This is a genomic window from Pseudoalteromonas amylolytica (genome assembly GCF_001854605.1).
Taxonomy (GTDB): domain Bacteria; phylum Pseudomonadota; class Gammaproteobacteria; order Enterobacterales; family Alteromonadaceae; genus Pseudoalteromonas; species Pseudoalteromonas amylolytica.
Map to the genome: position 1 here is coordinate 173,015 of NZ_MKJU01000028.1, position 57,671 is coordinate 230,685.

The 57,671-nt window shown below is 41.8% G+C and carries 44 protein-coding genes, 1 tRNA gene and 1 pseudogene (2 of these 46 running past the window's edge); 16 read left to right on the forward strand and 30 right to left on the reverse strand.

The genetic code is table 11. From position 1 onward, the window contains the following. Positions 1-659, forward strand: the 3' portion of a protein-coding gene (locus BET10_RS14410) for a methyl-accepting chemotaxis protein (protein ID WP_240503704.1). 559 nt of this gene lie to the left of the window's left edge; 659 of the gene's 1,218 nt are visible here — the last part of the coding sequence; its start codon lies beyond the left edge, outside the window; its stop codon occupies positions 657-659. 20 nt (positions 660-679) lie between these two features. Here the strand turns inward: BET10_RS14410 and epmA are convergent, their stop codons facing one another. Both epmA and efp read right to left on the reverse strand, forming a co-directional pair. Then, entirely contained in the window at positions 680-1,654 is a 975-nt protein-coding gene (gene epmA, locus BET10_RS14415) for an elongation factor P--(R)-beta-lysine ligase (RefSeq protein ID WP_070986300.1), read from the reverse strand. An 83-nt stretch (positions 1,655-1,737) separates the two neighbouring features. Beyond that, positions 1,738-2,304 carry an elongation factor P gene (efp, locus tag BET10_RS14420; protein ID WP_070986301.1) on the reverse strand — a complete coding sequence of 189 codons (567 nt, stop codon included), beginning with the start codon at positions 2,302-2,304 and terminating at the stop codon, positions 1,738-1,740. Between the two features lie 41 nt (positions 2,305-2,345). Here efp and epmB point away from each other — a divergent pair, with 41 nt between their 5' ends. Further along, positions 2,346-3,359 (forward strand): EF-P beta-lysylation protein EpmB, encoded by a 1,014-nt coding sequence (gene epmB, locus BET10_RS14425; protein WP_070986302.1) that lies wholly within the window; start codon positions 2,346-2,348, stop codon positions 3,357-3,359. Between the two features lie 21 nt (positions 3,360-3,380). Here the strand turns inward: epmB and BET10_RS14430 are convergent, their stop codons facing one another. After that, on the reverse strand, positions 3,381-3,590 hold the full coding sequence (locus BET10_RS14430; RefSeq protein WP_070986303.1) for a hypothetical protein: 210 nt from the start codon (positions 3,588-3,590) through the stop codon (positions 3,381-3,383). Positions 3,591-3,661: 71 nt separating this feature from the next. Between BET10_RS14430 and BET10_RS14435 the strand changes: the two genes are divergently transcribed. Beyond that, positions 3,662-3,955, forward strand: coding sequence for a prephenate dehydrogenase (locus BET10_RS14435; RefSeq protein ID WP_070986304.1), 294 nt, complete (start codon positions 3,662-3,664; stop codon positions 3,953-3,955). 56 nt (positions 3,956-4,011) lie between these two features. On the opposite strand, the gene BET10_RS14440 is transcribed toward BET10_RS14435, so the two are convergent. The 12 genes from BET10_RS14440 to BET10_RS14495 all read right to left on the reverse strand — a co-directional run bounded on the left by BET10_RS14440 (position 4,012) and on the right by BET10_RS14495 (position 20,110). After that, on the reverse strand, positions 4,012-4,500 hold the full coding sequence (locus BET10_RS14440; RefSeq protein WP_070986305.1) for a DUF3016 domain-containing protein: 489 nt from the start codon (positions 4,498-4,500) through the stop codon (positions 4,012-4,014). 190 nt (positions 4,501-4,690) lie between these two features. Continuing rightward, positions 4,691-7,762 carry an efflux RND transporter permease subunit gene (locus BET10_RS14445; protein WP_070986306.1) on the reverse strand — a complete coding sequence of 1,024 codons (3,072 nt, stop codon included), beginning with the start codon at positions 7,760-7,762 and terminating at the stop codon, positions 4,691-4,693. Continuing rightward, positions 7,759-8,826, reverse strand: a complete 1,068-nt coding sequence (locus BET10_RS14450) for an efflux RND transporter periplasmic adaptor subunit (RefSeq protein ID WP_070986307.1) — start codon at positions 8,824-8,826, stop codon at positions 7,759-7,761. The genes BET10_RS14445 and BET10_RS14450 overlap by 4 nt, the downstream gene beginning before the upstream one ends. A 181-nt stretch (positions 8,827-9,007) precedes the next feature. Next, a complete protein-coding gene (locus BET10_RS14455) occupies positions 9,008-10,945 on the reverse strand; it encodes a flavin monoamine oxidase family protein (protein WP_070986308.1) in 1,938 nt (645 codons plus the stop codon). Positions 10,946-11,102: 157 nt separating this feature from the next. Further along, positions 11,103-12,143: a S66 family peptidase gene (locus BET10_RS14460; RefSeq protein ID WP_205987539.1), complete on the reverse strand. Its 1,041-nt coding sequence runs from the start codon at positions 12,141-12,143 to the stop codon at positions 11,103-11,105. A gap of 29 nt (positions 12,144-12,172) precedes the next feature. Then, entirely contained in the window at positions 12,173-12,613 is a 441-nt protein-coding gene (locus BET10_RS14465; RefSeq protein ID WP_070986309.1) for a nuclear transport factor 2-like protein, read from the reverse strand. A 144-nt stretch (positions 12,614-12,757) separates the two neighbouring features. After that, entirely contained in the window at positions 12,758-13,945 is a 1,188-nt protein-coding gene (locus tag BET10_RS14470; RefSeq protein ID WP_070986310.1) for a LamG domain-containing protein, read from the reverse strand. Between the two features lie 264 nt (positions 13,946-14,209). Next, the gene (locus tag BET10_RS14475) at positions 14,210-16,774 is read right to left on the reverse strand and encodes a hypothetical protein (RefSeq protein WP_070986311.1); all 2,565 of its coding nucleotides are present in this window, start codon (positions 16,772-16,774) and stop codon (positions 14,210-14,212) included. A gap of 13 nt (positions 16,775-16,787) precedes the next feature. After that, positions 16,788-17,291, reverse strand: a complete 504-nt coding sequence (locus BET10_RS14480; RefSeq protein ID WP_070986312.1) for a hypothetical protein — start codon at positions 17,289-17,291, stop codon at positions 16,788-16,790. Between the two features lie 26 nt (positions 17,292-17,317). Next, entirely contained in the window at positions 17,318-17,815 is a 498-nt protein-coding gene (locus BET10_RS14485) for a hypothetical protein (protein ID WP_139158565.1), read from the reverse strand. Positions 17,816-17,844: 29 nt separating this feature from the next. Beyond that, the gene (locus BET10_RS14490) at positions 17,845-18,603 is read right to left on the reverse strand and encodes a fimbrial biogenesis chaperone (RefSeq protein WP_070986314.1); all 759 of its coding nucleotides are present in this window, start codon (positions 18,601-18,603) and stop codon (positions 17,845-17,847) included. Positions 18,604-19,180: 577 nt separating this feature from the next. Next, on the reverse strand, positions 19,181-20,110 hold the full coding sequence (locus tag BET10_RS14495) for a diguanylate cyclase (protein ID WP_070986315.1): 930 nt from the start codon (positions 20,108-20,110) through the stop codon (positions 19,181-19,183). 133 nt (positions 20,111-20,243) lie between these two features. Here BET10_RS14495 and BET10_RS14500 point away from each other — a divergent pair, with 133 nt between their 5' ends. Together BET10_RS14500 and BET10_RS14505 are read left to right on the forward strand one after the other, a co-directional pair. Further along, complete coding sequence (locus tag BET10_RS14500; protein ID WP_070986316.1) at positions 20,244-22,700, forward strand: EAL domain-containing protein; 2,457 nt, start codon at positions 20,244-20,246, stop codon at positions 22,698-22,700. 37 nt (positions 22,701-22,737) lie between these two features. Beyond that, on the forward strand, positions 22,738-26,247 hold the full coding sequence (locus BET10_RS14505; protein WP_070986317.1) for an ATP-binding protein: 3,510 nt from the start codon (positions 22,738-22,740) through the stop codon (positions 26,245-26,247). A gap of 1,036 nt (positions 26,248-27,283) precedes the next feature. Here BET10_RS14505 and BET10_RS14515 read toward each other — a convergent pair. Genes BET10_RS14515 through BET10_RS21300 form a run of 5 tightly spaced genes read right to left on the reverse strand, consistent with a single transcriptional unit; the run spans position 27,284 to position 32,448 of the window. Continuing rightward, positions 27,284-27,757, reverse strand: a complete 474-nt coding sequence (locus BET10_RS14515; protein WP_070986319.1) for a hypothetical protein — start codon at positions 27,755-27,757, stop codon at positions 27,284-27,286. After that, positions 27,744-28,472, reverse strand: a complete 729-nt coding sequence (locus BET10_RS14520; protein ID WP_070986320.1) for an HlyD family secretion protein — start codon at positions 28,470-28,472, stop codon at positions 27,744-27,746. The genes BET10_RS14515 and BET10_RS14520 overlap by 14 nt, the downstream gene beginning before the upstream one ends. A 3-nt stretch (positions 28,473-28,475) precedes the next feature. Further along, a complete protein-coding gene (locus BET10_RS14525; protein WP_070986321.1) occupies positions 28,476-30,086 on the reverse strand; it encodes an ATP-binding cassette domain-containing protein in 1,611 nt (536 codons plus the stop codon). A 37-nt stretch (positions 30,087-30,123) separates the two neighbouring features. Next, complete coding sequence (locus tag BET10_RS14530) at positions 30,124-31,893, reverse strand: calcium-binding protein (RefSeq protein ID WP_070986322.1); 1,770 nt, start codon at positions 31,891-31,893, stop codon at positions 30,124-30,126. Positions 31,894-31,905: 12 nt separating this feature from the next. Further along, positions 31,906-32,448: a DUF6932 family protein gene (locus BET10_RS21300; RefSeq protein WP_070986323.1), complete on the reverse strand. Its 543-nt coding sequence runs from the start codon at positions 32,446-32,448 to the stop codon at positions 31,906-31,908. Between the two features lie 775 nt (positions 32,449-33,223). On the opposite strand from BET10_RS21300, the pseudogene BET10_RS14540 reads away from it, so the two are divergent. After that, positions 33,224-34,038, forward strand: a pseudogene (locus BET10_RS14540) (IS982 family transposase). 343 nt (positions 34,039-34,381) lie between these two features. On the opposite strand, the gene BET10_RS14545 reads toward BET10_RS14540, so the two are convergent. The 3 genes from BET10_RS14545 to BET10_RS21685 form a co-directional block, all read right to left on the reverse strand. Continuing rightward, complete coding sequence (locus BET10_RS14545; protein ID WP_070986324.1) at positions 34,382-36,148, reverse strand: UvrD-helicase domain-containing protein; 1,767 nt, start codon at positions 36,146-36,148, stop codon at positions 34,382-34,384. A 2-nt stretch (positions 36,149-36,150) separates the two neighbouring features. Next, positions 36,151-38,151 (reverse strand): ATP-dependent nuclease, encoded by a 2,001-nt coding sequence (locus BET10_RS14550; protein WP_070986325.1) that lies wholly within the window; start codon positions 38,149-38,151, stop codon positions 36,151-36,153. Between the two features lie 254 nt (positions 38,152-38,405). Beyond that, positions 38,406-38,777, reverse strand: a complete 372-nt coding sequence (locus tag BET10_RS21685; protein WP_205987542.1) for a hypothetical protein — start codon at positions 38,775-38,777, stop codon at positions 38,406-38,408. A 728-nt stretch (positions 38,778-39,505) separates the two neighbouring features. Here BET10_RS21685 and BET10_RS14560 point away from each other — a divergent pair. Continuing rightward, the gene (locus BET10_RS14560; protein ID WP_070986326.1) at positions 39,506-40,216 is read left to right on the forward strand and encodes a hypothetical protein; all 711 of its coding nucleotides are present in this window, start codon (positions 39,506-39,508) and stop codon (positions 40,214-40,216) included. Positions 40,217-40,257: 41 nt separating this feature from the next. Here the strand turns inward: BET10_RS14560 and BET10_RS14565 are convergent, their stop codons facing one another. Next, positions 40,258-41,625, reverse strand: coding sequence for a hypothetical protein (locus tag BET10_RS14565; protein ID WP_070986327.1), 1,368 nt, complete (start codon positions 41,623-41,625; stop codon positions 40,258-40,260). Positions 41,626-42,146: 521 nt separating this feature from the next. Here BET10_RS14565 and BET10_RS14570 point away from each other — a divergent pair. Beyond that, a complete protein-coding gene (locus tag BET10_RS14570; RefSeq protein WP_070986328.1) occupies positions 42,147-43,973 on the forward strand; it encodes a hypothetical protein in 1,827 nt (608 codons plus the stop codon). Positions 43,974-44,446: 473 nt separating this feature from the next. Here BET10_RS14570 and BET10_RS14575 read toward each other — a convergent pair whose 3' ends face one another. From BET10_RS14575 to BET10_RS14605, 5 genes are all read right to left on the reverse strand, one after another. Then, on the reverse strand, positions 44,447-44,776 hold the full coding sequence (locus BET10_RS14575) for a hypothetical protein (RefSeq protein ID WP_070986329.1): 330 nt from the start codon (positions 44,774-44,776) through the stop codon (positions 44,447-44,449). A gap of 67 nt (positions 44,777-44,843) precedes the next feature. Next, positions 44,844-46,499 (reverse strand): group II intron reverse transcriptase/maturase, encoded by a 1,656-nt coding sequence (gene ltrA, locus BET10_RS14580; RefSeq protein ID WP_070986330.1) that lies wholly within the window; start codon positions 46,497-46,499, stop codon positions 44,844-44,846. Between the two features lie 1,057 nt (positions 46,500-47,556). Continuing rightward, a complete protein-coding gene (gene groL / locus BET10_RS14595; protein WP_070986333.1) occupies positions 47,557-49,206 on the reverse strand; it encodes a chaperonin GroEL in 1,650 nt (549 codons plus the stop codon). 50 nt (positions 49,207-49,256) lie between these two features. Then, positions 49,257-49,544 (reverse strand): co-chaperone GroES, encoded by a 288-nt coding sequence (locus BET10_RS14600; RefSeq protein ID WP_070986334.1) that lies wholly within the window; start codon positions 49,542-49,544, stop codon positions 49,257-49,259. 114 nt (positions 49,545-49,658) lie between these two features. Then, entirely contained in the window at positions 49,659-50,159 is a 501-nt protein-coding gene (locus BET10_RS14605) for an FxsA family protein (protein WP_070986335.1), read from the reverse strand. 173 nt (positions 50,160-50,332) lie between these two features. On the opposite strand from BET10_RS14605, the gene cutA reads away from it, so the two are divergent. The 7 genes from cutA to BET10_RS14640 all read left to right on the forward strand — a co-directional run bounded on the left by cutA (position 50,333) and on the right by BET10_RS14640 (position 56,066). Beyond that, entirely contained in the window at positions 50,333-50,653 is a 321-nt protein-coding gene (gene cutA / locus BET10_RS14610; protein WP_070986336.1) for a divalent-cation tolerance protein CutA, read from the forward strand. Then, the gene (locus tag BET10_RS14615) at positions 50,653-52,449 is read left to right on the forward strand and encodes a protein-disulfide reductase DsbD (RefSeq protein WP_070986337.1); all 1,797 of its coding nucleotides are present in this window, start codon (positions 50,653-50,655) and stop codon (positions 52,447-52,449) included. The genes cutA and BET10_RS14615 overlap by 1 nt, the downstream gene beginning before the upstream one ends. A gap of 203 nt (positions 52,450-52,652) precedes the next feature. Then, positions 52,653-53,114 (forward strand): type II 3-dehydroquinate dehydratase, encoded by a 462-nt coding sequence (gene aroQ / locus BET10_RS14620; RefSeq protein WP_070986338.1) that lies wholly within the window; start codon positions 52,653-52,655, stop codon positions 53,112-53,114. 17 nt (positions 53,115-53,131) lie between these two features. Next, complete coding sequence (gene accB / locus BET10_RS14625; protein ID WP_070986339.1) at positions 53,132-53,590, forward strand: acetyl-CoA carboxylase biotin carboxyl carrier protein; 459 nt, start codon at positions 53,132-53,134, stop codon at positions 53,588-53,590. Positions 53,591-53,614: 24 nt separating this feature from the next. Continuing rightward, positions 53,615-54,955, forward strand: coding sequence for an acetyl-CoA carboxylase biotin carboxylase subunit (gene accC, locus BET10_RS14630; protein ID WP_070986340.1), 1,341 nt, complete (start codon positions 53,615-53,617; stop codon positions 54,953-54,955). 214 nt (positions 54,956-55,169) lie between these two features. Beyond that, positions 55,170-55,246 (forward strand) — tRNA-Ile (locus BET10_RS14635). 190 nt (positions 55,247-55,436) lie between these two features. Further along, positions 55,437-56,066 carry a DUF6058 family natural product biosynthesis protein gene (locus BET10_RS14640; protein WP_070986341.1) on the forward strand — a complete coding sequence of 210 codons (630 nt, stop codon included), beginning with the start codon at positions 55,437-55,439 and terminating at the stop codon, positions 56,064-56,066. Between the two features lie 4 nt (positions 56,067-56,070). On the opposite strand, the gene BET10_RS14645 is transcribed toward BET10_RS14640, so the two are convergent. Further along, on the reverse strand, positions 56,071-57,132 hold the full coding sequence (locus tag BET10_RS14645; protein WP_070986342.1) for a DUF6765 family protein: 1,062 nt from the start codon (positions 57,130-57,132) through the stop codon (positions 56,071-56,073). Positions 57,133-57,407: 275 nt separating this feature from the next. On the opposite strand from BET10_RS14645, the gene BET10_RS14650 reads away from it, so the two are divergent. After that, on the forward strand, positions 57,408-57,671 hold the beginning of the coding sequence (locus tag BET10_RS14650; RefSeq protein ID WP_083330564.1) for an EAL domain-containing protein. The gene runs 2,199 nt beyond the window's last position; only the first 264 of its 2,463 coding nucleotides appear in the window; its start codon is at positions 57,408-57,410; its stop codon lies off the right edge, out of view.

Here is a 57,671-nt window from a genome sequence, read left to right on the forward strand (position 1 = left end):
TATATCAGGCCAACACCGAAAGCCTACAGTTTGTGAGAAACTCCTCACAGGCGCTGGCCACGTTGGTCGATGAAGTAAAACAAATAACCGTGTTGCTGGGTAATTTTTCAAACACGGTATCTGGATTGAAAGAAAACAGCGAGAATATTCGCAGCATACTTAAAATGGTTGAAGAGTTTTCTGACCAAACCAACCTGTTAGCTTTAAATGCAGCGATAGAAGCTGCCCGCGCCGGCGAAGCAGGCCGTGGTTTTGCTGTGGTTGCCGATGAAGTACGCAGTCTATCGGTTAAAGTGAATGATGCGACTAGGCAGATCAGTGACTTTATAAATCAAATGAATAATTTAGTGAGTGAGACTAATCGTGAGTCAGAGCAGTTGATCAGCCACTCACAATCAGCAGAACAAGCCATTAGCGAGACCTCCAAAGGCTTCGCTGATATGAGTCATGATTTTGAACGCAATCAGGCACAGCTTGAACAAATAGCCAGTGCTGTTCATCAGCTAGAGTCAACTCAAGCCCATACCCATGAAACTGTTCAACAAATTGTCGCGCTGGCTCAGCAAGCAAAAACACAAATTGACTCTGCGCTTAGCGATTGCCAACGCGCACAGCAACTCACCGAAACCACACAAAAAGAACTACAACGATTTGTTTGATGTGGATTTGCTGTTGGCTGCTAGGCGCGTCCAACAGCAAACGAGATAACCTCATCAATTCGGTTCTTATCCAACGCCAGCATGATTAATCTATCCACGCCTAGTGCCACACCAGAACAGGCTGGTAAACCGTGCTTTAACGCCTCAATAAAGTGCTTATCAATGGCCACCTCGGGCAGTCCCATTTGTGCGCGCAGCTGGTTATCCTGCTCAAAACGATGTGCCTGTTCGTTGGCGTCCGTCAGCTCATTAAAGCCATTTGCCAGCTCCATCCCTCGATAATACAATTCAAACCGCCCAGCTACACGCGGGTCTTGCGCGTTGAGCTGAGCCAATGCCGCTTGTGAGGCTGGAAAATGATATACAAAACACGGTGCATCAATACCAATTTTTGGCTCAATTTGCATACAAAACAACAACTGCAACAAGGTATCTGGGTTTGTTTCTATCGCAGCAATATCTGCATAGCCGTGTTCACTAGCACACTGCTTTAACTCATCCAAAGATGCACTTAGTGGGTCTATTCCCAACACGTCCATAAAGGCTTGCTGGTACGTCATACGTGTACATGGTTGGCATTTTAGTACCAGCTGCATCAGCTGCTCTATTTCATCCATTAAATCAAACTCATCAAAGCCTGGGCGATACCATTCTAGCATGGTAAATTCTGGGTTATGGTGACGGCCTGATTCTTCATTGCGAAATGCCTTGGCAAGCTGGTATATCGGGCCGCTGCCAGAGGCGAGCAATCGTTTCATCGCAAACTCGGGGGAGGTTTGTAGATATAGGTCCTGCCCTTGATGATTACCTGGCCCAACAAAGTGAGTTTTAAAGCTGACTAAATGCACGTCAGTCACACTGGCACCACACATACTGGGCGTTTCTACTTCCATCACCTCGCGCTGTGCAAAAAATCTTCTAATGGAGGCCAATATCTTAGCACGCTGTTTTAAGGTTGATATATCGGCACTAGGTGCCCAAAGTTGCTCTGGCATTACACTCTCTCACTAACCAAAAATCCCAGCAATAGCTGGGATTTTTATGCCTGTTTGTCTGAATTCAGACAAGTAATCTAGTATTACTTCACACGGCTTACGTATTCACCGGTACGTGTATCAACACGGATAACTTCACCGATCTGTACAAACAATGGTACTCGTACCACGGCACCTGTTACTAGTGTTGCAGGTTTGCCACCAGTACCAGCCGTATCACCTTTTAGGCCCGGATCCGTTTCAGTGATCTCAAGCTCAACAAAGTTAGGGGGTGTTACCGCAATAGGGTTGCCGTTCCATAACGTTATGGTACATACATCGTTTTCTACTAGCCATTTTACGTTATCGCCCACTGCTTTCTCATCAGCGGCGATTTGCTCAAATGTCTCATTGTTCATGAAATGCCAGAACTCACCATCTGTGTACAGGTAAGCAAGATCGGTATCCATTACGTCTGCGCCTTCAACCGAATCGCCAGACTTAAAAGTTTTCTCTAACACTTTACCTGAGATCAACTTACGGATCTTAACACGGTTAAACGCCTGACCTTTACCAGGTTTAACCATTTCATTTTCCAAGATGGCACAAGGTTCGCCATCTAACATAATTTTTAAGCCGCCCTTGAACTCGTTGGTGCTATAATTCGCCATCGTATCCTCTAATCATCTTTTATCGAGTAATAAACCTGCTAATGATACAAACAAATGAAGTAAATTTGCATAGTAACTGGCAAAAAGAATTGGCAAATGTAGTAACTTGCCCACAAACCTTACTCAATATGTTGGGTTTAGAGTCGCATTTTGACACAAAAGACCTCGAAGCGAGACGTTTATTTCCTGTTCGTGTTCCCCTGCCGTTTATTAAAAAAATGCGTTATGGCGATGCCAATGACCCTTTGCTGTTACAAGTCTTGCCCTTGCATCAAGAGTTTTTGGCTAAAGCAGGGTTTAATAAAGACCCTCTACAAGAGCAGCAAAGCGCACAGCCTGGGCTGTTACACAAATACCGTTCACGTATCTTACTGATGCTAAAAACAGGTTGTGCGGTAAATTGTCGCTACTGTTTTCGTCGTCACTTTCCTTATCAGGAAAACCAACTGAATAAGCGCTCTTTGCTTGAAGTTGTCGAATATGTAAAACAACATCCACAGATCAATGAAGTCATCTTAAGTGGCGGAGACCCACTGATGGCCAAAGATGATGCCATAACCTGGTTGCTCGACCAGCTTGAACCACTCAAACAGCTCAAGCGTTTACGGATCCACAGCCGTTTACCCGTTGTGTTACCATCACGTATTACCGATACGCTGTGTGAACGTTTGGCAGCCAGTCGCCTTAAGGTTATTTTGGTGAATCATATTAATCATGCGAATGAAATTGACGAAACGTTTAGCCAAGCAATGCAAATGCTCAAGCGCGCCAATGTGACTTTGCTCAATCAAGCCGTGTTATTAAAAGGCATAAACGATACATCAGCGGCGCAAATTGCCCTAAGTGAAGCATTATTTGAGGCGGATATCTTGCCCTATTATTTGCATTTGCTTGATAAAGTGGAAGGTGCCAGTCATTTTGATGTGCAAGAAAGCCATGCCAAAAGTATTATGGCTCAGATGTTAGAAGCATTACCTGGATTTTTGGTACCGAAGTTGGTGAGAGAAATCGGTGGCAAAACAAGTAAGACACCGATTGATTTACAGCTTGATTAACAAGTAAGAATAACGCAAGCGTTAAACGTACACGTTAATATTATTACCTAAAGTTGCTGTGGTTGATTTTGCGGGACTTTGCGCAGCTGCGCTAGACCCAGCGGCTTCAATCAAAGCAAGTGCTGCTCTCCCGTCTGCTTGCTGTTGCTTTTTAGCTAAAGAAGCGCTGTAAACCTCGCCACTTGAGCCTGCACCAGACATCACAGGCAGGTTATTTCCGGAAATATTCATAAGCGTTACCTGACTTTTTAGATGAATCCAAGTAGACTATCGGCCTTTTTAACAATAACTTTAGGAAAAATATGCAAACTATCATTGAAAAATTGAATGAAAACCTAAAAGTTGTTTATCGTCAATCACTTGATGCTGATAAAAAATTAGACGAATTACAGCGCCAAGGTCATGGCAAATTTAAAGCCCTATTTACCGAAGACGCCGGCTTTACCTTTGAAGCAAAGCGCTTTAAACCTTACGTGTTAGACGTAGCTGCTGACGTTGAAGCCCTATCTAAAGCAGAGCATATTGACGAGCAGAAATTGGCTTTTGTGGTTAAAAAGTTACAGCACTTACTACAACTGCTAGCGACCTTTAAATAATCAGCTTTCTGATTTAAGACAAAAGGAGCGCGCTACAATGAGCGCGCAACCACACTTTATTCCGATTCGATAGCCGACATAATGGTTTCTGAAAACCATTCGCTGAGTAGACGTTTCTCATGATAGAAACTTTCCTCATGGCCGATTCTCGCTCGGTCCATGAAGCTCATATCTTTAAGGTTCACATCAGAGTCCGCTAACAGCTTCATCCCCTTGCCATCTACCAAACTGTAACTGATATCAAGGCGGGGAAAATAGATAGGTTTTACAATACGTAAATCATCTGCGTTAAAACGCACGTCCCCTGCTAAATCAATATCATCAAAAGTGACTTCTAACTTGTAGCCTTCGGGTAGTTGCTCCGCTAGCTTAGTTATATGCTTTTCAAGTTGAGAAGCAATCCTTTTATGATAGCTGCCTCTAGCTTCGTTAGAAGGTTTTACATCGCGATAATCTTTAAAGTCTTTGAATGTAACTTGCGCCTCTCCAGCATGAACCGCAAAGGTACTGAAGATGCCCACAGTTATTGCTACTAACTTATTCATAGTTAAATCTCCTCAAGTCCTCATTACTATTTTTAAGTAATTTAGCTGAATTCATGCTGACCTGTCTTTTAGGTTTACGCTCTTTTACACTAATTTGCAGCAAACCTCAGTGTATTTACAATGCGCTTATTTATAAATAGCGTCCACATCTATTTCCAGATAACAAACAGTTATTAGTGCATCCTTTTATTTATGCTGACGCTTTTTGTTCCGACACAGAAAACAATAACGCATATAACACGGGCACAACCCCCAACGTTAACATTGTTGAAAACAGCAACCCGCCCATGATACTCAGCGCCATGGGTTCCCACATTTCACCGCCGCCTAGATAAAGCGGTAATAACCCCAACACCGTCGTTGCTGTCGTTAATAAAATTGGTCGCATCCTAGCCTGAGAAGCCATAATAATCGCCCCCACCGGATCGTCAGGGCTACTGTCGAGTTCTGTTTTTATTTTCTCCAATAAGACAATGGCGTTGTTAATCACAATACCAGCCAGCGAAATGACACCTAACAGTGTCATGAAGCCAAAGAATGATTGACCAATGAATAATCCAGCAACCACACCAATAAACCCTAGCGGAATGGTGACTAACACCAACAAAGACTTACGGATTGAGTTAAATTGTGCCACCAGCAAAAGAACAATGATCAACACCGCTATCGGTAGCTTCTCTGCGATAGATTGATTGGCTTTACCAGATGATTCCGCTTCCCCGCCCAGTTCGTAGGTATAGCCAAACGGCCAGTTTTTTTGTTGCTCATTTAGCCAAGGCGTTAACTGTGCAAATCCTTCGTTGGCGGTAATACCTTGGATTTGAGCACCCAGTACGATGGACTTGACTCTATCACGACGGAAAATTTGCGCACTTTCCCATACCACTTTAACATCCGCAACCTGCTGTAAAGGAACTGAATTGCCAGAAGCTTGCGAGTACACAGCCATAGCCTTTAGCTTGGCAATGTCCTGTCTGTCAGCCGCAACAGAGCGTAAAATCACTGGAATGGTATCTTCTTTTTCTCGGTACTGAGTCAGCTCCAAACCACTGAGCCCTGTTTGCAAAGAGGTCGCAATATCTTCACTTGATACCCCAGCACGACGTGCTCTTGTTTGGTCGATATTGATCTCTAGTTTTTTAATGGGCAAGCCCCAGTCATCACTGACCGACTTCAGTCCCGGCGTTTGCTGCATTTTGGCTTTTATCTGCTGAGCAATATCCATCAACTTTGCCTTGTCCTCCCCCATGACGCGAATTTCCACAGGGTTTTCAATCGCAGCACCATTTTCAATCTTACGTTGTTTAAGTAATAAATCTGGATGATTCTCAAAGCCATAGCGTTCAACCTTGGCCATGAGGTCATCAATCAACTTATACGACGTCACAGAAACTATCATCAACGCGTAATTAGTGCTGTTTGGTTCTGGGTTATGACTGAGTAAAAACCTTGGCCCACCATTGCCAATGTAGCTCACCCATTTGGTCACTCCCTCTGGACGCTGCTCATTAACCTGCAACTCATCTTCTAAAAATTTGTCTAGGTCTTTTACCAGTGCCGCTGTACTTTCTAAACGTGTTCCTACAGGCAGCTCTAATTCGATTTTAAAATAGGCACGATCCGAGGGCGGAAAAAACAACTTAGGTATAAACTGCAAAGCCTGAATCGCTATAACCAGCAGCAAAACACTTGCTCCCACCGTGAGCCAGCGGTGTTTCATCAAACTCGTTAAGATGGCGCGATAACTTTTGTACCAGCGACTGTTAAATGTCTCTTGTTGCTGCGCCTTCACTTTTACAAATTTCACACACAGCATAGGGATCATCGTCAATGCAAGTAGCCATGAGCACAGCAAGGTAATTGTCACCACTTTAAATAAAGATGCGGTGTACTCCCCCGTCGCCGACTCAGCCAAAAAAATCGGCAAAAATGCGGCCCCAGTGGTGAGTGATGAAACTAGCAGTGGGATCTTTAGCTCTTGCGCAGAGTCAACCGCGGCGTCGATTGCACGCCGCCCTTGCTCCATTTGTACCATGATGTTTTCTGACATAACGATACCGTTGTCTACCAACATCCCTAAGGCGATGATAAGCGCCGCCAAAGAAATCTGATCGATACTGATATCAAAAAAAGACATCACCAATATGCCAAATACCATACTCATTGGTATTAAACTGGCAACCACACACCCCGTACGCAGGCCCAACGTAAATAACATCACCACTGTTACTACCAAAATGGCCTGTACAAGGTTGGACACAAAGTCATTGACCTTTTTTTCCACTTCCTGTGGTAAAAAAGACAGCAGCTTAAACTCCACGCCGATTGGGTAAACACCTTCCAAACGCCTAATGCTCTGTCTAACCTGCTTACCCAACTCCAGATTATTACCGCCTTTGCGCATCGAAATGCCTATCGTCAACCCTCGCTCACTCTCGACTCTCACTTTCGGCTGAGGCGGTTCAATATGATCTCGATAAATTTTAGCGATATCAGAGAGTAAAATAACTTGTTCACTACCAGGGATATTTATGATGGTATTGGCAATTTCTGACACCGACTCAAAGTTACCGCTAGGCTCGACCACCAGCGTTTCGTCGTTCACATATAAAGTGCCACCTGGGTTGACGATATTGCGGGCTCTGAGTTGCTCTTTTAGGTTTGCGGCAGAGAGCTCTAATGCTGCCAAGCGACTATTTTCAAATTCAATGAATACGCGCTGCTCTTGGGTGCCGTAGATTTCAACTTTTGCCGCTTCAGGAAGGCGCAAGAAAGTGTCACGTACTTGTTCTGCCACATCTTGCATCTCACGATAGCTGTAGCCTTCGGCTGTCAGCCCAATCACAATCCCAAACACGTCGCCAAACTCATCATTGACTATGGGCGTTTGGCTGCCGTTTGGTAAATCACCTTCAATACTTTGGATCTTGCGCCGCAGATTATCCCAAATCGGGCGCATATCTTTGTAACTTTCTTTGATGTTAACACTGACTATAGACACGCCAGTTTTGGAGGTACTCTTTACAAAGTCTAGTTCGGGGATTTGTTGAACCACCTTTTCAATCTGATCGGTGACCAACTCTTCTACACGCTGTGGGCTGGCACCAGGAAAGTAGGTAACCACTTGCGCGGTGCGAATAATAAATCCAGGATCATAATCTTTTGGCATTTTATTAAATGCCAAGATGCCAAACACCAGCATAGAAGCAAAAATAACCCATGCGGTGCGATCGTTCTCAAGCGCTAAACGAGTAATATTCACGGCTCGCCTCCACCAAACTTAACCATTTGACCATCATTTACCTTGCTCATACCTGCCGATACCACTTGTTCACCAGGTGATAAACCACTGATGATTTGAAATCCGTATTTGGTCATCTCGCCCAGTGTTACGGTGGTTTTGTTGATTTTGCCTTTGCCATCTCCCACGCTTTCAACGGTCCAAACATAGTTACCGACATCATCTTTTAGCACGGTGTTAATGGGAAGATAGATAGCTTGCTGATCGGCCGATACTTCACTGGCGAAAACTCTGGCGGTCATACCCGGTAAAATGTTGTACCCTGAGGGCGGACTCATGGCGAGCGTCACTTCATAGGTATTGGTCACCTCGTTGGCTTTGGTACTGACCTCCACAAAGGTCAGTGGGAAACGCGCATTTTCAATCGCTGAAAACTCAGCATAAATTTGTTTGGGTACATCTTTTGACACCGTGATCATCATGCTTTCAGGTATATTCACTTTTATATTGACGGTTTTTATGTCTTGCAGTGTTGCGATTGGCTGCTTGGCTTGAACTTCTTCAAACTGCTCGATGTGTGTACGTGCCACAACACCGCTGAACGATGCATGCAACGTGGTGTATTCTAGATTGTTTTTGGCGGTTGCCAGTTTGTTTTTTGCGCTGGCGTATTGTAGTTTGAGCTGGTCGTAATCAGACTGAGAAATGGTGCCGGTTTTAAGTAGCTTTTCTGCGCGATTGAAATCAGCACTGGCTTTATCAAACGATGCTTGCGCCTCATCAAAAGCCAGTTTATAGCTGGTGTCATCCAATACCGCGATGACATCGCCTTTGTTCACTTCTTGCCCTTGTTTAACGAGTAATTTCGTCACCTCCCCCGATACCTTAAACGACAACTCAGCGGTATTCGCCGCATCAACCACACCAGGAAATTCTTGGACGGGCCCCGCATGAAACAGGCCCACTGTGAGTGTTCTAACAGGGCGTAGCTGTGTTGTTTGATCACTTTCTTGTTCTTTTGGACTACACGCGAGCAGTAAACAACACCCATATAACATCAAGCACTTCTTAACAAGTCCCATCATAAGCTCCTAGAAGATGTGGCGAGTAACGCCAGTTTTTAAACGCAAAGTTAGCTTAATAATAGACCAGATAAGCCAAAGCACTTCAAACGTAGGTAATTAATTTAAAGACAGTTTATGAGCTCAGTACCGATTAACTCAGCAAGTGCGCTGCAAGTCACCACCTGCAACTTGCAGCGTACGCTTAAATACCTTCAACCATAAGACGGGTATCAGGTAGAGAAGATAAATGAGGTATAGCTAAGTCGGGGCGCTCAACACGGCTAATCGCATTGAGTGCCGCAGCAATCGCGCCTTCTTGCCAGCCCGGTAAAGAAGAGAGTTGATCACCAATAACAAAAAAGTTGGGTTGTGTTTGACTATGACCCATATTAATACGACTGCCTTGTGCCAGTGCATTAAAGTGCGCCACCGCATTACCCGCATTACCCGCATTACCCGCATGCTTATCAACCACATGCTTATCAACCGCATGCCATTGCGCCCAACCACCTTTAATGTAGGGCACATTTTGCCACGCGATTGCAACCCCGTGCTCTAAACCTTCGCCAAAAGCATTGCCAAATAACTTGGCCCCAGCACGCGCCTTTTTCAACCGCTCGTCAATGGCTAACTTGCCCCATTCATAAGCGACCTCTGAAAAGTTATAAGCTCCGGTTAACACACCTTTTTGGTCGTGATAGTCACACGATGGATACCAGATCTGAACAATTTCATCATCGGTCCAAGAAATGCCGCCGAAAATAGGCACGACACCCACTTCTGAGTCTGGCACCGTCAGTACTTGTTCTTGGCAATGAGGCGGCGTTCTCATATCAACTTGGCTGCCTTGCCATAAATAACGATCCGCTTGCCAGCCAACTTTGGTTGTACAGGCGAGAAATTTCTCTTGATACAGTCCTTTATCATCAAAAAACTGCGCACTATACACCGCATGAAGTGCTTGTTTAAAAGGCTTATCTAGTCCTTTATCCGAATGAACATCCTGTAATGATTCATCAAGGATCTCTTTTAAAAACGGCAGCGCCATGTTCACAAAACAGTAGTCGGCGTAGTACACATCCAACTGCGTAGTGCCTATCTTGCTTACAGAAATCTTATATTGCTGGCAATCATTGTCCCACTCGATATGTTTTACTGGGCTATTCAAATGCACGGTGCCACCGAGTGCTGCAACCTGTCGAGCAAACGCATGTTGCACCTGATCCATCCCACCTACAGGTTGAAACAATGTTGCCTGCCATAAAAAGTCTACAGGTTGGTAGAAGCGAGTTTTGTCCCAAAATTGCGAGTCGAGTAAACTATTAAAACTTAAAGGCTCCGCTGTAACGCCGGCCTGTACACCGGGTAGTTCGGTAAAGCCTGCTCGCGTTTTACCATTTTCCAACCCTGCTTGCCCTGCCGTGGTCACATATTTACCATCTTCACTGAGTTCACCAAAGCTTATCATCAGCTCTTTGAGCTGTTTGGCACGCATTGTGATGTCTTGTGGTGCCACCTGACACTCCGTTGCCTGTATCAGCTGTTCAGCGTTGTCATAGACCAATTGTGCGAGCCAGCCACGAGTATTATGATCTAAACGGCGATACACCAAGGGCATACCGTTAAAGCTGTCTTTCATTTGTACCAGATTTGACTCACTGTTCATCACATAAACCTCTACATCAACCCCAAACTGCTTAAGGTATGAAAGTAAACGCTTATGACTTGATGGAATGCGTCCAGGCCCCGCATTGAGATATGGCTGATTATCACCTAGAGGTTGTTGAAAACGGACCACTTGGGTTTGTCCCGGTTTTGACTGAAATAGCTGACTGTCTTGATCTTCTGTGAGGGTATCACCCGTGCGCAAGCTTAAGCAGCGCCCTCCGGTGCGATTTTGCGCCTCCAGTATGGTCACGTCCATACCCGTTTTTTGTTGTAGCAGCTCATATGCCGCTGTTAATCCAGACACACCTGCACCGATAATAATGGCCTTTTTGCCAGCAAACTTACCAGCGGTAAGCTTGATTGGCCCAGGGGTGACTTTTAGTTGTTGATTGGTCGCACTATCAAGGGCTGCATGTGCTTTAGCCTTGGGGTGGCTATGTAAAAACTTAGCGCGTGATTGATGGTTATCCATGGTTGCTTCCTCCTAGGAAAATATGACAGAACAGTCCGTCATATCGCCGCTACTTTGCGGGTGCATGTAAAGCTAGCTCAGTAATCCCAAAAAGCGAATTACATAGCCTTACATAGAGCAAAGTGCGCCCAAGAAGGAATATTTCGGTTGATTGTACCTAACTCAACCACTGCCTGACACTTCCGATGCCGTTATCAAGGCTCACCTGTGCCATTGCTCCATTGAACAAGGTTAAATTAGGAGGCAAGTGGCCGATGTCCATGTCATAAATCACTGGAATAGAAAGCTCACTTACCACATCCAGCAAAGCTTGCTGTGAACTGATATCCTTAACGCCTTGTTCCATTTGGGCATTTCGTCCTATCAACAAACCATTAATTTGTGAAAACCCCCCTTTAAATTTAAGGCCCAATAAGGCGCGTTTTAATGCGGTGGGGGTCAACTCAGCGTTCTCTAAATACAACACAATACCATCATCACCATAGCGGTGTTGTAGTACGCTTAGGTCACAATATTCACTCCCAAGTAAATGCTGTAGAGTGTCCAAACAGCCACCGATTAACCGACCTCGGATAGTAGCTTGATTGCTGTATGATGTTGTTTTCCATGCATTTGGCTGTGTGGCGTTGAGCACGGTATGAGGATTATCCGCAAATGACTTGCCGTGTAATTGGTAGTGACTTGAGGCACGCTGCGTAAAATCATACCCTCGTTGCGCGTGCATCAGATGAGGAATTGTCGCAGCGGTCAAAGCTTCTGATTCATTGCCGATGAGCTGCATTAAATTTGCACAGTGTGCGGTGGACCAGCCTAATCGACTTGTCAGCGCTACAGCCACGGTACTGATATCAGAAAAGCCAAATAGCCACTTGGGCTTGGCCGTTTTTAGACGCTCAAAATCTAATAGCGGCAAAACTTCCATGGCAAACTCTCCACCCCAAGGAGGAGCAATGCCATCAATGCTGTCGTCGCACAGAAAAGTCATTAACTCTTGTGCTCTGTGCTGAGCTGAGGCACTCACATGCTGGTTATTTTCTTTTAAACATTCACCACTGATAACTTCAAACCCGCTATCACGCAGGTAAGCCAACGAAAGCTCTAGGCGTGGGTGAAAAGCCTCACTGACTCCAGCAGAAAATGCCGTGACAGCAATTTTACTGCCCGCTTTTAAAGCCGTTGGGTAAACTATCCTATCCATACAAATTTATGCTCACTTTCTTTTTGCTGTTATTTCCAGTATTCAATAATTTTGGAAACTTTAGGGCCTTTGAACTCGAAAACCGTTAAATGACTTTCAGGTTTACCTTCATATAATTGCTGACGCTCAACCGATACCGCATCGTGGCCTACTATCATCGTCACAATCTGGTAGCGTGGTGTTGTATATTGATACTGACCTGCCTTAAGAAACTTCACGTAATTGTTGTATAAATGCTGGCGAGAATAACGGCCACCGTACCCCTGATGAATATACTCAAAGTCCTCGGTAAAGTGCTCAAACAGCGCATCTACATCCGTAACTTGTGAGCCTGTCATCAAGATAGCGTTTTGTAAGGTATTCACTTCTTTTATTTTGCGTTCAAGCTGTTGCTTGTTTAGGCTGGCTATATCATCAGCGTAAACGCTCCAGCTGCATACAACCAACATCGCGAAAAGTAGTGACTTCATGTGTCTTCCCTAATTTTTATTATTGTTTCAGGTACATTAGCCAATTAACACAATCACTTCAACAAAGGTTTTATGTGCATATCACGCAATAAAATAAAATAAAGCTGGGGTATACAACCCAGCTTTATAGCAAGCACTTAGGTATTATTGCTCAACGGCATAATCCACACGGATCACACCATAGCGAACCCAAGAGTCAGCCGAGAAGCTGCCATGTTCGCATGTCAAAACCAACGTGTTGTGTGGATGACCATTGCTGTATGCTTCTGCTATGCCTAAGTCTTCGTACACGAATACGTCAACCAAGCCACCGTCTTTTGACAGCATCATCAGGTGAGTATTTGTCGCGGTACTGCCCCTCGTTGCGTTGATGATGCCCACTTTGCACTGCGGACTGACCATTTCATTTGCAAGGTGGTCAAACACAATACGCGCAATATATTTGCCTGGGTTCACAGGCAAATTACAGGTCATGATTTTACCCTGCGAAACTTCGTAGCTACCTCGGTAGGCGTGCGCAACCGGCGTCGATACATCATCTTCCATGCTGCAATTGGTCGCCGCAGGATAAAATAATGAGGTTGTATTGGGCTCAGGCTGCCATGAAATAGGCTCCTGTGCTGTGGGATCTGCCAACACTTGTATCTCTGTGTCGGTCAGTGCTCTGTGGTAGACTCGAATTTCATCCATTTGTCCATTGAGCATATCACCTGGGTGAGCCGTTACCCCATTTCTGTCAATTACAGCGCCGATTAGCATAAAAGTGCTGGAGTTGTTTAATGTTGCTCCTGCGCTGTTATTTGTTACATCTACAACACCATTGATGTATATCCTTGCTACCGAACCTGTGCGCGTAAGGGTTATATGATGCCACTGATTTGTCGCCAGCTGACTCGCCGTTCTGATACTAAAAGCGCCATTGGCAGCAAACGTGAGCCTGCCACTGTTAATATAAAACTGCCAAGCACGGTTGCTTCCGCCATTCCACTGCCACTGAGTCATCACCCGTGTGTAGGATGCGGTATAAGCGCGAGGATTGATCCAAAAACTAATCGTAAAGTCTTGGTTAGAGAAGTCCCATGCATCACTGTCAGCCACTTTGATGTGCCCATTTGCACCATCAAAACTGAACCCATTGCCAATCACACCTGCACTTGAGGACATACCGCCAACTAAGCTGCCCCAATGTGTGTTCACAGACACATCTTCGGCTTGGTCGCCAAATACAGCCCCAGACCAATACGCCATTAGCTTGTCAGTGCTAACGCTCGCCAAAGCACTTTGAATAAAAAGCAAAAAACTCCCACATAGTAATAGTGTTACCCGCTTCATAAATACATTTCCTTATATGAAAAGATTAAATACTGCCTTAAAAAGGCAGGTAAGTTGCGTTCAAAAATGAACACTCCACATACTACGCATTAATGCGTCCTGATTTATAGCTTTTCACATTTATTGTGTGAATTGTAAGTCGTTATTTGCCATAGCTCAGGCTTAATTTTGGCAATTACCCATTTTTCTATCGGTGACTGGCATATTAGATTTGCGCTAAACTCTTAAGAAAATCGTCCTGATTTGTTTATAGCTTTTAGCTGCTCACTCTTCATTACTGCTAACCTCGCGCTCTCGCAACACAATATCACTGACGTACATAATGAAGTCATCAGCACTTTGCGTGTCAATTGAGTGCTCACAGGGTGAACACGTTATATTGTTCTCATCAAGGTATTCTTTTGAGACGCGCAATGTATAGCGTCCACGCTTGATTTTATCGACGATATAAAAGCCATCTTTCTCCGTGTAAGCCACTCTAACAGGCGCACTGTTTGAGTCGAGATCAACAAGCTCCAAAGCAACATAGCCATTATGACGGCTCGCTTGTCCCGTTTTATCTAGCAAAATTATTTCCCCTTCCGCTTCATAAAACAACTGTAATGGGATAGCGACATCTACCCGGCCGCCTGGATGAGATTCGACTTGAATAGATGGATAAAGCGGAATTAAGAATGGGTTATCAACTTGCTCCGAGTTTACTTGAAATAAAGATGGGTCATACGCGTCCACCCCAAACAGGTGAGAACGCTCATCAATTTCTATATCTGCTGTAACGCTTGATCTCGCTTCTAACCTGACACCTGGAATGGTTTGTTCATTGAGCTCTTCATCCCACTTGCCATTATAATTTCCATCCAAAAATGCCCAGTTTTTTATCGTAGCACCATTGCGATATGAACGACTATTGAGGGTTTCAAACGGCGCTTTCGCATTAAATGAAAAGGCGATATTCAACCCCACTATGAGTGGTTGACTTTCTGATTTTGAGATTGAAAAACTACTAGAGAGCTTCCCCCACGATTTAGATAAACGCATATAGGTAGCAACTTTAGATTGTCTCGTAGAGTAAGAGGTTGACGCGGAAAAGCTATAACCATTGATGAGTTTTGAATAACTCAACGATAGGTAATCTTGATGTTGCTGTTGAAATTCTCTGGTCAGTGACAAGTTGACCGCTCCCCATGTACCGCTTGCCGATGTTACTAAAGTCACTCTATCGGCACTTTGACTGACAATTTTCTTATCCCAAGTCAGTAAAAAGCTTTTATCTACATCACTCAGCCCTAACTGAGAAATCACTGATTTCTCAGTTACCCCCATACCTGAAGAGTAAGAATACACAGATTGAAAGCGTCGCTTGTCATCAGTGAAGTAGTACCCTAACGTTTTCCTATTTTGTATATTGTCGTAAGCCTTGCTACGCGCTATTTGAAGGTCTAGTGAATGAGCTGAATTAACAACCCACTTGAGCCGGTTTTCATGTAACCATGCGTCAGCAAAGCCAATCTTACTCGACAGCTCAGAGCCATCTGGGCTGATAAACTCATAGTCAACAAATGGGACGTTGTAAGTACCTGAGCTAGTTTCATGCCATTCTACGCCCCCTCTAACAAGTTGTTCTTCATCAAACACATAACTGCTGCCAATCATGGCAAAACGATCATCGCGCGTTGAACGCGTTTTGTTTAACACATAGGCCCCTGCATCCATGTACACAAACTCAGGAGACCATTGCCCGACTTTTAAGCCTTTCCAAGTCGGCTTTTTAATTTCTTGGCGCGTTGTTTTGCCATCAGGAGCGATAATTTTAATGAAATATGACGTTTCAGAGCGCCTAAAATCCAGCTTACCTAATTCGTAATAACCACTTTCATCTGCCACAGTAAAATCCACCAAATAGTCCCCTTGGTGTAATTCTATTTCACTGCCAGGAAGGGTATATCCATTGACATTATCTCTGAGCTTTTGGCTACGTCGCGCATCTTGTCCAATGTAAAAACCTAAACCAGATGACACCGTTGGAATAAACGCTGACTGCGGTATTTTTATATCGCCAAACTCGTAACTCATCGGCGTTAATCCAACATCTAATTTGCGCGCAAAGATGGCACGACCATGTGGCTTTTGGTTGCTACTGGTACTTATTTGAATACTGCCTTGATGAAAAAAAAAGTCGCCCGTTGCTTGCGCATACATAGCTTGTTCTAGTTTATCTTTATTTTTTATCCCTAGGTTTATATCCAGATTAGGCGGCGTAAAAATTTCGTATCTATCACTTTTGACCAATACTTCTTTTTGTCGCTCTTTAATTGCTTCAATTAAGTTTTTACGTTGCTCACGTATAATTTCCTGAGTCTTGGGATGTTTACCGTCGGTAAAGATGGAGAGCCATTGCTTCGCGTGATTAAATTCATATTCTAAAGGAAAATCAGTAAGCACATTGATATTCAAATACACATCGCCTTCATCCACAAGAAATGCTTGGGCCTCTAACTTCCGGGAAATGGTTTGCCCCCAAAAGTCACCACTCAACAGGCGTGCATCACTGTCTAAGCTGAGCGTACAAGCTAAGTGCTCATTAAAGCTTGTTAAGGCAAGATAAAATTCTCTGTAATCGCGCGTCACTAGCTCAAGTTCAGAAGATATGATGCGATTATCAATTTTGAAGTCCGCAAAAATATAATCTAGGTAATCTTGTGCTGCAACCACAAAGGTAGCGCTCAGCAACAGTGCGGCACAAAAAAGTCTGGCTATTTTAAAAATCACGTTCGCGTTAGAAAAGGTTGGAAATGAGTTGATTAAAAGTGCTAGTAGAGTGGCCCCCACTAGCAATGCCTATTTATTGATATGCGGCAACAAAGTCGTAAGTAAACTGTTTAGCGCCAGCACCTTGTAATGCTGCATCTTTATCAGTTAGTCTGATTTGACCTAAGAAGTTTACAACCAATTCACCTTCATTATTTAGTTTGCCGTTTCTAAGCGCTGAATCATGAATAACGAAGCTCAGACCATCAACAATTTGCTCAGGTGCAGATGCATGCCATGTTATATCGGCATAAGGTACACCTTGAAGTGTAAATAATGCTGATTGACCTTCTGTCGCTCTAAAGCAAAGTGATTGTTCAGGCGTAGTAATCACATTTGGTTGTAGATAGTGCGCATTACAGATTGCACCAACATCCGTCGCACGGTTAACCGTAAGAGGTGGGAATTTTAATAGCTGGGTTTCTTCATAACCCAATTGAATTTCCTCAACCTGTAAATTGACATCAATTGTGTATTCTTGAGCACACGCTAAACCTGACAAAGTAAGTAATGAAGCAGTCATGAGTAGTTTTTTCATTTTGATTCCTTTTTAATGTTTTGGTGTTATTGATATGCCACAGACACATCGTAGAAAAACTGATAAGCATTCGTTTGTGCAGTACTTTTGTCAACCAAGGTAATAACGCCACCAGCAAAGAATGTCGCTTCCCCTTTCAAATCTAAAGTCAGTGGTTTGAGTACAGGTTGCGCACTCGAATTGGTTGAAAACCTTAGCCCGTTGATAGTCTGATCAGCCGTATGGGTTACTGTCACCGCCCCATTTGGCGCACCAGAAATTTTGAATTCTCCCATGCGGCCAATTTGGCCAGGGCAAAGAGACGTTTCATTAGTACCCGAGTTAACAACTCCGTAGACTTCACATTTCGCGCCATTTTTGGTTGCGTTATCGGCAATCAAATCGGGAAACTCCATCGATTTGCGCTCAGTGATTTCTAACGGGGTACTTTGCGCTTCAAAGTTAACATTGATACCAAACTCTCTGGCGCTCACGTTCTTTGTTACTATCAAAGCTAAAAATATAAGTGATATTATTTTTCTCATGCTGCTCACATCCATATTGTCCAACCACATTAAATATTTGATTGAAATTGAATCTCATTGCCTTGTTCAAGGCTTTCAAATACAACCGATAAAGGCTGTTTTGACTCATCCGCTGAAATGGTCGTATTAAAAGTTCTTCGCTGAAGCTCTGGGTAAATACTCACCTGATTAACACGATATAACTCTTTCCCACTCATATCTTTGACAACCAAGTTGCCACTATATGAGCCTAAGCCTTCACGTTTAAACGTCAGTGATAATGTCTTTGTGTTTTTGTCTACAAAGTGCTTCTCCAGCACAACGCTGGCCTTTTCTTCATCTGGATAATTGCGCACAAACACAGGGATCACATACTTGATGTTAGGCTGAATAAAAACGCCAGCTACTTGCTTCGCTACTTCTGTTTTTATTGCCTCGATGAGTAGATGTGAGCGAAACTCACCACGCTCTTTTACCCCTTTTTTGATCAATTTGATACGTGCGAAGCTGTTTGGTGGAATATCTCGCACAATCCTTGGACCTACACGTAAATACTGTTTCGCTGAATAGGTATATTCCTCTACAGGTACTAAGTTACCCTCTTGGTTCATTTCCATTTCAGTCAACAGGATCCTATAACTTTGTAACCTGTTAGATTCGTTATAAATCTTTAATTCCGCTCTGCGATCATCTTGCTCAAAAACAATACGCGATTTATTTAGTTTGAAGTTATTTGCATTGGCGTTTGGAATAACCGCAAAAAAAAGAATAATGAAAGTAACAAAACAGGCATTCAAAACAAGTTTCACTCAATTAGCTCCATATAACTGTTTTTGAAAATTGGATAAATTCAGATGTACTGTTTATAAAAATATATCTGATAGCGGTACGGACAGTGTACCCTAATTGAATAAAAGTGCGAGTACCTTAAAGGGTAAAATTGCATCACTTTGCGCTAAATCATAATTTTTATTAAAAATTTCAACACGATAACTTTGTCATCATTGTTGAGTTTATCAAACCAATACTTTTACCCCCTCCATGTTATTCCCGTAAAATGATGGCGCTTGAGTAAATTTCAGACACAAAAAAAACCTAACATCAAGATGCTAGGGATTCCTAAAAAGCGATTTGAACCGATTTTTACTACATCATACCGCCCATATGGAGCTTAACCCTTTGTTTTAATAAGACTATTCATATGGGAGAACGTGATGATACCCCAAGAGTGAAATGCAGGCTAAATTTATTTATTTTCAAACAGTTATCTACATATCAGTTCATTGAATATCATACTCAAAAGGTGGCCCTTTACTTTACGCTATGAACCGTTCTGACTTATGGAATTACAATACCTCTATGTCTCCCTGCATTGTGAGCCAACCCCTACACATGCACTTCAACCGCATCTCTGCCTTTTTGTTTAGCTCTATACAGGTAGTTGTCTGCCAGTTGCAGAAGCTTTTCGCCTTTGATGTCTTGGTTTGGTGTCGCAACGGCGCAACCAATACTGATTGTTAAAATACCGAAGGGTGACTTTTCGTGTGGAATAGCCAGTTCTCGCACTTTTTTGTTGAGCATGTTGGCTACGTGAGCAACGCCGTTGTGATCTGTATCAGCAAGTAACCCTAAAAACTCTTCGCCGCCATATCTAAATAACAGATCAGACGGGCGGTGCAAGTTATCTGCTATGGTTTGTGCTACCAGCCTTAAAACCTCATCGCCCTTTAAATGGCCGTAGGTATCGTTATATAGTTTGAACCAATCTACATCTATCATTAGAGCACCTGTCGGTAGCTTATTTCGCTCACCCAATTGCAAATATTTTGGTAACAGTTGAGCTAACAGGTTTCTGTTATTTACGCCAGTTAACCCATCAATGTATGAAAGGCGCTGTAGCGCTTCTGTTTGGTGCTTATAATTTAAATGTATTTTTACGCGATTTCGTAATGTTATTCCGTTTATTGGCTTTGCGATAAAATCAGAGCATCCCGCATCCCAGCACTTATTTTGTACCGTTTCGTCCTCACTTGAGGTGACCATGATGATGGGGATATGCTGAGTGTCTTGATTTCTTTTAAGCGCTTGGCAAGCCTGTAGCCCAGACATGTGTGGAAGCACGAGATCCATCAGAATCAAATCAGGCGGTGTCGCTTCACAGTGAGCAAGTGCCGCTTCGGCACTATCTACCACCGTCACGTTAAACAAGGTGTTTAAGCAGCTCTCCATTAGCGTGCGGTTGACTGGCTCATCATCAACAATTAACACGCGAGAATCTCTAGGGTGCTTTATTATCGGGCTGCCAAGATAAGTCACTTATTTTTACCTGCATAGAATTGTTGCCACACAAACTAGAACCTTTGATATATGCAGCTAGAATAAAATGAGTATAGCTTAGAGTTATGTCACTAATAACTTATTCTAGGATGGTAGCAGAGCGTGTTTAACGATGAGATTGATATCTGAAACGGAGTTTAAGCCGCGCATACTTGTGGTGGATGACGAACCAATTAACTTGGTTGTGCTAGCGGAGGTTTTAAAAGACTGTGCTCAGGTAGACACATGCCCAAGTGCAAAAGAAGCCATTAAGCTCGCTCAGCAAAACAGTTATCACATAGTTTTGCTTGATATTGATATGCCCGAACTTAACGGCATTGAAGTATGTAGAGCACTTAAGTCATCTGAACGCACAGCACATAGCACTGTGATTTTTGTGACATCTCATAAAGATACAGAAATTGAATACGAAGCACTAACGGTGGGTGGCATAGACTTTTTACGCAAACCCATTGATGCACGCTTGTGTCAACTTAGAGTGCAAAACCACCTAAAGTTAAAACGCCAAGAGGCGATTATTGCCAGCGCACAAAGAGACATTGATGACTTAGTTAAGCAACTATCGGCGTACATTTCTTACTGGGATTGTGAGTTAATCTGCCAGTTTTGTAATGACTTTGATGGTAGTTGGTTTGAAAAAGCGGCCAGAGATGTTGAAGGGTTATCTATTGACGAAGGGCTACCGCTCATCTTGGCGCAATCGATAAAAGCACACATTGAATATGCTCAACCTGAGCTGACTTATGTTCTGGACATCACCTCATTAGAGCTGGTTATTCAGTACGTTCAAGTTTGTATCACAAAGCGCTGTGTTCAAAATGAAGTTTCTGGTTATTTAGTGACTTTAACGGATATCTCTCAAGTCAAGGCAGCAGAGCTTGCACTGGACATGGAGCGAGAAAGACTGCTAGTCACCCTCAACTCAATTGGTGACGCGGTCATTGCGACCGACACCAATGAATGCGTGACCTTTATGAATCCGATTGCTGAGCGGTTAACTGGGTGGAACGTCAATGATGCTAAAGGTAAGCGCATTGATACGGTCATGGATTTGGCTGACGCAACCACAAAACAAAAAAGCTTTAACCCCATCACGTTAGCCTTACAAGAAAATAGAATCGTGGCGATGGCTTTGAATAGCCAACTGACTAGCCTAAATGGCCAACTTTATCGCGTCGAGGATTCGGCGGCACCGATTAGGAATAACAACAAAGAAGTTATAGGAGCAATTATAGTATTTCGAGATGTCAGTGAAACCATTGCACTTTCTGTGAAAATGAGTCATTTAGCCAATTATGACCAACTCACTAATTTACCCAACCGTATCCTGTTACACGACAGAATAACCCAAGCATGTCGAGCGCTTACAACACAAATAGCGGTGTATTTGATCGATATTGATCAATTCAAGTATATAAATGATAGCCTCGGACATTATCAGGGGGATGCGATTATTAAGCAGGTTGCCAAAAGGCTTGAGTCTATAACAGAACCAAACGCCACATTAGCCAGAGTTGGCGGAGATGAGTTTGTGTTGCTTATACCTAACGCAGCATCAAGTGCATACGTTGACTCTGTTGGTGTGAAAATAATCGAAGTGATGAGCATTCCTTTTAACACGCCCTCAGAAGAGGTGACACTGACCGTGAGCATAGGCATTAGCATGATGCCAAACGATGCCACAACCGCTGAACAATTAATGACCCATGCCGATGCTGCAATGTATAAAGCAAAGGAGCGAGGCCATAACCTATATTCGTTTTATTCTGAAGATATAGACAAATCGCTCAATGACAGACATGAGATGTTGCGCTTAATACGAAAAGCAATTGACCACGAAGACATTGACGTGTTTTACCAACCCAAGTTCGAGCTAAGTACAGATAGGCTAATAGGCGCAGAGGCTCTAGTAAGACTAAAAAATGATAAAGGAGAGTTCATTTCACCTATGTCATTTATCCCGCTTGCAGAAGAAACCGGTCTGATTAACGAGCTGGGTTACCTAATTTTACTCAAAAGCTGTAGAGCGGCAAAGCAATGGGCAGAAAAAGGCTATCCAATCACCGTTGCCGTTAACATTGCTGCTAAGCAATTCTCGGACGCCAGCTTTTTTGAAAAGGTGATGAACGCACTAGAAAACTCTGGATTAAAAAGCCGATTTCTGGAGCTAGAAGTGACAGAAAGTGCCTTGCTGCATGACTTTGATGAAACCAACACCATTTTGTCAAAACTGTCAGAGTTAGGGTTGTCTATTGCAATTGATGACTTTGGCACGGGTTACTCTAGTTTGTCTTACCTCAAGCAGTTACCAGTAGATGTACTTAAAATTGACCAATCTTTTGTACGTGACATGCTGTCTGATTCGCAAAGCTTAGATATTGTCAAAGCAATCGTGCAACTGGCACGGTCTTTAGAGCTCGAGATAGTGGGCGAAGGCATAGAAGAGCAAGCGCACAAAAACAAACTGATAGAGCTAGGCTGCCATTTAGGTCAGGGTTACTTATTTAGTAAACCCCTGCCTGAGTGTGAGTTTGAGGCTTTGTTACTCACGACCAATAAACCGAATTAAAGTGGTAATAGAAAGTGCAGAGCAAGGAACTGAATATATGAAACAGCCGATTTACAATAAATTAGTGGCACCAATCAGTATTGGGTTCACACTCGCAATATGTGCGCTTATCTACTTTACCGACCAAAGAATAAAAACAAACGCCCTTGAACAGGTATCGGATGAACTTCAGTTTACTTTGCTATCGGCTAAACAAAAAGTTAATGATGGCATTGATGCACGACGAAGAGACATCCAATTTTTATATGCCACCCCACCCATTTCAGGACTTGCACGAGCATCTAACAATGATGGTTTTGACCCCAAGGACAATACAACCACAGAGCAATGGAAGGTGAGATTAGAAACCATTTTTGTTTCCATGTTAAAAAACCACCCTGAGCTAGACCAATTAAGGGTGATGAATGCGCAAGGGATGGAAATTATCCGCGTAGACCGTCTTTCGGGGCGCATAGAAGTGTATGGCGGTAACCTGTTACAAGATAAGTCGCAAACGAGTTACATGAAAAGTGGCGCTAAATTAAAGCGTAATCAGTTATATATTTCTCCTATCAGTTTGAATAAAGAGCATGGCGAATTTGAGTTTCCTTATCGATTAGCTCAACGATTTGTTAAACCTATCTTTGATGACAATAATGCTTTGTTTGGCTTTTTAGTCATGAATGTAAATCCAAAGGGGCTACTCTCTGAACTGAATATGGGTAATAAAGACACCAGCAAAATCACTATTTTAAATCAACAACAACAAATTGTTTGGCACCCTGACGAGCAATTTCGCTTTTCAGCTGACTTGCAACCCGAACTAGTGTGGCCACAAATGGCAAATGTGGGTATCAGCTCTTCAGAGACCTTTGAATTGAGTTGGCAAGGTGAGACGATATTCGCAAAGGCTGTAGAGATCCCACTTACTAAGGGCGCAGCCAGCCAATCTCTCATTGCAATATCTTACACGCCCGAACAAACCTACAACCAGCTGGTATATGATAACCGCTTATCAACGTATGCGTTGATTGTTATTGTTTTAACGTTAGTGGCCATTTTCATCGTTGTTTTAAGCTTCCAGTACTATAACAAGAATAAGTTAGCAGAAAGCCGGAGTGTGTTTTCAGCCATTGTCAACGGGTCATTAGATGTGATTATAGCGCTAGATTCAAGCGGGCATATCATGACGTGGAATAGAGCTGCAAGTAAGCTATTTGGTGTGTCTGAAGACTATGTGGTGGGCAATAAGCTTAATCATATTATCGGGGACAAATTAAGCGACTTTCCACAAAAATTACTTCATGTTCTTGAATCGGGTGCATCTATTCAAGAAGAGATCGGCATGGAGATAGACAACGAACACCGCAGTTACAATATGGTTGTTTCTCCTGCAAAAGAGGCTGATTTGACGGGCGCACCCAAACTCATTGGCGTTGCATTGATACTTCAAGACATCACACAAGAGCGTATCGCGCAAGAAAAAGTAGCCAGTATTAACGCGTCATTAGAAAAGCAAATCCAAGAGCGTACCTCTGAATTAGCCCAAGCACATAAGCAGGCACTTAAAGCCAGTGACGTGAAAAGCGCCTTTGTGTCTAACATCAGTCATGAAATGAGAACACCACTCAATGGTATCTCTGGTATGTTGAGTCTCATTAACCGTGAAGCCCTCAGTAAAAAGCAACAACAGTATATGAAAATGGCGCAAAGTAGCGCTGAAAGCCTTGCCACTTTGGTCAACGATATACTTGATTTGTCTAAGATTGAAGCTGGCAAGCTAGAAATAGACAACAAACCATTTGACCTACTCGGGTTACTTGAAAATGTTATGGCGTCCTTGGCCGTGAGAGCATTTGATAGCTCAACCGAGCTGATTTTAGACATCGAAAAATTACAACACCGAGTTGTGGATGGTGACTCTTTGAGGCTCAATCAAATCCTGTTTAATCTCATTGGTAACGCCATTAAGTTCACAGAAAATGGTAATGTCACGCTGCAAGCAAGTAGTTATGTTTTGGGCAATGACCAAGTTGAAGTACGCATTGACGTTATTGATACCGGAATTGGCATAGCAAAAGAAAACTTCGACAAAATCTTTTCAAAGTTTGATCAAGAAACGTCAGGAACATCAAGAAAGTATGGTGGTACAGGGTTAGGGTTATCAATCTCCAAACAGTTAGCCGAACTAATGAACGGCGATATTACATTTGAGTCTGAGAAGGGCGTAGGGAGTACATTTACGTTGCAGCTAAGATATGAAAAAAACAGCTGCCAAGCATTATCAATACCTCAAATACTCGCTGAAAAACACGTTATATTTGCGTGTGATAACGAGGTGGTATGTAAAAGTGCTTTAGCCATGTTAACAAGATTAGGCGCCAGTGAAGTACAAATACACCATCAAGCCAATGAGGATTTAAAAAGTGCATTAGTTGGTCATTCATGTGACTGGCTGATAATCGACAACAACATGCCTAACTTATCTCATTGGTTTGAACAATGGCAACAATATCCACAAGGTCGCTGTAAAGTCGCGCTCATGAGGGCACCCGCCTCAAACAATATTGAAATCAACTATGAGCCAGCCATCTTGATTGACAAGCCACTCACTCTTTCAGAGTTGAGTAATAAGCTACAGTCTTCCAGCTCAAGTGCAAATACGTCAACCTCAACTTTAACGGCCACAAACAGCTCAATAGAGCTTTTAGACGCAAGTTTAGAGCGCATTCACGGGCTCAATGTTCTCGCGGTTGATGACAACGACATTAATCTCGAAGTGTTGAAAGGTTTTTTAACGCCGCTTGAGGTCAATATTACCACTGCGAAGGATGGCTTACAGGCAATCGCTACACTCAAAGAGCATGCTACTGAGTTTAATATGGTGCTCATGGATTGCTCCATGCCAAACATGGATGGTTACGAAGCAACAAAGTCAATCAGACGAGGAGATGCTAGTAAACGTTATGTAGATATTCCCATTATTGCGATGACCGCCAATGCAATGTCAGGCGAAAAAGACAAATGTGTAGCGGCTGGCATGAACGATTACGTCGCTAAACCAATGACAATCAACACGCTTACCCAAGCGATGACAAAGTACGTTCCCGACAATAACAAAAATGCAAAAGCCCCCCTTGAGCTTGTAAATACCGATAGCAATGGCAAACCTAACCCCCCAACTGAAGAAGATGACAGGTTAGAAAGAGATGCTGATGTTTGGGATATAGAAAATGTACTTTCTCGACTGATGGGAGATAGAAAGCTACATAATCAGCTTGTGAAAATGTTCTTAGACTCTTTGCCTGAGCGAATAGAGGAAATTCAATCAGCAGTTGAACAGCAAAGCCTGAACAATATTCGCATTACAAGTCACAGACTTCGAGGTGCAGCAGGTGATGTTGGCGCAATAGGTATTGGGCGAGTTTGTGCTGAGCTAGAAAAGGCCGCGATTAACGATGATTTGGAAGACTGCAAGCGTCTACACAAGCAATTTTTAGAGCAAGTAGAGGCATTGAGCAAAACCGACAAGTTTGAACAATGGAAACTGGATGCTGTAGTTAATTAGCCTATCGCCACGCGTATTTAAGCGGATAATTATAGAGGCCATGATAATAAATGGCGTTAATGATGTTCTTAGTCAAGACTGCTATTGCTTAAGAATACCCCCTAAAAGTTCAGCGGATACATATATCCACTTCCCTTAACATGAGGCATTAAAAGAAAATAACGAAAAACTTTGCAGCGCACATTTTACGCTCTAAAAACAACACATGGGCGTTAAATCGATACCCCACTTTGCACCCCTAAAATGAATGCGCTTTAGCAAATTTTGGACATAAAAAAACCCTAACATCAAACTGTTAGGGTTTTTCTAAAGAATGGTTTGGACCAATTTTTACTACATCATGCCGCCCACATGGAGCTTAAGTGATTGTTTTTATTAAACTGTCGACATGGGAAAAAGTAGTGATACCCCACTTTATACCCCTAGGGTAAAATAAAGGCTAAATTTATTTATTTTTCATCCAGTTATCTATATCGACAGAACTTATCTTGATGTAACTCTGCGTATCAAATATAGATAATTTTGTCACAGCCATGACGGTATCCAATCTACCTTTCTTAGCTACACCTCTATTTTATTGGATGCTTATGCGCCATAGGGCCACTTCGACATCTGTACGCCATTCATTAAAGCTTCTGTGCGTCCATCCAATACCTGTGGCACTTGGATTGCATGCGCCTAAGTTGATTTGTTTTGAGATTTATATAGCCCTAAGAATAGAGTTACAAAAAATACAAAATACATACTGAAATCATCATTTATGTTACTATCAAAAATGCTATAGATAGCGTTTTCAACTAACCCCAAAACCACGCCAAAAGCAACTAACCACTTTAAGTCAAAAGTCTGGCCCTTGCGTATTATTCTGCCTAGAAAAAAGCCAACAAAAGGGAGTAATTCTATAACGAACAAAATTAGGTATGCAAACGCCATTTCTGTTAATGACAACGTACCTACACTAGAAAAAAAGATTGCTGAACTTACTAAAAAGTAACCAAGAAACAAATACAACAACTTAACCTACCTCGCTTATATTTCACTCACAATTATCTATATTTAATTGGAATTTATAAATTCCAGAGTTGTGGCGCAAGACCTCCAAAAACTCTTCATCATTAACTTGATACTCATAAAGTTTTATTGTTTTAAGTTCAAATACACTGCTCCCCTTTTCTCGCACCTCTAAAGTTTTCATATTACTATAATAAGTTGCCGTCGCTATTTGCTCCCAAACGATAGAATCAGGTTGGTCACTCACACCATATTTTATAGCTTTTTCACCTACTTCTAACCTGCCTTTGGAGAGCCTAAATAGATCAACCCCCCCCCAAACAAAAACAAAAAACAATACAATAGACAAACTCCTCGCAATCATAACCCTAGCTTCCACTTGAGCATCTTTTGGGTAAAGAAAAAACAAAGAAAATGACAAAACGAAAACAATAAAAATTACCACGCAAAACTGCACTCGCCTCATCACATTAGGTTTATAAACTTTAAGGTCTAACATGGTTTATCCAGGACTTATTAATCGACTTTATTAGTGAATTGTAAATTATTGCTAACGGGCTAAATTTTCCACCACTTACAAATATAGTTACAGGCATTCCTTCATATAAGAACTCTTCTACATCCAAAACTTTTATTACAGACTCATAACCCTTACCGCTAAGGCTTGAGGTTACTCTTCTAGATTTAGTCTTAACGACACCATATGTGACAATTTCAATGTTGTCGATATCTGATGACGCAGTGATCTTCACGCTTGCACCAACAGGCAGCTTAATGGCTAGTTCGGGAGAGATGACGGCCTTAACTCTCAACTCCATATCTTTCTCGAACATGTAGAATATAGGTTCCTCAGCTTTATAACTTTCACCTGACTTGATCAATGAATATGAATATATATAACCAGAATTATCAACTCTATAATCAACTTCTACGCAACTGGAACTATCGTTGTAATAACAGCCTTTGAATATAACATCTCCCTTATTAACCCAATCTCCATCATTTACTAAAACATCCCTGATTGTCACATCAGAAGAAGTTTTAACAATAAATGGTTCTGCGCTATAGTACACTTCACCCGAGATGCTATCTCCAACTTCAAATTCAGCATAACTCCCCCAAAAACAGAGAAATGATAATGATATGACTATAAATAGAAATCTTTTTCTATTTAACTTTGTATCGAAATCTTTCATTTGGTATTCAAAACTCATAAACTAAGCAACCTCTTTCGGCTTTTTAGGGTCATAAACACTCGAAATCAAACCATTATCCAGAGTAACAACCAAGTCAGTGTTTTCCGGAAGAACCATCTCTGTTGAAGACATCAATACAGTTCCCCCACTATTTTTAAAGTCTTTTATTAAATCATAAAGTTTCTTTTTATAAAAAACGGAAAGGTCAGAAACTGGGTCGTCCATCACTATCACTTTTGGTTTAATCACAAATGCTCTACACAAAACAATCAACTTTTTAACCGTAGTTGATATAACTGATGAATTTCTATCTATATATGTACCGTAGCCATCTGGCAATGATTCAATTACATAATGAATACCAAAATATTTGGTGAGATTTAAAATCTCGTCCCTATCACCTCCTCTGAACAATGATATATTATCTTCAATTGTGCCTTCTATAATTTTCTTTTCATCATCAATATAATATATTTGTTCACCGAAATCCTCCGGAGAGGTAAGCCTTTTCCCACCTATAGTAATAGAACCACTTTTTAACTCCTTGATTCCTGCTATAGCTTTTAGAAGTAATGTTTTACCTGAACTATGATTACCATTTATAACCACCAGCTGATTATTCTGCAAAGAAAAGGAGATTCCTTTAATAATTGGCTTAACTCCACCATCATTTGTCACTATGATTTTCTCTAACTTTATATCTGATTCAATTATATTGTTAAAATTAGGTTTTGTGTTTCTAACACTCTCCATCACCTCATCAATATCTCGGCAAGATGCTCTTATTGATGGAAGTGCTTTTATAAATGAAAAAAGACCAAAAAGAGGCTGTAATGTCCGACCAAACATTAATGACGCAATGATCATCAAGCCAGGAGACAACTCTCCTTCTATAACCAAATATGCACCGATTGCAAGTATTATTATTTGACCTGAATTTTTTATTATTCCATTAAAAAAAGAAAATAGCTCATCCTTTTCATGTTTAACTAAGCTTTTTCCTAAGTAGTTTTCATGTTCTATTAATGCATTATTTAAAACTGGTTTAGCAACATCCCCTCTTGAGAAGATAGAAAAGTTATTTTTTAACGTACCCTCAAAAACCAACAGCCTTGATTTACCGGGAATTTCACTATCTAAAATCAGTGGAAAAATATTGACAGAGGAATATATTAAAAAAATTACCAGCAATGCTAAACCGAAATACAAATGAATATAAAACATCAAAAATAGAAAAATAGGAAAGAAAAGAAAGTCAAAAACTTTGGATGGAGCTCCCTGCGCAATATGTGCACAAACCAAGTCTAAATCTGAACTTTTGTTAGATTTTATATTGTTTTTTTTTGTATAGAACCTAATGACATCCCGATAGACAACACTTCGAACCTCCAGTGCTAAATTCTTTAATAGTTGCTCTCTTGCAGAATCTGATTTACTGCCGACTATCGACAAAAAAATTGCGATAGAAAATAAGAACATAAGATTCCCAAAGTTATAAGAAACCAAAATTGAATTGTATACTTCCAGCATAAATACTGGATAAATAAAGTGTGAAAAATTAACTAAAAGACTAAAAAATACAAATAAACCAGCTCTTTTTTTAAAAGAGCCGAATACTTCGCTTATTAACATAAATAAAATAGCCCATGCAATAGCATGGGCTCCTATATTATTCAGAGATTACAAAATCAACATCTGAGATATACTCCACAGACATCCCATGAAAAATCAGAAATTTATCTTCTGTAAAGTCCAAACGAACACCCGTTTCTAGTGAGGTCGCATGACGAATAGAGTCTTCTAACATCAAGCTGTCAATACCATCTAATTCAATAGAATCAACCCCTGGTTCGAAGTCCATAATGACATCTTTCCCTTGGCCAACAATGAAGGTGTCTTTACCTTCTCCCCCCCAGTACATGTTTTTACCAGTACCGCCAGAGAGCACATCATTTCCTTGATTGCCAACGAGCCTGTCATTTCCTGACCCAGTATATATCTGGTCTTTTCCGGCACCAGCTTCTATTAAACTGTTCGCAACTCTAACATTGATAGAATCATGACCCTTACCTGTTTCAATTTTGATATTATTAGATGAAACAACCTCAACAGTGTCATGCCCTTTACCAGTCTGAACTGCATAAAATTGGCTAACACCAAAATAACTATCTTCTCCGACAACAACATCAGAACCTCGTTGCATACTAAGGTCAAGCGTGTTTTTTCCGTTCTCATGCAGTTCTACTCGAGATTCAGAATCAGATAGCTCTTTGATGCCAGAACCTAAATTTCCATATAAAACTACATCCGCAGCTTTGCCTGTAATCGACCGCCCATCATGTAACATCGTGTAAGTCATATGATGAACAATGCTTACATCATCTTCGAAAGTAAAAGACTCCTGACCTTTAAGAGAGATTTCTGCGATGTTACGCTCAGCTAAAGTCGTTAACTCGCCTCGCTCTTGAACGCCATTACTATTTAGGTCCTGCCAGATGTATGCAAATGCATATGCATCATCAGCTTGATCAAATATATTATCTTGATTTGTATCTAAAGTTCGAAGACCTTCTAAATCACTAGAGCCTGCTCCCGCTAATCTAGCAAATGAAATTTCAGATAATTCATCAATAGTACCACTGCCGTTAAAGTCTAATGCCAATAGGCCGTCATCAGCAGAGACCCAGCTCACCTTTTCTTGAAAACCGTCATTATCCATATCTAAGCGAGCTTGAGACTCTTTTTTAGAGAGAAATTCTACACCATCACCATCTAGATCGATCGCAATAGGAGGGATTGCCCAGTTATCACAATCCCATCCACCTGTCGCATTACACTTGAAATCACCCCAATAGTCATCATTGTGATAATCAGGACGCGGAAGCCAGTCATTATAATAATCAGGTGCTGCGTCGAGGACTTCATTCGCTAATGTTTCAACTGTATAAGCGGTTACTATACCAACAAGAGTCAAGACGGTCGCTGAACTAGTTATACTTCCAATTACAGTAACAAGGCCAGCAGCAGCTAAGAAGCCAATAGCCTCAGACATTGCGGCAGTCCAGTTAGATGAAAATAGATGGTCACCAAACTGAGTTCCAGCGTTAACCTTGTCAATAATTTCATCTATTCCTTTAATTATTTTACCTATTTTGGTTTTTTGTGCTGTAGTCAATCCTTTCTGGAGCATTTCGCTATTTAAGGCCGCCTTCAATCTAGCTGCGGCCGTTACAAAATCAGCAGCCTGATGAGTGTCGAAAGCTGGTTCACCACCACTGTCATCGCCGCCACCGCCACCGCCGCCGCCATCGCGATCACGACCTCCACCGCCGCCGCCGCCGTCTCTATCATCACCAAAGTACCAATCCCAATCAAAACCGGGATCTGGGCCAGGACCATCTCCAATGGTACAAACTGTTCCACCAAAACATTCAGACATTTTATTTTCCTTTTATGTGTGTGTTTTGCCCTGTATACAAATGATTCCTTTGTGAATTTCAGAATCTTTGTGGTAAGAATTCAGTAAAATCCATTTAGATATCATATGTACAGAACGACTTTCTATTCCAAGCAGGCATTGAAAATGTACCTGTAATCCACTGTGACCTTGTTCATAACCTCGGTCAAAAACCGCTCCCCTTTCGGATATAAATGCATTGAGTTGTTGTCTGTTTTTTAATTTAACTCTTGGCATCCAGCAAACTAGAACATCAATATCATTAGGGCTCGGCTTTTTGGTTACAAACGACCCACCGATGTAGATGCGTACAACCTCAATATCCAGCGCTTCTATCTTGTTTAGAAGCTTCTGAAACCTTGTAGCTATTTGAGCTCTGTGGTTATTGAAAACGAAGTTCTCTTGAAAATTTGTCCAATCCACAGTGTATGGAGACATGTATTTAATTGATTGGAAACTAGGCAACACCAGTGGCAAGCATCCTCGTTTATCAAATATCATCTCATCCCGACTAGGTATAGATTCAATCAGGCTCATGTTTATTTAATGTAAATTACACTCATTATTTAACAAATTAGAAAATTGGCGCGAATTATAATTACATCCTAATAAATTACAACACATTGTTTACAATAATTTACCTAAAATCATTCCACGTCAAGTAGTCAGTAAAAAATACACATTAGAATCTTAGCCTGCTGTTTTTTTTCTAAATAGATTTACATTTACCCCAATCGTTCCTATTAATTCCCACTAAATCAACAAAATGAAAATGGTGTATTTTTCAGTAAATAGAATTCGCTTTTTTGCACTATTCAACTTCGTTAACCTCCTACCTACAAGCCTATTGCCCTATAAATACAAAAATAAAATAAATTAACAGATAAAACAAAAGCTTACCTGTCACATACAGTTTATACTTTGTAATATTTAAGATTTTTTGCATAAAAACAAAATTTATGACGGCTACTTTTCGTGTAAAAGGCCTAATGGTTCACAACTCAATCAGAACACGACAGGGGATAGTAGGTACTATGACAAAAGACCTTTAAAAGCCAAGCTACGCAATTGGGTGAGCTATGCACCTTCAGCTGCGCGTTATTTGTATTTAAGTCAGCACAATCTGTGGTTTGCAGGTAAATGTCATCTCTGTAAATAACCCTAACTCGGGATAAAAATTTAAAAACAAGGGATCTATAAGCCTGTTCCGAGATCAGATCTTTCGACCAAAAAGAAAGTGACCGACTAAGGAACTAACATGAATAAGTTAGTTGAGATATTTACCGATCTCGATGATTTATAAAAAGTTTTTTTGCCGAAATGGTACGTCTACTAGATAAAGCAAGGTCAAATAAAAAGAGAAAGGGCTTGTCAGATGACCATGGCTTAAATAATGACTGTCATTATTCTATTTCATATGTCACATCAGCGAGATTTTAGAAGCTTTTATAAAGGCTACATTGCACGATTTCACAAAAAAACTTTCCGACATTGCTGACCTACATAAGGCTTTTAGAGCTTATGCCTCGTGTTGTTTCTCCACTTTCAGGTTATTTTAAAACTCTAAAGTCAATGTATAGTGACATTTACTTTATGGACTCAACGAGTATCAAAGTCTGCCATAATTTGAGAATACCAAGGCATAAAACGTTTGCTGGTGTAGCAGAACGAGGTAGAGGTACAATAGGCTGGTATTATGAATTCAAACTTCACCCAATCATTAATCATAAAGGTGAAATAATTGCCGCAAAAATCACGCCAGCGAATAAGCACAATACAGCACCAGTTGAATAGCTTGCTCAAAATCTAACAGAAACTTTAATATGGCGACAAAGGTTATATTAGTAACAAATTAGAGCAACTAATGTCTAAGCAAGAGTTCAAGTTTGTCACCAATGTTCGTAGTAATATGAAAGCTAAAGCTATTTCTGCTTGGGATAAAGCCATGCTATCAAAGCGCTTTATTATTGAAACCGTCAATGACCAGCTTAAGAATATCAGCTAAGTGTGGAGCACTCGAGGCATAGAAGCTTGCAAAGGTTGATATTAACGGTATTAGGGCCGCTGATTGCGTTCAGTAGCAAAGAAACAAAGCCATCAATTACTGTCTTTGAATTGATGGCTTAAACCGTTCTCAGGTCAATTAAACATGTCTCATGTTAAGGGATATGAACAATCCCCACTTTATGCCCCTAAAATGATGACGCTTTACAAATTTCAGACACAAAAAAACCCTAACATCAATGTGTTAGGGTTTTCCTAAAAAGCTATTTGGACCTATTTTTACTACATCACACCGCCCAAACCAGGTTTAAACCTTTGTTTTTATTACCCTATTTACATGGGAGAAAGTGGTAATACCCCTTTCTATACCCCTAGAGTGGGATCAAAGATAAATTTATCTATTTTTTCACACATTTAAAAATGTGAAGAGAACATGTTGAACTCCAATCATCCCTTAAGACTTTTCCTAAGCTCCAATCGGATCACCTAGCACGTTGTTTTTACCAAATATCCGCTCAAGCACCTCAATTGATTTTGCAGATAACTCCTGTGTAAACAGCAGAGATAGATTGTGCTTGCTTCGCGAACAGCTGACATAAAACAAGTTGCGATTCCGTTCAAATGTACCTTGCTTATCTTTAGGGTAGTTTCCATCCATCCACTCTAACATCTGGTTCCAGTTATATTGATTCCAGCCGCGACCACAAACGACAAGTACATTGTCAAACTCTGCGCCTTTCACACCGTGTTTCGTAGAGAAGGGCGTCTTTGAATCGATGTATTCACTCAGGTTTACAACCTCTAAATACTTTACAGCGCGCAACTTACTAAGCTTGTCAACAAATCTCAATTCACTCTCTTCCAGTTCATCATTAGACTTTAATGTAAGCTCCTTATATCGTGTTTCAGCCTCTTCTACTTTTGACGAAAGTCTTGGCACCTTAGTTCTCATCAAAAGATCCAGCAAGTCGCCAATAGTAGAATTGGCTCTTGCATGCATTACTTTCCCTAGATTGTTAATCAACTCAGTTTTATCAGCTTGGCATTTCAACTGTGGATGGTTTTTCTTTTTGATTTGCAATAGTTCACCATACAGCTTTTGCTCGTATGCAAGTGCTGTAGGTTCTATCACGTCAAGAAAAAACTGGATATATTTGTCATTTTTTTTGAGATAATCATCTGTGTAACGAAAACAGTCCGATAGATTCTTAAAGTTCTGTTCACTGGCGATGAGATTGTTTGTTAAGAAAAGGATTTTCGTCTTGTCAGGAGATAAATCCCATCCGTCTCTACGCATTAACTTTTTCGTTTTCTCTACATGTTCTCTTACACTATCTTCTGGAAGATCCCCCTTCCAATGCCCACCACCTGAACCATCTCTCCGTACACCTACCCAATCATTAGAATGGAAAACTTTTATCACTCCTTCTGAGTCTGGTTCTGATTCAGCTTGGGGGAGGTCAGGTCTCATTCTGTTTAAACAACTGACTATATTTTTGTCTGATCGGAAGTTTGCTTTCTTTCCGATTTCTACTATTTTTCCTTTGTCACTAGATATCAAACCACAAGCCGAAGAGCCATAGATTTTTTGCCAGTGATCGCCGAATAAACCGATAACTACACCAGAGTCATTGTTAATTAGGTTGGAGACAATACTTTCAGCTAGCTTGATATCGGTATCCTGATATTCATCAATGAATACTATCGGGAATTTGCTTTTTAATAGCTTCTGGAATTTTGGATAAGCAAGTATATGAGCCATCAACGTGATTACATCATCATGGTGCAAATTTATCTCATATTCATTAATCGCAGGAAATCCAAGCTCATACTTAACCACTTGATCGGTAACGCCCCCTGCCTCATCTATTCGCTGTAGCCATTTTTCACCTAGCTTCGGGAGGTACTCTCGGAGCTTTACCTGATAGTGCTGAAGTATATTCCAGCAGAACGTGTGAATTGTATCTGCAAAAATAACAGGATGATGGTCCGTTCTATCCTTTATTTCATCTTTTGCGACGTTTGTGTATGTAATACAAGCAATCTGCTGCCGATTACCTAAAAATTCATCTGCACGATTGGATATCAGATACTTAATCGACTCAATCAAAGAATAGGTTTTTCCCGCACCTGCACCAGCTTCCAAACGGAAACTCTGGTGTTTGTTGATACAATTTCTGAGCTTCTCTAACGCCTCGATAGAAGCCTGCTCGGCTGGGCTTATCTTTGTCATGGCTAAGCCTCCTCCGCTTTGACTGCATCATCGCTATCTAGCCACTCTAACCCTTCACAAATATATTTAGGCACGACCCAATCTGTTGTTTTAATAGAATACTCAATGGCAAAATTGGCCTTGCTATCTTTTCCTATATCCTTAGCCCTTTCAAAAACGCGACGCTCCAACTCTACCCCTTCTAAATCATGTAAACCGAATAGGTTTACATTGGCCAAAATAAAAGCATCTTCAAAGCTACGTCCGCATAGAGCTTTTTCATCTTCGTCGATCTGAAATGCTAATCTCCGACATCCTGAAACTTTGGAGTTCTCTTCTTTGGCACTAATATCATCTAAACTTGCATACCCTTTCATACCAAACCAATTTGACAGGCCTGCATTACTTGAATGTGTACCTTCATTCACACAGGAAGCCGGATATGTTGCTCTCTTCTCACCCTCGGTCTTCTTTACTGAATCTAAATCAGTAATGAACAATGTCTTAAGTTCAAGAAAGTCAATGAATTTATAAAAATGATGAGCATATGCGCCGCCCACCTCGACTACAGACATATACTTTCTGCGCAAACCGCACTGTTTCAAATCATCCACTTTTTTGATCATCTCGGGCAGAAGAATTCTTTCAGTAGCGCCTTCAATAAGAATCGCCCTATCCGCGAAATAAAGATCACATTTTGTCAGTGTTAAGTACTTGTGCAAAAATTCCTTGTCTTCCTTGACATCTTCGCTGCCAAACGCTTCTCCCAAGTCTTTTACCTTAGTTTCTTTTCCACTCTTAGATAAAAAGTAACGCACTTTGCTAAAATCTACTTCATTGGCAATATGGGAAGAGTGCGTGCTGACCACAAACTGAACTGGCCACAACTTTCCATCGTTAAGTTGTTTTTGAAACTCTCCGACTATTTCCTCAAGCTGCCGAATGAATACTTCCTGCATTTGTGGGTGAAGGTGCGCTTCCGGTTCTTCAATGAAGATTAAATGCCCTTTCGGAGGAGTAGGCTGGGACTGAAACTCTCTAAAGTACTCATAGATGCGAAAGAGAATAAAAATCAAATTTCGGATACCTAAACCATTGTAGGTTTCAGGCAGAGTAAAGTGGTCATCGCCTTCGTAAAACACTCTGGTATTACTCTCCAGAAGTGACTTTACATTCAACTCCGTAGCTGCACTTAAGTTTGGATCTTTCAAGCCTAGATATCCAAATATATTCAGTGTTGGTAAAAGCGATTTAACTTTCCCTTGAAAATCAGTATCGACTTTTTCTTGCAGTTCTTCTACAACTTTATTGATCTCTTCAGACTTAGCTTTAAATGCCTCAGGCGCTCCAGTGCTGTTAGCACTTTTAAAAATATTTCCCAATGATTTACCAAGAACATCTCGCTCACTATGAGTTTCATCATCAAGTCCGCGTTGAGCGTTTATCAAACCTGACAATATCAATCGGTTAAATGCTGAAAACTCCAGCCTGACTTTATTGCCAGAATTAGTAGGTTCAATGGCATATATAGCGGTTTCGAAATGCTGATTGATAAGGTTTCTTAATTCAGAAAAATATTTCTTACGATTAGCGATATCTAAATCCTGAAAAAATTCCTTAATCTTTCCACCTTTTAACTGATAGGAAACCAATACACAGGTTTCGAATAATGTATCGTCGAGGTCAACTATGAAATCACCTAAAGATCCAAAGTCGTGCTCGTCATCCTTGTAATCGATTCGCAGTTCTAACTCTATCGTTGGTATTAGAGGACGAATCTCTTCATCTTCTCGGTTAGCTTTATAGGCATTTAAAGCCTCATTAAAACCAGCTAAGCATGACTGATTAAAATCCTCATAACGGACTTTAACTCCAGCCGGATTTAAAAAGCTTCGAAATATTTCAGCAAGAGAAGTTTTGCCCGTATTATTACGCCCAACAATAAGGGTTGCTCTGTCATCTAGAGTCAAGCTGACATCTTTTAACAGTCTGTAGTTTTTTATACGGGCGCTTTTTATTTTCATTCTTTTTCCTTAAAACGAGTGAGATGGAGTTCCTGAGATTCCAAAAAACATAATGCTAAATTAAGATATACACAACGAACCACCCAACCTAAACCTCTGCGCTATAAACACTAAACTTGCTTAAAGTGAAAGTACCAAGCGTTGTGACCCACTTTCAAATTTCTGTTAACTAGTGAAACTCACCATGAGCACTTTATCGATGCTACTCATCGGCACAAAGTCTGGGTAACCAATTTCAATTCTTGGTACCACTTTTAGTGAATATGCTTTTCCTGCTCCCAGGCAGTCCATAATTGCAGGTTTGAGTATGCATCTTTCGATAGAACTAGCACAGCCATTGCAGCATGCTCTCGAGCAATATTTGTAGGAATACACTTAAACAAGTGCTGATATACTTTCTTGTCGTCTAAATTGCGATAATCAAAAAACGACACGCAAGATCGTAAACGAAAGAAACCGTTTGAATTTCCAAACACTGAACTTCGAGAGCCATCTAAATTGGCAAGCAGCCCCCCAGAAGACAATATCGATTTATAATTTTCCAGAGTTGTGGCGTGAAAAACCAACCCGCTCATTTTACTAGCAAAGTCTTCAAAATCATCGATTTTCAAATTACGAACTAGCACTTTATTCCCTCTAGAGAAACCTCATTCCCCATCAAAATGGGGAGGTAAACACCCCACAACGGCCAAAATCACTTACTTCCCAGAATACCAACACAAAACCAGGTGGTAAACAAAAGGTTAAATTTAATGTGTGGTGCTCAAAGCTATGTCCTAGCTCAACTGCACAGGGCAAAGTTTTGAGAAAAATTAGCCGATCACAACGGACCCACACTGAACAAACCCATTTCCTTTTGTGCAAGCTACTCCAGAAGCAACACATGGGCGTTAAATCGATACCCCACTTTATACCCCTAAAATGATGAAGCTTTAGCAAATTTCAGACACAAAAAAACCCTAACATCAAACTGTTAGGGTTTTCTAAAGCGTTTAGTGCTTAAGGGCTGATGTTTATTACATCATACCGCCCATATAGAGCTTAAGATTTTGTTTTCATTGAATTATCAACACGGGAGAAAGTAGTGACACCCCACCTTATACCCCTAGAGTGAAATAAAAACTAAATTTATTTATTTTTCATGTGGTTATATATATCAACAGAACTTCTATTGATACCAAACTGGTATATACCAGAGTGATAATTTACACTTTTTTCGTTGCACATTAGGTCTGAGCCAAATATTAGTTAACAATCGACTTTGTATTTTTTGGTTCTTTAGTTGAATATGTTAAAGAGAGTACTTAACGTGTCGATAACAAGTTTATAGATTGAAACATACAAGGAAAAAAGTATGAAAATTGGTACACAAGGTGGTAACTTGATACAACCAGCCGCTTCTCTCGCCAATAAAGAGCAAGCGTCACCACAAAGCAATAAAGCTGAACTGTCAAATAAACTAGGCATGCTTGCTGACGTCTATCATAAAAACTCAGTCAAAGATCCTACACCAACTTATGATCGACCCCTTTCAATATCATCTAACGATGAAGTTGTAACAAAAACGGTAGATGAGGCGCTGGATGATATCGCACTCGCAACCGTTCACCTATACACACCAGGCGGAGAGCTTTCTCAATCAGTTGAGCGAATGACTAAGCAATACGAAGGTATTATGTCTGAGCTGAATGAACAGCACCCACAGCTTGCAAATAAAGACTGGGGCATTTCGATAACGGAATCTGGCGAATTACAAGTTACGGGCTCTTTAACCGAAGATGAACGCACGTTGGTAGAACAAACACTCAATAGCAACGATGAGTTTGTTACCGCTGCAAATGACTTTAAGTCTAGCTATTTAAAGTATATTGATATGGAAGTACGTGGCTGGGCAAGGTATGACGTTAACGAAGAAAATTTCTCACAAGTTTTTGATCTTAAAGATATGCTAGACAGTTCAAAGGCCAATGATGAGTTTAAAAGTGCATGGGGTTATGAAAGTAACTGGATGAAGTTACACGATAATATTTCTGCGCAACTGAGTAGTAAAGCAAGTAAATACTAAGAGACAAAGGACTTCTAAACAACATAGAAGCCCTCATATTGTTATGATGGGTTACTAGAGATTAGATCTTGATCACAAATGTGACCGAAGTAAACATAAGGTACATTGTCACCGCCAATACCGATGGTATCTAATCTACCTTTCTCATCAAAACCTCTGTTTGTTGGAATGTCTATGCGCCATAGGCCCACTTCAACATCAGAGCGCCATTCATTTTTATAGCCAAAACTATATTCTGTGTGCTCAATGCCAGTGGCATTTGGATTACAAGCACCTAGGTTGATTTGCTCTGAGATGGCTCCGTTACCATCCGAGTTTACTTTGTAAGTTGTCAAAGTGTTCTGAGGATCATTGGCATTCTTAATAAAGGTAAATTGTGCGATAGCTCCTTCAATTGGTGCGCCCGTAGTATCTTTAAGTACCAATGACCAATTTAACTTTCTATATGCTTGCGTTGTAAGATATGGGCCTAAGTAGTGTCTTGCCGAATATGGAATACGATTAACGTTACTCTCGCCCGTAATAACATGATTACTAAACGATGCGACTATAGACGCAATATTTAGCGTATAGCTATTTTCTGGGTTAGCTGGTAATGCTTTATTTGCGCTGACTCTTAAATTAATCGACTGGTTTTCTTGTAAGTTAGAAATAATTTGATAGGTATTAAGTGTTACGGGTACCCAGCCGCTATTATAAATTTCAACTACGTATTCATCACTTAAACCATCAAAAAAACTCAGTGATAAATCTTGTCCTCTAACCGCAGTAAATTGGTAGTAATCAACATCGTTAATGCTGTCCATATTACCAACTATCGAATTCTGCCTGTCTGGTAGTACTGTTGATAAAGCCACAGTGTCGTTAAACTCGTAGGAATCAAGGTTGTTAGCAACTGCCGCACCGAAGTTATATGCAGCACCGTCTGATTCTATAACTTCCATAAACCAGTAGTAGTGCCCAGGCTCCGTAAGAGCTAAAACAACCTCGTCTTGGTTATCGGGATTTGCTGAGCTACCAATGGCTGTAAACGTATTATCAGGATTATGTTTGATAATACTTAAGTTAACATTCGTTCCTTGAGACTGACCGACCAACAAAGCCGTAGTTTTACTTCTTTCAGTAATTTCAAAGTGGTAACAAATATTATCACCAGCGTTAGAATTGCTAAGTGTATATAGGTTACCTGTAGAAAGTGTTGGACACTGCGGTGTAATCGCCTCAACAGTTTCAGACTGAATAGTCGCGCCAGTAAAGCGTTTAGTTTGCTTGGCTATAACAGGGGTGTTTAAATCGTTATTTATAAATTTTTTAACCTGCCCAGCATTTTCCAAATCGTGGTCAATGGCAAGAGTATGCGTTGAAGCTAGAATTGAGAAAAGAGAAAGCGAAAGTGCATGTTTTTTCATATTTAATTTCCTTATTGAATTTACATTGCGTCACTAAAGTAAACATAAATTTAAACATTTGCAATTGTTTGTTTTTTAACTATTGGCGTTCGTTTTATATTAGATCTTGTTGAGCTTAAGTAACTTATGTAGGAAGAAGAGCACGGTAGAAAGCAGCGGCCCCATATAGTGCCGCGCCTAGACACTAGTCACTTAATTTGAACTTCTTTTTAAAGAGACATATGAGAGTTAAATCGATACTCCACTTTATACCTCTAGAGCAAACAGAAAATAAACTTATTATTTTTCATGATGTTATCTATATCTCCTGTTAAGGAAAGAGGACATATCGGTCACAGTCTGTGCAATTAAACACAAATGTTTGATAATCTTACACTTTGCAAGTAAACCTAGTTAACTTTGCAATAAAAAGTAAATTGAAAACCTTTACATAGTATGTTTTTTGATCAACATTGTATATTTTATACCTTTGACAGCGATGTCAAAATAATATATTTCGATACAACATGAGAAACTAACATATGCAAAAAATACATCTTCACTCTATTTGTAGTGCGCTGTTGCTCAGCATAAGCACTCAAGTTTCAGCAATAAAAACAATTGACTTGGCTCAATATCGCCAACTATTGCCAACTCATAACGGCAATGTGGATTACCGCATTTTGCTTGCCGACAAAATAACCGTGAATTACCACTGTGAGATCATAGAAACTCCCGATGGAGGATATGATATTGATAGAGAAGGTTGCAATAAACCAGGTCAGTTTTACCACATTGATTGGTATGCTGAGTTTCCAAACGAGATAAACCTAAGCGTACGAGGTATTCCATCCTCAAATACTATTACCGAACACAAGCTGTGGGCACTCGCTTTTGCCCATGCCAGTGCATCGAGCCGTGTACAAATGCAATACGGCTTAAAAAAGGGCACTAATGGTACGTTTGATTTATCCCAACCGTTCGCGACTGGTGAACTATTCGGTGACTATTTTGAACGACAAATGAATCCAAACTACTTTGTATCAAAAGGTCTACAAGAAAGCTCCCTTGGTAAGGACCTACCTAGTGGTGTTGAAGAAGATGATGGCGTACTACAAATCGAATACCCTGGCAGTGCTTGGTCAGAATTGCAGGGCGTTGTTGGAGGCGGGTTCCCTATTCCGTTTAAAAACCTTGACCCAAAAACGGTATTAAGCTCACATACGGGACCGGCTCGCAATATACTCGGTTCATCTTTGAGCAGTGGTTTTTACAACGGCTCTGCGCTAGCAATAGTAAGTGGCTCATTACCTTGGAACCAAGGCTCTGACTCTTCTCAAGATTCAATGCATCTCTTTTTACAGCAATCTAAAGATCCTGACGCACTATCTATGCTTATGTCTTTTATGTACAACCGAGGGCCTTATGCTGCAAAAGATCAAGTACTACGCTCACAGGAAGTTTTTGATCACTGCGTGGAAATCGAACAAGATTTAGAAGACGATTGGACTTGCTTCCACAAGCAAAATGACTTCGGTGCCCGCTATATTAGACAGATCCCTGATGTGACCAATACGCTTTCTCAAGCCGCGCGCCAAGGAAGCCACTATGAAGCACAACTAAGTTGGGATGATATCAACAACTACTTAGAACTATTGCAAAATTATGGCTTTTACTCACAAAAGAACATAGATAACGCTAAGTCTGCTGCTAAGGCCGTTTTTGATAACATAAGTACCAATAGTTTAATCTCATATCAAAGCCAATTCGGTAAAGTCTTAGAACGTATTATTATTAGCCTACCAATTTACGAATTAGGCGAAGGCGGCCCCTACGATGAACAGGGTAAAAAACAGTTCTACCTTTACAATGAGACACAAAAAACTGTACTTGTTGTCGCCAACAATGAAGCTGGCCAATCCGATGTGAATGAATTTGTCTTGTCAAAAAATAAAATTGCTGTTGATATCAAAGGCCAATTCATTCAATTTAATACCAGTGATGGAACATTAAACTGTATAAATGAAGCGAATGATGCGCTTGCAACACTCAAAGCGAGTATTGATGAAAGCTATGTGTCATTAAGTGCTCAACTAAAGTTTAGTATGACTGACAATCAACAATGTCTGTTTGAGCAAGGACCACATACCCCACCACCTCCAGTAAAAGATGGCTATTGGGATCCTAGCCAACTATATGACCAACCCGGTAACACCGTTATAGACGCACTCGACTGCCATGAATATAGCAATGAGTGGTACATTGTTGGGGGACCAGCTCCGAGTAAAGCCTTCGCCGAGGACCCGTGGGGAGTATGGAGACGAATCTCACAACGCCCGAACGCAACCTGTTTGAGCGATAAGTCTTAATTTACGAATAAAAAAGCGCTTGCGACGTTATTGTAAGCGCTTTGCACCCATCACTGATTGGATTGTGACATAAAGCAATTAGATTGGGTTGGATTGGATTTAATACCATTCATATCGAAAATACGGCCACATGTTTCGTTGTGGGTGTGTCTACTTCCCTGACACTAGGCGTTAAAAGAAACTAACGTAAAACCTTACAGCGCACTTTTTACGGCTCTAGAAACAACACATGAGCGTTAAATCGATACCCCAGTTTATATCCCTAAAATGATGAAGCTTTAGCAAATTTCAGGCACAAAAAACCCTAACATCAAAATGTTAGGGTTTTTCTAAAGCGTGTAGTGCTTAGGAGCTGATGTTGTCGGGTAAGGAGCAACCATTACTGGTTACCCCTCCCCTAAGAACCGTACGTGCGAGTTTCCCCGCATACGGCTCAAGCCTTTATAAGTCAGTACCTAAGTACAGACCGGCGATCAACCGTTTGTTATATAAAGTGCAATTATGGTTGTAACTATTATTCCCAATATCCCAACTGAGATATTTAGAGCTGACAGTCTATTGGGCAGCGTCCATTCTGATCCTTTCTTACCAAAGTTCTCACAAGCCGAAATGCCTTTCATCGTGATTTGTACTTTACTAAAGATAACTCCATTATCATGGCTTTGTTCCTGACCTTGTATATATCCTTCAGAAATAAGCTGTGACATTAATGTCGCCTTTTTAATATCAAAGTCACAATAAAAGCCGTAAGTTTCGTCTTGCTCTTTAACTAGATTTAAAAGCTCAAAATGATCACTGTTCATAAGTGCAACCTTATACTGGTTAAATTTAGACCTATTATACCATGAAAAAAGCCATAAGTACTCGGACCTAAATTGAGTGCAATTGCCTATGACAATTAGGGTGTAACATCACTAAGTTACTCAAGTCATCTGAGCCGCCTTTTACCCTTTCCACAATATGATGGATATTCCATCCTGTTTCTTTGGTAATTTTATGACGGCACATCGCACAGCATTGCTGCTGCCTGAGCCAAAGCGTTAGCACTTTCCTTTTACCCTGCATTGATTCTCGCCAAGCTCGCTCTAAGCGCTGCTCGAAGTATTCCTCAAATGCTAAGTCATAAGGGTTGGCTTCTGCTTTTATCTTAGTATGTCGCTTTATCACCACATCGTTACATGAGAACAGGCGAAGTATTTTCGACTCCTCCCACTCACCAGAAAATACCCAGTTGCGTTTGCCCACTGTTTTAAAGTATTTAGCCTTAACCCAGTGTAAGCGACGATTTTTATGTCGCCGTCGGCACCACTTCCAAAGCATTTTCCAAACCCGATAATCAACATAATTAAAGGTTTCTTTGGCAACGATATGTCTGTGATAGTTTGCCCAACCTCTAAGTACAGGGTTGAGCATGTGTATCAACAAACCAGCCGTCACCGTTTTATTGCCGCTAATTATGTTTCTGACTTTATGGAGAAACGTTCGCAGGTTCTTTCGGCTTGGCTTAATCAAAAGCTTGCCTTTGTACTTGCGTAAGTTTTGCCCCAAAAAGTCAAACCCTTCGTCAATATGGGTTATCACCGTTTTTTCCGGCGATAGCGTCAGCCCTCTCTCAGCCATAAAGGCTTCTACGAGAGGTTTTACTTCATTTTCCAGCAACTCTTGTGAGATACCAGTAATAATGAAGTCATCTGCATATCGCACGTAATTGACCTTGGTCTTATAGCTGGCTTTAGTGTTCTTCTTCCCAAAATGAGATTCGAGCACCGTTTCCAAACCATCAAGCGCCATATTGGCCAACACGGGAGAAATAATTCCCCCTTGCGGTGTCCCTGCTTCAGTCGGGTTCAATTTACCGGATTCCATGTAACCGGCTTTCAGCCATTTTCCGAGTACTCGTTTATCCAATGGAATATTGGCGAGTAACCAGTCATGACTGATGTTATCGAAGCACCCTTTAATATCCCCCTCTAGCACCCATTTGGCAGAATGCTTGCGACTGAGATTCACAAAGCATTGCTCAATCGCATCTGCCGTTGAGCGCATCGGGCGAAAGCCATAGCTATTTCTATCGGCGGTGGTTTCCGACACAGGCTCTAAGGCCAGCAGGTATAATGCCTGCATGGCTCTATCGAGCATGGTTGGTATTCCGAGCGGTCGACGCTTGCCGTTCGCTTTTGGAATATAAACCCGCCTCAACGGTTTGGGCTTATAGCCCTTACGCGTTAGCCGAAACAACGCTAGCCATTTACTCTCAGGTGTACTCCATAACTCCCCATCGACACCAGCAGTCCTTTTGCCTCGATTTTCAGTTACCCGTTTAACCGCCAATGCCTTGGCAGCAAACGAGCGCACCAACATGCGTTGTAGGGCTTTCACCTTGCGCCACTGTTGCTGCTTCGTCGCCTTCGCGATCCGTACTTGTAGCCCTCTCACCTTGCGCTCAACCGAATACCAATCAATGGTATGCCAGCTGTTTGTTAGGTGGGAGAACGCAGGTACATCGAACTTTCGTTCCGTACTCATCTTGCTTTCCTCCATAACCACAAAATGGAGAAAAGCCAAGCCCTTACGGGGATAGCTAATCCCCGCTTGGGTTAATTTGTTAGATGGCTTTACACGCCTTCACACGATTAAAGACCAGTCTGAATTTGGCACCCTTTCGAGTTAGGGCAAAGTTAGAACCCCTATCCGAATCATTACAGTTCAGCATTCGCTTGGTCAGACATCCTTTACCCGCTTATCCAACAGCGCTCCTTACGGATTGCCTGCCTGTGTTGCTGTTACCAGCAATTAGGCGAATAATCGGGCTTACCGAGTTCCATTGTAGTTACACGAGCAACGTAGGTTCTGTCTATCTACCGGTGGTCATAAGACGGCGTAATCCCAGATGTAAAAGGATTAACCGACCACGTACCTTTTGGTCAGAGCGCATCAACAATATTTCGCTCTTTGCGGTTGACGGTATTTATCAACAGTTCACTTACGTTAACCATATTGCCCAGCCTAGCCCCCAGCCAGCTCATTGTTAGCCAACTATGCCCACTCTCACGAGTTAAGACACCGTTTACACAGGGGTACATTGTCAGGAAGCTTTGCACCATGGGGTTACCCTCATCGCACTATCCCTAGGCTACTGTTAGCCGTATAACAGGTCTCGCTACCGAAATGCCGAAGCAAAGCGGTGAGACAATAACTACAACAGCTTACGCCGGAGATCGCTCCAGCAGCAAAATTCCAATAAGTCGTGCCAGCAGTGGCAAGCAGACGGGAGTATCCTCGAAGGTTAAAATTGTCGGCAGGCTTACGCCGCCGTTCTTTTTCCCTTTCGCACAAAAGACTATGCTTCTAGATACCTACGTGTTGAGGGCAGCGCAGACATTAACACTTTGCGCCCATTTTCTTTATGCTGACCGACAATAACGATCAGGCGAACATTCTCTTTCGAGAATGCCGTTGATCGGATTGTGCGATCCGACCAACGGATTTCGACTACTAATTTTTGCAGGTGGGTGAGCAAGTACATAAGTACTTGCTTACGGTGTAGCCTGCTAGGTTAGCGACCTACGCGACTCTCGTCGCACTACATCATGCCGCCCATACCACCCATACCGCCCATGCCGCCCATATCTGGAGCAGCTGGTGCGTCTTCTTTAGGTAGTTCAGCAACCATTGCTTCAGTGGTGATCATTAGACCTGCAACTGATGCTGCAAATTGTAGTGCAGAACGTGTTACTTTAGTTGGGTCAAGGATACCCATCTCGATCATGTCGTTGTATTCGCCGTTCGCAGCGTTGTAACCATAGTTACCTTCACCTGCTTTAACGTTGTTTACAACGACCGATGCTTCGTCACCTGCGTTTGATACGATTTGACGAAGTGGCGCTTCCATCGCACGAAGTGCTACTTTAATACCGTGGTTCTGGTCTTCGTTGTCACCTAATAAGTCAACAAGCTTGTTTGCTACACGTACAAGTGCAACACCACCACCCGGTACTACGCCTTCTTCAACCGCTGCGCGAGTTGCGTGTAGTGCATCTTCTACGCGGTCTTTCTTCTCTTTCATTTCAACTTCTGTTGCTGCACCTACTTTGATAACAGCTACACCGCCTGCAAGTTTAGCCATGCGCTCTTGTAGCTTCTCTTTGTCGTAGTCTGAAGTTGCTTCTTCGATTTGTGCTTTGATTTGTGCAACACGGCCATCAATGCCTTCTTGCTCACCAGCACCGTCGATAATAGTTGTATCGTCTTTGGTGATCACAACGCGCTTCGCTGTACCTAAGTCTTCAACAGTTGCTTTTTCAAGCTCTAGGCCGATTTCTTCAGAGATAACCGTACCGCCAGTTAGAATTGCGATATCTTGTAGCATCGCTTTACGACGGTCGCCAAAACCTGGAGCCTTAACCGCAGCAACTTTAACGATACCACGCATATTGTTTACGACTAACGTTGCCAGTGCTTCACCTTCTAGGTCTTCAGCAATGATAAGTAGTGGCTTGCTGGTTTTTGCTACCGCTTCTAACGTCGGTAGTAACTCACGAATGTTAGAGATTTTCTTATCAACTAATAGGATGTGTGGGTTATCTAGCTCAACCGCACCTTTTTCAGCATTGTTGATGAAATAAGGTGATAGGTAACCGCGGTCAAACTGCATACCCTCAACAACGTCTAATTCGTTTTCTAACGACTGACCTTCTTCTACTGTGATAACACCAGACTCGCGGCCTACTTTTTCCATTGCGTTTGCAATGATGTCACCGATCTCAACGTCTGAGTTTGCAGAAATAGTACCTACTTGAGCAATCGCTTTTGTGTCTGCACATGGAACCGATAGTTCTTTAAGCTCAGCAACTGCTGCCGCAACCGCTTTGTCGATACCACGCTTAAGGTCCATTGGGTTCATGCCAGCGGCAACCGCTTTTAGACCTTCGTTTACGATAGACTGTGCTAGTACTGTCGCAGTTGTTGTACCGTCACCCGCTGCATCGTTTGCTTTAGACGCTACTTCTTTAACCATTTGTGCGCCCATGTTTTCAAACTTGTCTTCAAGTTCGATCTCTTTAGCCACTGAAACACCATCTTTGGTGATAACAGGTGCGCCAAATGATTTGTCTAAAACAACATTACGACCTTTAGGGCCAAGAGTAACACGTACTGCGTTTGCTAAAATGTTTACACCTGCTAGCATCTTAGTGCGAGCATCGTTTGCAAATAAAACTTCTTTTGCTGCCATGATTATAAATTCCTATTAAATTTGGTTAATTTGAAAAGTGAAAAGTAGGATTAGCCTACAATGCCCAAAATGTTATCTTCACGCATGATCAGGTACTCTTGACCTTCGATCTTTTCAGTTTTTTCAACGTAAGAGCCAAATAGCACGGTGTCACCTGCTTTTACTTCAAGCGCTCTTACTTCACCATTGTCTAGCACGCGGCCATTACCTACAGCGATAACTTCACCACGAGTTGACTTTTCTGCGGCAGAGCCAGTTAATACAATACCGCCAGCAGATTTTGTTTCTTCTTCAAGACGCTTGATGATTACGCGATCATGTAAAGGACGAATGTTCATTTGTTATGTTCTCCTAACAGTTTCTGAACAACTACAGAAAAATTCTTTAAAACTAAGTTGCCATCATTTATGGGGATGGCACTTTTAAAACCCAAGTCAAAAAACTAAAATTTTTTAATCTTTTCGCTCGTACTCACCTTCAATGGTGTTCGATGAGTGATGGGAGGGCTGCTTTGAGCTTTGTTCGTTATGCTCGAACGGCTGTGCCTGCTCATGCTCTGTGTTGGCATGTTGTGATTGCTGCATCGTCATGTGCATTTTAACGGTCATCTGCTTCATCAATGCACTCGCCAATTTTGAGCGAATGGCAGGCGTTAATAACATAAAGCCGAGCGCATCGGTCATGATCCCTGGTGTCATGAGTAATACACCGGCGATGATCACACACAACCCTGTAAACAGTTCGCTGGCCGGCATCTGACCACGCGCCATTTGACCTTGCACATTACTATACGCACTCAAGCCCTGTTGTTTTACCAGCTTTGCACCAAGAATTGCGGTTAAGATCACCAACGCAATCGTCGCAAACCCTCCGATGATGTCACTCACTTGAATAAGCAGCGCAATTTCAATGATCGGCACCACAATAAACAGTACAAATAAAATCCGAAACATACTTTCTCCTAAATTAATGAAACTTAAATATGGGTGACTCGGTCTCATTTCAAGCACAAACGACCCCACACGGCTAAGTTAGGTATTTTTGCTTTCATCTATAGACACTTGGGATAGCTGATAGTTTGAGCTACTATGGCGAAAGTTCATATTTTTGTTGAAAGGAATTGAGCATGGCTCCCCATTACAAACTGGTTTTGACCACCTGTGAAAACCAAGATGACGCTCACCAACTTGCCAAACAGCTGATTGCTCAAAAGCTGGCTGCCTGTGTGAATATTTTGCCAGGCGTCGAGTCGGTGTATATGTGGCAGAACGAGATTGTGCAACAAACCGAAACTAAACTGTTTATAAAAACCAAAGCAGACAAAATAAGTAAAATGATCCAACTCATCAAAGAGTTGCATAGCTATGAAGTACCGGAAATTCAGGTACTAGATGTCAATGCGGGGAATCTTGCTTATTTTCACTGGATGGACGAGGTATTGAATTAATGCGCGCGCTGTTATTTGTTTTTTCACTTTTGTGGCTGTTACCAGCACAGGCCAACAATGATGTTCTCAATAGCTTGCTGGCCCCAAAACAAGATACCTTCTTGCCGGTCAATGAGGCATTTAAATTCGATTTTGATCAGCAGGGCAATATTTTGTTCACTGGTTGGGATATTGCACCGGGCTATTACCTCTATAAAAAGAAGCTTGAGATAATCGCAAAAAATGCCGACATCAAAGTGGGAGAATATACCGAAGGGGTAGAAATAGAGGATGAATTTTTTGGTAAAACCCAAGTGTATTTTGATTCGTTCTCTGTGGTATCCAAGCTTAGCAATATTGGCGACGATGCGGTGGTAAAAATCCGCTATCAAGGCTGCGCCGAAGCTGGATTATGTTATCCCCCTGAAGTCATCACGATTCCGTTATCACCGCTGGCGATGGCTGATGGCAGCACAGCAAGCGCCGATAGCGCAACCACAGCACCTCCAGTCGCAGACCAAACGCCATCCTCAGACAAAGAGTTATCATTTACCGAGCGCCTTGCCAGCCAAAGTTTGTTAACGAATTTAGCCATTTTCTTTATGGTGGGTGTGGGTCTTGCGTTTACTCCGTGTGTTTTTCCAATGTTCCCGATCCTTTCTAGTCTCATCGCTGGACAAAAAGGATTATCGACCAAGCGGGCTTTTTCTTTGTCATTTGTATATGTACAAGGTATGGCGGTCACTTATGCATTGCTTGGGCTTGTTGTAGCCGCTTTAGGCGGGCAAGTACAAGGTTACCTGCAACACCCAGCGGTATTGATTAGTTTTAGTTTATTGTTTGTATTGCTGGCGATGGCCATGTTTGGTTGGTATGAAATTAAACTGCCCAGCGGCATGATGAATCGACTCACGGCCATCAGCAATCAACAACAAGGTGGTAACTATCTGGGCGTGTTTTCTATGGGTGTGCTATCAGGTTTAATCGCGTCACCATGTACCACAGCACCGCTGTCAGCCGCTTTGCTTTATGTCGCTCAAAGTGGTGACTATTTTATCGGTGGCATTACACTCTACTCGCTCAGCTTAGGCATGGGTTTACCACTATTACTATTGGGTACATCCGGTGGCAAGTTGCTGCCCAAAGCCGGCGCATGGATGGAGCAAGTAAAAACGCTGTTTGGTTTCATTATGCTCGTGGTGCCTCTGATACTGTTAGAGCGCATTGTTGAATTTGACATTATCTTATGGCTTGCCAGCGGCTTAATGCTTGCGACGGCTCTTTATTTACATCACTGGCAAAGCCAACAAAGCAGTGGGGTGCTAAAAACCTTGCTGTGGGGTGTCGCTTCTGTGTTGTTAGTCAGTGCCTTGCTGGTAGGCAAAAACCTCATTTGGCCGAGCAAAACAATTAATGTAACACAAGCGCAGTCAGCACAAGGCGAGAAAAAATTTCAGCTCGTCGCAGATTTAAGCGCTTTGAGAGAGGCCATTGAACAGGCCAACGACAACGGTCAAATTGCCATCGTTGACCTATACGCAGACTGGTGTGTTGCCTGCAAAGAGTTTGAGAAGTACACCTTCTTTGAGCCTCAAGTACAGCAGCAATTCAAACACTTTGCGCTACTGAAGCTAGATTTAACCGAAAGTAACGACAAGAGCGTGGAGATAATGAAAGAGTTCAACGTCTTTGGGCTACCCACCATGTTGTTCTTTGATGGACAAGGTAATGAACTGCCAGATCTACGCGTTACCGGTTTTATGGGCCCTGAGCCATTTGCAAAACACCTAGAAAAGGTGCGTGCCAACGTACAATAACCCTACAACTTCACCCGCTGGTCATGTTTGACCAGCGCTTCCCCCTCTGATTAGACCAGTATTTTGCTGCTATTTACCGCGAAATATCTATAATACACAGCTAAAGTGAGAAAAAGTTGCTATTTTAGTCTGAACAGCTTAAGTTATTTATTAACTTATACAAAAAATCACGTTAATTTCAATTTGAGAGGTTTTCACGGATTATGACTGCAAATTTGAAGATTTTAGTCTTAAATGGGCCAAACCTTAATATGCTTGGTCACCGTGAGCCACAGACTTATGGCACGCTCACACTTGATGAGCTAATGACCAGAGTAGACAAACACGCTCAGCAACTTGGCGTAACGCTTTCTCATTTGCAAAGTAACAGTGAGGCTGAACTGATCAGCACCATACACGATGCGTGGCAAAAAATTGATGCCATTATCATCAACCCCGCAGCATTTACACACACCAGTGTCGCGCTGCGAGACGCGCTTTTAAGCGTCAACATACCTTTTTATGAAGTGCATATTAGTAACGTATATGCACGAGAGCCGTTTCGCCATAAATCGTATTTTTCTGATGTGGCGCAAGGGGTGATATGTGGATTAGGCGCAATTGGCTATGAAGCTGCTTTAACGGCGGCCGTCAGCAAATTGCACAACAGAAATAACGCAAATTAACTAACAGGCGGGTCATTATGGATATTCGCAAGATCAAGAAACTTATCGAATTAGTAGAAGAATCAGGTATTGCTGAATTAGAAATCACTGAAGGTGAAGAATCAGTACGCATTAATCGTTACAGCAACGCACCTGTGATGGCACAGCCACAACAGTTTGCAGCAGCGCCTGCACCAGCAGCGGCACCAGCGCCAGCAGCAGCTCCTGCTGAAGCAACACCTGCGGCTCCAGCGGCACCTGCTGGCCATCAAGTGTTATCTCCTATGGTTGGTACTTTCTACGCGGCCGCTTCTCCTGAAGCACCAGCATACGTAGAAGTCGGTTCTAAAGTAAGCGTTGGCGATACACTATGTATCGTTGAAGCAATGAAAATGATGAACCAAATTGAAGCTGACAAAGCTGGTGTAGTGAAAGCAATTCTTGTTGAAAATGGCGAGCCAGTTGAATTCGACCAGCCACTATTCATTATCGAATAATTACGCAATAAGAAGGCAAACGCTATGTTAGATAAAGTAGTCATTGCGAACCGAGGTGAAATTGCACTTCGCGTATTGCGTGCCTGCAAGGAGCTTGGGATCAAAACGGTGGCTGTACACTCAACCGCTGACCGCGATCTTAAGCATGTACTTCTTGCGGATGAAACCATTTGTATCGGTAAACCAGCAGCGTCTGAAAGTTACTTAGACATTCCACGCATTATTGCAGCAGCAGAAGTAACTGATGCGGTTGCTATTCACCCAGGTTACGGATTCTTATCAGAAAACGCTGATTTTGCTGACCAAGTTGAGCAAAGTGGCTTTGTATTCATCGGCCCTCGTGGTGACACCATTCGCTTAATGGGTGACAAAGTGTCAGCCATCGAAGCGATGCGCAAAGCGGGCGTACCGTGTGTACCAGGTTCTGATGGCCCATTAACGGACGACAAAGAACGCAACACACAAATCGCTAAACGTATCGGCTACCCTGTGATCATCAAAGCCGCAGGTGGCGGTGGTGGTCGTGGTATGCGTGTGGTAAGAAGCGAGGCTGAGCTAAATAACTCAATCGCCTTAACACAGCAAGAAGCTAAGCAGTTCTTTGGTAATGGCATGGTTTACATGGAAAAATTCCTTGAAAACCCACGTCACATCGAAGTTCAAGTCCTTGCCGATGGCCAAGGTAATGCGATTCACTTAGGTGAGCGTGACTGTTCAATGCAGCGCCGTCACCAAAAAGTTGTTGAAGAGGCGCCAGCACCAGGTATTACCGCTGAAATGCGCAAGTTTATCGGTGATCGCTGTACTCGTGCATGTATCGAAATCGGCTACCGTGGCGCGGGGACTTTTGAGTTCTTGTATGAAAATGGCGAGTTCTATTTCATTGAAATGAACACCCGTATTCAGGTTGAGCACCCTGTTACCGAAATGGTTACAGGTGTAGACTTGATCAAAGAGCAACTAAAGATTGCCGCAGGCCAACCGCTTTCTATTACACAGGATGACGTGGTGATCCGAGGTCATGCTATCGAATGTCGTATCAATGCTGAAGACCCTGATACTTTTATTCCGTCACCGGGTAAGATCACACGTTTCCATCCTGCTGGCGGTTTAGGTATTCGTTGGGATAGCCATATTTATGCTGATTACACTGTACCACCTCATTACGATTCAATGATTGGTAAGTTGATCACATATGGTGAAAATCGCGACGTAGCGATTGCACGTGCGCGCAATGCACTCAATGAGCTAGTCATCGACGGTATCAAAACCAATACGCCGCTACACAAGAAGATCTTAGCGGATGAAAACTTCCAAAGTGGTGGCACAAACATTCACTACTTAGAGAAGAAACTTGGTTTATAAGTGTTGATGATTTGAAAAGCCGGCCAATGCCGGCTTTTTCTTTTGTTTTCAAAAAAGACACAACCCAGATTGGTCTAAATTTAATCATTTGATTTACAGATAGTTAAATTTATGGCTTTTGCTAGTGACAAGGCTTTTAAAAGTTTTTATACTGCAACCCGCTTACCGACATTGGTAAGTCTATTTTACCTGCACCCTAAGCAGGCACAAAAATGGCCCCTTAGCTCAGTTGGTTAGAGCACACGACTCATAATCGTTAGGTCCCCAGTTCGAGTCTGGGAGGGGCCACCATTTTATTAGCAAGTCATCTCTTATAACTCCACATATTACAAACAATCTCTTTCCCCTTGCTGTTTCTATCGTATTAGCGTCAAAAAGTATGTGACGAAAGGCTAAAAATATATGCTCGAAGATTACTGATTAAAGAAGGCATATATCGTTAGGTATCATGAATTAACTCAAAATGATGGGATAAAAGTTAATGGAACTAATAAAGTACTTAAATGAATTCTTCATCACCAAATCAGAACTGCTTACTCAATCACAAGTGAGTGAACAAGTGCTTGCACACTATCAAGAAACTGGCGTAATGCCACAATGCTCATATAAGTTGAAACTAGCACTTGAGAGTAATTCATTTTTTGGATTACATGAAGACACTCAAGAAATTGAGTACTACGCAAAAGGCTACTTTGCTTGGTTGGGTATTGTACAATCGCTTGAAGACAAAGAAAAAATATACTCTGTGTTTTCTAAACGCTATAGAAAAGCACTCGAACAATTAAAAAGTCAGGGATTCACATCTACCAATGTGAAATTAAATGCTGATGTTCAATCACATATTGAGCAAGAGTGGGTACACTTTCTCGATGGGGTTTACGGCCTTTGCACTAAATCAGGCTTACCCGAACATATTGCAGCAAAGGAACTTGCGATCGCCCAAATTAACGAGCTTTCAGAGCTTGAGTCACCAACTGCATCGCAGCTCTCCCAGCTAAAGCGCGCAATAGATCTACTTGATGAGTCAAGTACGCTGTTTGCACCCCATGAAAGAGCAAAGAGTTCTCGACACCGTTTGATTGATGAAATGAAGCGTAAATACCAATTTTGACGCCTTACGCTACACATATCCCATATCGAGGTAAAATAATATCCACTATATTCAGTCGATGCTGCTTCGCAGCATCATGAAATAGCTTCCAGTTTGAGGTTAAGAACGCCTGTGTAAAGGTGTATTCATCTTCGTCCTTATCAATCAACGTAGTGCCTAATGCTTCATGCTTCCAAGAACCTGCGCCTTTTGCGATATAGGACAGCTGGTATGGCCCAAGTGAGAACTCATCGTTGGCGATTGCTTCAATCCACAAAGCAAGCCTCTGCTGGCCAGCATCCATATTAAAGTCGGTAAAACATTTGGCTATTTGTGCTTTGAGTAATTCATTCAAGCCCGTTGGCTGCTGATTAAGGTAAATTTGATAGACTTTACATAGCTCATCAGCAGCTTCTAAAAAATCAACGGGATTGTTACGCTCTACAACTTCTCCCATTCCATTGGTGTAGCTCGAATGCTGATGTGGTAAGTCAGGATTTGATAACGCCTGACCATGCCCCAAACTGGGAATGTCATCCTGAAGCATCCCCATAAAGTAGTCTGTGATCCTTTTGGTCCAATGCTTATCTATTTGGCCATTGTGATCTTTAATATCATCGACCTTATTGACTTTATGCTGTATTCCCGCAAATCCCTTGTGCCCCCAAGTATCAATAAATACATGTGATGTGATCCCCAGTAAATGCAATGCATAAGGCTTGTGTTGATGAGCTATACACTCATTCACCATATCGCGGGCAACATAGGAATTAGGCTTACATACTAGCTTATGAACAAAACGACCTGATGGGTTGCTGCCCGCCGGCAGCCCACTGTTACCTGGCAAAAAGTGAAATGGGATCCACACTTGTTGGTTCTTTAGGCTTTGGATATTTCTATAGTCCAGCATCTTGTGGGCTGTTGCAATACGTTGATATGCAGCACCATTATTGAATTTGATGTGGCCTTCGTTAGTCGCGTCGTCAACGTATTGCGAAGCATGCGCGATGATATTTGCCTGTTCGTTACTAAAGCCTGCGGCACGGGCTACAACCCAAGTCATGCCTAGGTGAAGGTCAATCTGCATAGTGATCCTTTAAAATATGCTGATGTAACCTTAAGGTTATATCAACATAAGCAATAATACCTGTCTCTCATTCGCTGTATTATTCATTAACTTTCACTATTTCTACAGGTCACTTTTTGCAGAGCCTACATACCTTTGGCACTCAAACAACTACCGCTTTAATATTTTGAGCTAGACTTAATTTACTACTGTGCTCAACTTTATCAATGACTAACAGCATGCATACCTTTTCAGTAATTAACATTATTCGCTCGCTAAGCGTCCGTGAGTGAATAATGATGAAAGCGCTATACTCTATCAACATTAAGCTGTGGCTGAGCATTTTAGCTGCGCTGATTTTTTTGTTGTTTTCTGTCATTATCACCTTTCATACCTATTACACCCAATTAGATACGCTCATTAGCAGTAGCCAAGAGTCATTATCACAGGAGCTGCCAATTTTTTCCCACAAGCTTGAGCGGGCCTTATCAGCCAACAACACTGAAAATGCGACCTTTGCACTCAACACTAAAATGAGCCGAGTTAACTACCAACATGTT

What these genes read in the sequence shown, in the direction of transcription:
- epmA (WP_070986300.1), bottom strand. Translation starts at nt 1,654, where the DNA reads ATGCCAGAGCAACTTTGGGCACCTAGTGCCGATATATCAACCTTAAAA.
- efp (WP_070986301.1), bottom strand. Translation starts at nt 2,304, where the DNA reads ATGGCGAATTATAGCACCAACGAGTTCAAGGGCGGCTTAAAAATTATG.
- epmB (WP_070986302.1), top strand. Translation starts at nt 2,346, where the DNA reads ATGATACAAACAAATGAAGTAAATTTGCATAGTAACTGGCAAAAAGAA.
- BET10_RS14430 (WP_070986303.1), bottom strand. Translation starts at nt 3,590, where the DNA reads ATGAATATTTCCGGAAATAACCTGCCTGTGATGTCTGGTGCAGGCTCA.
- BET10_RS14435 (WP_070986304.1), top strand. Translation starts at nt 3,662, where the DNA reads ATGCAAACTATCATTGAAAAATTGAATGAAAACCTAAAAGTTGTTTAT.
- BET10_RS14440 (WP_070986305.1), bottom strand. Translation starts at nt 4,500, where the DNA reads ATGAATAAGTTAGTAGCAATAACTGTGGGCATCTTCAGTACCTTTGCG.
- BET10_RS14450 (WP_070986307.1), bottom strand. Translation starts at nt 8,826, where the DNA reads ATGATGGGACTTGTTAAGAAGTGCTTGATGTTATATGGGTGTTGTTTA.
- BET10_RS14455 (WP_070986308.1), bottom strand. Translation starts at nt 10,945, where the DNA reads ATGGATAACCATCAATCACGCGCTAAGTTTTTACATAGCCACCCCAAG.
- BET10_RS14460 (WP_205987539.1), bottom strand. Translation starts at nt 12,143, where the DNA reads ATGGATAGGATAGTTTACCCAACGGCTTTAAAAGCGGGCAGTAAAATT.
- BET10_RS14465 (WP_070986309.1), bottom strand. Translation starts at nt 12,613, where the DNA reads ATGAAGTCACTACTTTTCGCGATGTTGGTTGTATGCAGCTGGAGCGTT.
- BET10_RS14470 (WP_070986310.1), bottom strand. Translation starts at nt 13,945, where the DNA reads ATGAAGCGGGTAACACTATTACTATGTGGGAGTTTTTTGCTTTTTATT.
- BET10_RS14480 (WP_070986312.1), bottom strand. Translation starts at nt 17,291, where the DNA reads ATGAAAAAACTACTCATGACTGCTTCATTACTTACTTTGTCAGGTTTA.
- BET10_RS14485 (WP_139158565.1), bottom strand. Translation starts at nt 17,815, where the DNA reads ATGAGAAAAATAATATCACTTATATTTTTAGCTTTGATAGTAACAAAG.
- BET10_RS14500 (WP_070986316.1), top strand. Translation starts at nt 20,244, where the DNA reads ATGAGATTGATATCTGAAACGGAGTTTAAGCCGCGCATACTTGTGGTG.
- BET10_RS14505 (WP_070986317.1), top strand. Translation starts at nt 22,738, where the DNA reads ATGAAACAGCCGATTTACAATAAATTAGTGGCACCAATCAGTATTGGG.
- BET10_RS14515 (WP_070986319.1), bottom strand. Translation starts at nt 27,757, where the DNA reads ATGTTAGACCTTAAAGTTTATAAACCTAATGTGATGAGGCGAGTGCAG.
- BET10_RS14520 (WP_070986320.1), bottom strand. Translation starts at nt 28,472, where the DNA reads ATGAGTTTTGAATACCAAATGAAAGATTTCGATACAAAGTTAAATAGA.
- BET10_RS14525 (WP_070986321.1), bottom strand. Translation starts at nt 30,086, where the DNA reads ATGTTAATAAGCGAAGTATTCGGCTCTTTTAAAAAAAGAGCTGGTTTA.
- BET10_RS14530 (WP_070986322.1), bottom strand. Translation starts at nt 31,893, where the DNA reads ATGTCTGAATGTTTTGGTGGAACAGTTTGTACCATTGGAGATGGTCCT.
- BET10_RS21300 (WP_070986323.1), bottom strand. Translation starts at nt 32,448, where the DNA reads ATGAGCCTGATTGAATCTATACCTAGTCGGGATGAGATGATATTTGAT.
- BET10_RS14545 (WP_070986324.1), bottom strand. Translation starts at nt 36,148, where the DNA reads ATGACAAAGATAAGCCCAGCCGAGCAGGCTTCTATCGAGGCGTTAGAG.
- BET10_RS14550 (WP_070986325.1), bottom strand. Translation starts at nt 38,151, where the DNA reads ATGAAAATAAAAAGCGCCCGTATAAAAAACTACAGACTGTTAAAAGAT.
- BET10_RS14560 (WP_070986326.1), top strand. Translation starts at nt 39,506, where the DNA reads ATGAAAATTGGTACACAAGGTGGTAACTTGATACAACCAGCCGCTTCT.
- BET10_RS14565 (WP_070986327.1), bottom strand. Translation starts at nt 41,625, where the DNA reads ATGAAAAAACATGCACTTTCGCTTTCTCTTTTCTCAATTCTAGCTTCA.
- BET10_RS14570 (WP_070986328.1), top strand. Translation starts at nt 42,147, where the DNA reads ATGCAAAAAATACATCTTCACTCTATTTGTAGTGCGCTGTTGCTCAGC.
- BET10_RS14575 (WP_070986329.1), bottom strand. Translation starts at nt 44,776, where the DNA reads ATGAACAGTGATCATTTTGAGCTTTTAAATCTAGTTAAAGAGCAAGAC.
- ltrA (WP_070986330.1), bottom strand. Translation starts at nt 46,499, where the DNA reads ATGAGTACGGAACGAAAGTTCGATGTACCTGCGTTCTCCCACCTAACA.
- groL (WP_070986333.1), bottom strand. Translation starts at nt 49,206, where the DNA reads ATGGCAGCAAAAGAAGTTTTATTTGCAAACGATGCTCGCACTAAGATG.
- BET10_RS14600 (WP_070986334.1), bottom strand. Translation starts at nt 49,544, where the DNA reads ATGAACATTCGTCCTTTACATGATCGCGTAATCATCAAGCGTCTTGAA.
- BET10_RS14605 (WP_070986335.1), bottom strand. Translation starts at nt 50,159, where the DNA reads ATGTTTCGGATTTTATTTGTACTGTTTATTGTGGTGCCGATCATTGAA.
- cutA (WP_070986336.1), top strand. Translation starts at nt 50,333, where the DNA reads ATGGCTCCCCATTACAAACTGGTTTTGACCACCTGTGAAAACCAAGAT.
- BET10_RS14615 (WP_070986337.1), top strand. Translation starts at nt 50,653, where the DNA reads ATGCGCGCGCTGTTATTTGTTTTTTCACTTTTGTGGCTGTTACCAGCA.
- aroQ (WP_070986338.1), top strand. Translation starts at nt 52,653, where the DNA reads ATGACTGCAAATTTGAAGATTTTAGTCTTAAATGGGCCAAACCTTAAT.
- accB (WP_070986339.1), top strand. Translation starts at nt 53,132, where the DNA reads ATGGATATTCGCAAGATCAAGAAACTTATCGAATTAGTAGAAGAATCA.
- accC (WP_070986340.1), top strand. Translation starts at nt 53,615, where the DNA reads ATGTTAGATAAAGTAGTCATTGCGAACCGAGGTGAAATTGCACTTCGC.
- BET10_RS14640 (WP_070986341.1), top strand. Translation starts at nt 55,437, where the DNA reads ATGGAACTAATAAAGTACTTAAATGAATTCTTCATCACCAAATCAGAA.
- BET10_RS14645 (WP_070986342.1), bottom strand. Translation starts at nt 57,132, where the DNA reads ATGCAGATTGACCTTCACCTAGGCATGACTTGGGTTGTAGCCCGTGCC.